This is a genomic window from Rummeliibacillus sp. GQ308, from assembly GCF_059759115.1.
The window spans coordinates 1-57,671 of the sequence record NZ_JCAXDQ010000005.1 but is presented as its reverse complement, the minus strand read 5'-3'; the positions used below and the strand labels follow the sequence as shown (position 1 = coordinate 57,671).

The 57,671-nt window shown below is 39.0% G+C and carries 59 protein-coding genes and 8 tRNA genes (1 of these 67 running past the window's edge); 57 read left to right on the top strand and 10 right to left on the bottom strand.

What is annotated here, in order from left to right:
• Nucleotides 1-723 carry the 5' portion of an MFS transporter gene (locus tag AC6CHJ_RS14790; protein WP_147197072.1) on the bottom strand. 486 nt of this gene lie to the left of the window's left edge, so the window shows 723 of its 1,209 coding nt (coding positions 1-723); it begins with the start codon at nucleotides 721-723; its stop codon lies off the left edge, out of view.
• A 177-nt stretch (nucleotides 724-900) separates the two neighbouring features.
• Here AC6CHJ_RS14790 and zupT point away from each other — a divergent pair, with 177 nt between their 5' ends.
• Nucleotides 901-1,713, top strand: coding sequence for a zinc transporter ZupT (gene zupT / locus AC6CHJ_RS14785; RefSeq protein WP_150285430.1), 813 nt, complete (start codon nucleotides 901-903; stop codon nucleotides 1,711-1,713).
• Nucleotides 1,714-1,722: 9 nt separating this feature from the next.
• A complete protein-coding gene (locus tag AC6CHJ_RS14780; protein WP_498289137.1) occupies nucleotides 1,723-1,935 on the top strand; it encodes a hypothetical protein in 213 nt (70 codons plus the stop codon).
• A gap of 175 nt (nucleotides 1,936-2,110) precedes the next feature.
• Here AC6CHJ_RS14780 and thrB read toward each other — a convergent pair whose 3' ends face one another.
• Nucleotides 2,111-3,019: a homoserine kinase gene (gene thrB, locus AC6CHJ_RS14775; protein ID WP_498289135.1), complete on the bottom strand. Its 909-nt coding sequence runs from the start codon at nucleotides 3,017-3,019 to the stop codon at nucleotides 2,111-2,113.
• Entirely contained in the window at nucleotides 3,016-4,068 is a 1,053-nt protein-coding gene (thrC, locus tag AC6CHJ_RS14770; protein ID WP_249776032.1) for a threonine synthase, read from the bottom strand. The genes thrB and thrC overlap by 4 nt, the downstream gene beginning before the upstream one ends.
• A 239-nt stretch (nucleotides 4,069-4,307) precedes the next feature.
• On the opposite strand from thrC, the gene AC6CHJ_RS14765 reads away from it, so the two are divergent.
• The 8 genes from AC6CHJ_RS14765 to AC6CHJ_RS14730 all read left to right on the top strand — a co-directional run bounded on the left by AC6CHJ_RS14765 (nucleotide 4,308) and on the right by AC6CHJ_RS14730 (nucleotide 13,009).
• The gene (locus AC6CHJ_RS14765; RefSeq protein ID WP_498289133.1) at nucleotides 4,308-5,516 is read left to right on the top strand and encodes an MFS transporter; all 1,209 of its coding nucleotides are present in this window, start codon (nucleotides 4,308-4,310) and stop codon (nucleotides 5,514-5,516) included.
• 162 nt (nucleotides 5,517-5,678) lie between these two features.
• Nucleotides 5,679-6,425 (top strand): gluconate 2-dehydrogenase subunit 3 family protein, encoded by a 747-nt coding sequence (locus tag AC6CHJ_RS14760; RefSeq protein ID WP_147197079.1) that lies wholly within the window; start codon nucleotides 5,679-5,681, stop codon nucleotides 6,423-6,425.
• A 15-nt stretch (nucleotides 6,426-6,440) separates the two neighbouring features.
• A complete protein-coding gene (locus AC6CHJ_RS14755) occupies nucleotides 6,441-8,150 on the top strand; it encodes a GMC family oxidoreductase (protein WP_147197081.1) in 1,710 nt (569 codons plus the stop codon).
• Nucleotides 8,151-8,204: 54 nt separating this feature from the next.
• Nucleotides 8,205-8,420, top strand: coding sequence for a twin-arginine translocase TatA/TatE family subunit (tatA, locus tag AC6CHJ_RS14750; protein ID WP_173668486.1), 216 nt, complete (start codon nucleotides 8,205-8,207; stop codon nucleotides 8,418-8,420).
• Nucleotides 8,421-8,435: 15 nt separating this feature from the next.
• Entirely contained in the window at nucleotides 8,436-9,320 is an 885-nt protein-coding gene (tatC, locus tag AC6CHJ_RS14745; RefSeq protein WP_147197083.1) for a twin-arginine translocase subunit TatC, read from the top strand.
• 363 nt (nucleotides 9,321-9,683) lie between these two features.
• Nucleotides 9,684-10,814: a M20 peptidase aminoacylase family protein gene (locus AC6CHJ_RS14740; protein WP_498289131.1), complete on the top strand. Its 1,131-nt coding sequence runs from the start codon at nucleotides 9,684-9,686 to the stop codon at nucleotides 10,812-10,814.
• A gap of 26 nt (nucleotides 10,815-10,840) precedes the next feature.
• Nucleotides 10,841-11,953, top strand: a complete 1,113-nt coding sequence (gene menC, locus AC6CHJ_RS14735; RefSeq protein WP_498289129.1) for an o-succinylbenzoate synthase — start codon at nucleotides 10,841-10,843, stop codon at nucleotides 11,951-11,953.
• A 129-nt stretch (nucleotides 11,954-12,082) separates the two neighbouring features.
• Nucleotides 12,083-13,009: a manganese-dependent inorganic pyrophosphatase gene (locus AC6CHJ_RS14730; protein WP_498289127.1), complete on the top strand. Its 927-nt coding sequence runs from the start codon at nucleotides 12,083-12,085 to the stop codon at nucleotides 13,007-13,009.
• A gap of 58 nt (nucleotides 13,010-13,067) precedes the next feature.
• Here the strand turns inward: AC6CHJ_RS14730 and AC6CHJ_RS14725 are convergent, their stop codons facing one another.
• Nucleotides 13,068-14,438: an FAD-dependent oxidoreductase gene (locus AC6CHJ_RS14725; protein WP_498289125.1), complete on the bottom strand. Its 1,371-nt coding sequence runs from the start codon at nucleotides 14,436-14,438 to the stop codon at nucleotides 13,068-13,070.
• 136 nt (nucleotides 14,439-14,574) lie between these two features.
• Here AC6CHJ_RS14725 and AC6CHJ_RS14720 point away from each other — a divergent pair, with 136 nt between their 5' ends.
• Together AC6CHJ_RS14720 and AC6CHJ_RS14715 are read left to right on the top strand one after the other, a co-directional pair.
• Nucleotides 14,575-15,282, top strand: a complete 708-nt coding sequence (locus tag AC6CHJ_RS14720; protein ID WP_147197158.1) for a DsbA family oxidoreductase — start codon at nucleotides 14,575-14,577, stop codon at nucleotides 15,280-15,282.
• Nucleotides 15,283-15,397: 115 nt separating this feature from the next.
• Complete coding sequence (locus AC6CHJ_RS14715) at nucleotides 15,398-16,045, top strand: FMN-dependent NADH-azoreductase (protein WP_066790332.1); 648 nt, start codon at nucleotides 15,398-15,400, stop codon at nucleotides 16,043-16,045.
• Nucleotides 16,046-16,145: 100 nt separating this feature from the next.
• Here the strand turns inward: AC6CHJ_RS14715 and AC6CHJ_RS14710 are convergent, their stop codons facing one another.
• Entirely contained in the window at nucleotides 16,146-16,511 is a 366-nt protein-coding gene (locus tag AC6CHJ_RS14710) for a DUF2500 domain-containing protein (protein WP_392996768.1), read from the bottom strand.
• A gap of 177 nt (nucleotides 16,512-16,688) precedes the next feature.
• Between AC6CHJ_RS14710 and murB the strand changes: the two genes are divergently transcribed.
• From murB to AC6CHJ_RS14650, 12 genes are all read left to right on the top strand, one after another.
• Complete coding sequence (gene murB, locus AC6CHJ_RS14705; protein WP_147197095.1) at nucleotides 16,689-17,603, top strand: UDP-N-acetylmuramate dehydrogenase; 915 nt, start codon at nucleotides 16,689-16,691, stop codon at nucleotides 17,601-17,603.
• 156 nt (nucleotides 17,604-17,759) lie between these two features.
• Nucleotides 17,760-18,542: an exodeoxyribonuclease III gene (locus AC6CHJ_RS14700; RefSeq protein WP_392996770.1), complete on the top strand. Its 783-nt coding sequence runs from the start codon at nucleotides 17,760-17,762 to the stop codon at nucleotides 18,540-18,542.
• Between the two features lie 308 nt (nucleotides 18,543-18,850).
• Complete coding sequence (locus AC6CHJ_RS14695; protein WP_147197099.1) at nucleotides 18,851-21,211, top strand: penicillin acylase family protein; 2,361 nt, start codon at nucleotides 18,851-18,853, stop codon at nucleotides 21,209-21,211.
• A gap of 10 nt (nucleotides 21,212-21,221) precedes the next feature.
• Nucleotides 21,222-21,596, top strand: coding sequence for a fluoride efflux transporter FluC (locus tag AC6CHJ_RS14690; RefSeq protein ID WP_392996772.1), 375 nt, complete (start codon nucleotides 21,222-21,224; stop codon nucleotides 21,594-21,596).
• Nucleotides 21,593-21,940, top strand: a complete 348-nt coding sequence (locus tag AC6CHJ_RS14685) for a fluoride efflux transporter FluC (protein ID WP_392996774.1) — start codon at nucleotides 21,593-21,595, stop codon at nucleotides 21,938-21,940. Before AC6CHJ_RS14690 ends, AC6CHJ_RS14685 begins: the two co-directional genes overlap by 4 nt.
• Before the next feature lie 195 nt (nucleotides 21,941-22,135).
• Nucleotides 22,136-23,260 (top strand): GNAT family N-acetyltransferase, encoded by a 1,125-nt coding sequence (locus AC6CHJ_RS14680; RefSeq protein WP_392996776.1) that lies wholly within the window; start codon nucleotides 22,136-22,138, stop codon nucleotides 23,258-23,260.
• 86 nt (nucleotides 23,261-23,346) lie between these two features.
• A complete protein-coding gene (mntR, locus tag AC6CHJ_RS14675) occupies nucleotides 23,347-23,766 on the top strand; it encodes a transcriptional regulator MntR (RefSeq protein WP_066790320.1) in 420 nt (139 codons plus the stop codon).
• 30 nt (nucleotides 23,767-23,796) lie between these two features.
• Nucleotides 23,797-24,654, top strand: a complete 858-nt coding sequence (locus tag AC6CHJ_RS14670; protein WP_392996778.1) for a CvfB family protein — start codon at nucleotides 23,797-23,799, stop codon at nucleotides 24,652-24,654.
• A 129-nt stretch (nucleotides 24,655-24,783) separates the two neighbouring features.
• Nucleotides 24,784-25,719 (top strand): DUF1002 domain-containing protein, encoded by a 936-nt coding sequence (locus tag AC6CHJ_RS14665; RefSeq protein ID WP_066790317.1) that lies wholly within the window; start codon nucleotides 24,784-24,786, stop codon nucleotides 25,717-25,719.
• Nucleotides 25,720-25,835: 116 nt separating this feature from the next.
• Complete coding sequence (locus AC6CHJ_RS14660; RefSeq protein ID WP_498289122.1) at nucleotides 25,836-26,117, top strand: GNAT family N-acetyltransferase; 282 nt, start codon at nucleotides 25,836-25,838, stop codon at nucleotides 26,115-26,117.
• Between the two features lie 192 nt (nucleotides 26,118-26,309).
• Nucleotides 26,310-26,777, top strand: coding sequence for a DUF4064 domain-containing protein (locus tag AC6CHJ_RS14655; RefSeq protein ID WP_147197108.1), 468 nt, complete (start codon nucleotides 26,310-26,312; stop codon nucleotides 26,775-26,777).
• Between the two features lie 224 nt (nucleotides 26,778-27,001).
• Nucleotides 27,002-27,340, top strand: a complete 339-nt coding sequence (locus AC6CHJ_RS14650) for a YbyB family protein (RefSeq protein WP_223823624.1) — start codon at nucleotides 27,002-27,004, stop codon at nucleotides 27,338-27,340.
• Nucleotides 27,341-27,384: 44 nt separating this feature from the next.
• On the opposite strand, the gene AC6CHJ_RS14645 is transcribed toward AC6CHJ_RS14650, so the two are convergent.
• Complete coding sequence (locus AC6CHJ_RS14645) at nucleotides 27,385-28,035, bottom strand: LytTR family DNA-binding domain-containing protein (protein WP_066790308.1); 651 nt, start codon at nucleotides 28,033-28,035, stop codon at nucleotides 27,385-27,387.
• A 472-nt stretch (nucleotides 28,036-28,507) separates the two neighbouring features.
• On the opposite strand from AC6CHJ_RS14645, the gene AC6CHJ_RS14640 reads away from it, so the two are divergent.
• From AC6CHJ_RS14640 to AC6CHJ_RS14625, 4 genes are all read left to right on the top strand, one after another.
• Complete coding sequence (locus tag AC6CHJ_RS14640) at nucleotides 28,508-29,293, top strand: helix-turn-helix transcriptional regulator (protein ID WP_147197110.1); 786 nt, start codon at nucleotides 28,508-28,510, stop codon at nucleotides 29,291-29,293.
• Between the two features lie 105 nt (nucleotides 29,294-29,398).
• On the top strand, nucleotides 29,399-30,247 hold the full coding sequence (gene yidC, locus AC6CHJ_RS14635) for a membrane protein insertase YidC (RefSeq protein WP_498289120.1): 849 nt from the start codon (nucleotides 29,399-29,401) through the stop codon (nucleotides 30,245-30,247).
• A 176-nt stretch (nucleotides 30,248-30,423) separates the two neighbouring features.
• Nucleotides 30,424-30,669, top strand: a complete 246-nt coding sequence (locus AC6CHJ_RS14630) for a hypothetical protein (RefSeq protein WP_147197114.1) — start codon at nucleotides 30,424-30,426, stop codon at nucleotides 30,667-30,669.
• A 41-nt stretch (nucleotides 30,670-30,710) separates the two neighbouring features.
• Nucleotides 30,711-31,454, top strand: coding sequence for a M15 family metallopeptidase (locus AC6CHJ_RS14625; RefSeq protein ID WP_498289118.1), 744 nt, complete (start codon nucleotides 30,711-30,713; stop codon nucleotides 31,452-31,454).
• 83 nt (nucleotides 31,455-31,537) lie between these two features.
• On the opposite strand, the gene cls is transcribed toward AC6CHJ_RS14625, so the two are convergent.
• Nucleotides 31,538-32,995, bottom strand: a complete 1,458-nt coding sequence (cls, locus tag AC6CHJ_RS14620) for a cardiolipin synthase (RefSeq protein ID WP_147197117.1) — start codon at nucleotides 32,993-32,995, stop codon at nucleotides 31,538-31,540.
• A gap of 299 nt (nucleotides 32,996-33,294) precedes the next feature.
• Between cls and AC6CHJ_RS14615 the strand changes: the two genes are divergently transcribed.
• Nucleotides 33,295-34,620: an L-cystine transporter gene (locus AC6CHJ_RS14615; protein ID WP_184117602.1), complete on the top strand. Its 1,326-nt coding sequence runs from the start codon at nucleotides 33,295-33,297 to the stop codon at nucleotides 34,618-34,620.
• 92 nt (nucleotides 34,621-34,712) lie between these two features.
• Here AC6CHJ_RS14615 and AC6CHJ_RS14610 read toward each other — a convergent pair whose 3' ends face one another.
• Nucleotides 34,713-35,882: an MFS transporter gene (locus AC6CHJ_RS14610; RefSeq protein WP_498289116.1), complete on the bottom strand. Its 1,170-nt coding sequence runs from the start codon at nucleotides 35,880-35,882 to the stop codon at nucleotides 34,713-34,715.
• Nucleotides 35,883-36,127: 245 nt separating this feature from the next.
• Between AC6CHJ_RS14610 and AC6CHJ_RS14605 the strand changes: the two genes are divergently transcribed.
• The gene (locus AC6CHJ_RS14605; protein WP_498289114.1) at nucleotides 36,128-36,418 is read left to right on the top strand and encodes a hypothetical protein; all 291 of its coding nucleotides are present in this window, start codon (nucleotides 36,128-36,130) and stop codon (nucleotides 36,416-36,418) included.
• 305 nt (nucleotides 36,419-36,723) lie between these two features.
• Entirely contained in the window at nucleotides 36,724-36,861 is a 138-nt protein-coding gene (locus tag AC6CHJ_RS14600; protein ID WP_498289112.1) for an Lmo0850 family protein, read from the top strand.
• Nucleotides 36,862-37,022: 161 nt separating this feature from the next.
• Here the strand turns inward: AC6CHJ_RS14600 and rodA are convergent, their stop codons facing one another.
• Nucleotides 37,023-38,216: a rod shape-determining protein RodA gene (rodA, locus tag AC6CHJ_RS14595; protein ID WP_498289110.1), complete on the bottom strand. Its 1,194-nt coding sequence runs from the start codon at nucleotides 38,214-38,216 to the stop codon at nucleotides 37,023-37,025.
• Between the two features lie 176 nt (nucleotides 38,217-38,392).
• On the opposite strand from rodA, the gene AC6CHJ_RS14590 reads away from it, so the two are divergent.
• From AC6CHJ_RS14590 to AC6CHJ_RS14560, 7 genes are all read left to right on the top strand, one after another.
• Nucleotides 38,393-39,298 (top strand): hypothetical protein, encoded by a 906-nt coding sequence (locus AC6CHJ_RS14590; protein ID WP_498289108.1) that lies wholly within the window; start codon nucleotides 38,393-38,395, stop codon nucleotides 39,296-39,298.
• A 258-nt stretch (nucleotides 39,299-39,556) separates the two neighbouring features.
• Nucleotides 39,557-40,624 (top strand): D-alanine--D-alanine ligase, encoded by a 1,068-nt coding sequence (locus AC6CHJ_RS14585; RefSeq protein ID WP_498289106.1) that lies wholly within the window; start codon nucleotides 39,557-39,559, stop codon nucleotides 40,622-40,624.
• 22 nt (nucleotides 40,625-40,646) lie between these two features.
• Nucleotides 40,647-42,020, top strand: coding sequence for a UDP-N-acetylmuramoyl-tripeptide--D-alanyl-D-alanine ligase (locus AC6CHJ_RS14580; protein WP_498289104.1), 1,374 nt, complete (start codon nucleotides 40,647-40,649; stop codon nucleotides 42,018-42,020).
• Nucleotides 42,021-42,198: 178 nt separating this feature from the next.
• Nucleotides 42,199-42,894, top strand: a complete 696-nt coding sequence (locus tag AC6CHJ_RS14575) for an alpha/beta hydrolase (protein ID WP_249774941.1) — start codon at nucleotides 42,199-42,201, stop codon at nucleotides 42,892-42,894.
• 345 nt (nucleotides 42,895-43,239) lie between these two features.
• On the top strand, nucleotides 43,240-44,766 hold the full coding sequence (gene cshA / locus AC6CHJ_RS14570; RefSeq protein WP_280524629.1) for a degradosome RNA helicase CshA: 1,527 nt from the start codon (nucleotides 43,240-43,242) through the stop codon (nucleotides 44,764-44,766).
• Nucleotides 44,767-44,894: 128 nt separating this feature from the next.
• Nucleotides 44,895-45,368 (top strand): PH domain-containing protein, encoded by a 474-nt coding sequence (locus AC6CHJ_RS14565; protein WP_147197135.1) that lies wholly within the window; start codon nucleotides 44,895-44,897, stop codon nucleotides 45,366-45,368.
• Nucleotides 45,361-46,884, top strand: coding sequence for a PH domain-containing protein (locus AC6CHJ_RS14560; protein ID WP_498289102.1), 1,524 nt, complete (start codon nucleotides 45,361-45,363; stop codon nucleotides 46,882-46,884). Before AC6CHJ_RS14565 ends, AC6CHJ_RS14560 begins: the two co-directional genes overlap by 8 nt.
• Nucleotides 46,885-46,918: 34 nt before the next feature.
• Here the strand turns inward: AC6CHJ_RS14560 and AC6CHJ_RS14555 are convergent, their stop codons facing one another.
• On the bottom strand, nucleotides 46,919-47,527 hold the full coding sequence (locus AC6CHJ_RS14555) for a rhomboid family intramembrane serine protease (RefSeq protein WP_066790283.1): 609 nt from the start codon (nucleotides 47,525-47,527) through the stop codon (nucleotides 46,919-46,921).
• A 68-nt stretch (nucleotides 47,528-47,595) separates the two neighbouring features.
• On the opposite strand from AC6CHJ_RS14555, the gene acpS reads away from it, so the two are divergent.
• From acpS to AC6CHJ_RS14460, 19 genes are all read left to right on the top strand, one after another.
• The gene (gene acpS / locus AC6CHJ_RS14550; RefSeq protein WP_066790282.1) at nucleotides 47,596-47,949 is read left to right on the top strand and encodes a holo-ACP synthase; all 354 of its coding nucleotides are present in this window, start codon (nucleotides 47,596-47,598) and stop codon (nucleotides 47,947-47,949) included.
• 35 nt (nucleotides 47,950-47,984) lie between these two features.
• Nucleotides 47,985-49,274, top strand: coding sequence for a prolipoprotein diacylglyceryl transferase (locus AC6CHJ_RS14545; protein WP_066790280.1), 1,290 nt, complete (start codon nucleotides 47,985-47,987; stop codon nucleotides 49,272-49,274).
• Nucleotides 49,275-49,448: 174 nt separating this feature from the next.
• A complete protein-coding gene (gene alr, locus AC6CHJ_RS14540) occupies nucleotides 49,449-50,573 on the top strand; it encodes an alanine racemase (protein ID WP_498289100.1) in 1,125 nt (374 codons plus the stop codon).
• A gap of 204 nt (nucleotides 50,574-50,777) precedes the next feature.
• Complete coding sequence (locus AC6CHJ_RS14535) at nucleotides 50,778-51,062, top strand: transcriptional regulator (protein ID WP_236717644.1); 285 nt, start codon at nucleotides 50,778-50,780, stop codon at nucleotides 51,060-51,062.
• Between the two features lie 4 nt (nucleotides 51,063-51,066).
• Nucleotides 51,067-51,417, top strand: coding sequence for a type II toxin-antitoxin system PemK/MazF family toxin (locus AC6CHJ_RS14530; RefSeq protein WP_066790273.1), 351 nt, complete (start codon nucleotides 51,067-51,069; stop codon nucleotides 51,415-51,417).
• A gap of 296 nt (nucleotides 51,418-51,713) precedes the next feature.
• Nucleotides 51,714-52,127, top strand: a complete 414-nt coding sequence (locus AC6CHJ_RS14525; RefSeq protein ID WP_147197141.1) for an anti-sigma regulatory factor — start codon at nucleotides 51,714-51,716, stop codon at nucleotides 52,125-52,127.
• Between the two features lie 190 nt (nucleotides 52,128-52,317).
• A complete protein-coding gene (locus AC6CHJ_RS14520) occupies nucleotides 52,318-52,659 on the top strand; it encodes an STAS domain-containing protein (RefSeq protein WP_147197143.1) in 342 nt (113 codons plus the stop codon).
• On the top strand, nucleotides 52,646-53,116 hold the full coding sequence (gene rsbW / locus AC6CHJ_RS14515; protein ID WP_066790267.1) for an anti-sigma B factor RsbW: 471 nt from the start codon (nucleotides 52,646-52,648) through the stop codon (nucleotides 53,114-53,116). Before AC6CHJ_RS14520 ends, rsbW begins: the two co-directional genes overlap by 14 nt.
• Nucleotides 53,094-53,873, top strand: a complete 780-nt coding sequence (sigB, locus tag AC6CHJ_RS14510; RefSeq protein ID WP_066790265.1) for an RNA polymerase sigma factor SigB — start codon at nucleotides 53,094-53,096, stop codon at nucleotides 53,871-53,873. Before rsbW ends, sigB begins: the two co-directional genes overlap by 23 nt.
• Before the next feature lie 103 nt (nucleotides 53,874-53,976).
• On the top strand, nucleotides 53,977-56,130 hold the full coding sequence (locus AC6CHJ_RS14505) for a Tex family protein (protein WP_498289098.1): 2,154 nt from the start codon (nucleotides 53,977-53,979) through the stop codon (nucleotides 56,128-56,130).
• 181 nt (nucleotides 56,131-56,311) lie between these two features.
• Nucleotides 56,312-56,767 carry a SprT family protein gene (locus tag AC6CHJ_RS14500; RefSeq protein ID WP_147197147.1) on the top strand — a complete coding sequence of 152 codons (456 nt, stop codon included), beginning with the start codon at nucleotides 56,312-56,314 and terminating at the stop codon, nucleotides 56,765-56,767.
• 98 nt (nucleotides 56,768-56,865) lie between these two features.
• Nucleotides 56,866-56,942, top strand: a tRNA-Asn gene (locus AC6CHJ_RS14495).
• A 1-nt stretch (nucleotide 56,943) separates the two neighbouring features.
• Nucleotides 56,944-57,015: transfer RNA gene (locus AC6CHJ_RS14490), tRNA-Glu, on the top strand.
• A 10-nt stretch (nucleotides 57,016-57,025) separates the two neighbouring features.
• A tRNA-Asp gene (locus AC6CHJ_RS14485) sits at nucleotides 57,026-57,102 on the top strand.
• Between the two features lie 7 nt (nucleotides 57,103-57,109).
• Nucleotides 57,110-57,184, top strand: a tRNA-Gln gene (locus tag AC6CHJ_RS14480).
• A 17-nt stretch (nucleotides 57,185-57,201) separates the two neighbouring features.
• A tRNA-Lys gene (locus tag AC6CHJ_RS14475) sits at nucleotides 57,202-57,277 on the top strand.
• 62 nt (nucleotides 57,278-57,339) lie between these two features.
• Nucleotides 57,340-57,425, top strand: a tRNA-Leu gene (locus tag AC6CHJ_RS14470).
• 12 nt (nucleotides 57,426-57,437) lie between these two features.
• Nucleotides 57,438-57,514: transfer RNA gene (locus AC6CHJ_RS14465), tRNA-Arg, on the top strand.
• A gap of 24 nt (nucleotides 57,515-57,538) precedes the next feature.
• Nucleotides 57,539-57,612 (top strand) — tRNA-Gly (locus AC6CHJ_RS14460).
• Nucleotides 57,613-57,671: the final 59 nt, after the last annotated feature.

The following is a 57,671-nucleotide window of genomic DNA, read 5'->3' as shown; positions in this document are numbered from 1 at the left end:
GAAACCTATATAGTTGTACATCGTTACAAAAGATCCCATTAGCAAGAATCCAACACCGAATAAACTTAATAATGCAGGATCCTTTAAATGCATAAGAAGAGATTGGAATAGTGGCTTTAATGCAAGCTTATCTGGCTCAAAATGACGAGATTTTGGCAATAAAAAGTAAAATGCTATAGCAAGAAGCAAACTAATAATGCCAATCACAATCATTCCGACGCGCCAATTCGAATAATCGCTCACAGAACCCATCACAATCCGTCCGGCAAGACCGCCAATGGAATTTCCACTTATATAGAGCCCCATTGCCGCTCCTAAGCTTTTTGGATCGATTTCCTCACCTAAATAAGCCATCGCAATAGCTGGTAGACCTGCAAAAACAGCGCCTTGGACAACTCTCAAGATCAGCAAGACGTGGTAGTTAGGCGAAAAAGCAATAAGAAAAGTTAAAATAGCTACCGCAATCATAGAAAATGTCATAATAGGTTTGCGGCCCCATGCTTCAGAAAGAGAACCTACTATTAACATACAAATGGCAAGTGATGCTGTAGTAAATGAGAGGGAAAGACTAGCCGCAGCCGGCGATATATGGAAAAATTTTGTTAACGTCGGCATCACTGGCTGCGTCATATATAAATTAGCATAAGTACTAAACGCGCCAGCGAATAATGCCAAGTTGGCTTTGCGAAAATCTAATGTTCCTCTTTTGATGTATTCCTCCATATTTTTCACCTCGATAATCTTATTATAAAACGCAATAATAAAGAAATACATTTTCCTGTTTATTCCCAGAAAGAGGGAATTGGTTCATCTTTTATTTTGGCTTTAAAGAAAATTGTTTCATAAAGGAAACATTAAGCATATAGTAAATAAAAAGTCAGTTCATAAAGGAGTATGTAAATGGATGCAAGTGTACTATATGCATTGGGGTTAACTCTTTTTGCAGGATTGGCAACAGGAGTCGGCAGCTTAATCGCCTTTTTTACCTCAAGAACGAATACTAAATTTTTATCATTTTCTTTAGGTTTCTCAGCTGGTGTTATGATATATGTTTCCCTTGTTGAGATATTTGTCAAAGCTAAAGTGGCACTAGTTGGGGAGCTAGGAGAGAAACAAGGCTATCTTTTTACAATTATCGGATTCTTTTCAGGCATGCTGCTTATAGCCTTGATAGATAAACTGATCCCGAAACAAGGAAATCCGCATGAAGTCAAAATGGTAGAAGATTTGAAGAAAGGCCCGTCACAACAAGATTATTCGAGCTTAATGAAGATGGGCGTTTTTACTGCACTTGCCATTGGCATACACAACTTTCCTGAAGGGATTGCCACGTTTGTTTCCGCATTGAGTGATCCAAATCTAGGATTAGCGATTGCCATTGCTGTCGCAATTCACAATATCCCTGAAGGTATTGCTGTATCTGTTCCTATTTTCTTTGCAACAGGGGACCGGAAAAAAGCTTTTAAGCTTTCTTTTTTATCAGGCTTAGCAGAGCCGGTTGGGGCATTCGTTGCGTATTTATTATTGATGCCATTTTTGAATGATATTATGTTTGGTATGATATTTGCTGGGGTGGCAGGAATTATGGTTTTTATCTCACTAGACGAATTATTGCCGGCGGCCCGCAAATACGATGAAGCTCACTCGTCAATTTATGGCGTTGTTCTTGGCATGATTGTTATGGCCATTAGTTTAGTATTGTTGGTGCCTTAAGAGGATTGCTTGACGGCAATCCTCTTTCTTGGTGCAAAAGGGGGGCGGCACTACATTGCATGTCGAGCAGTTTCCAACTATAATGGCGAAGAATCATACCAAAGAATATATCATCATGGGAAATTAGGGGAAGAAAATGGACAAGTTGCTTGGCAGTTTATTAATGGTTATATTTGTAGCAAACTTAATTTGGATTATTTACATAATCATAAAAGAATATAAAAAAGATAGTGCTAGTTTGTTTAGATCTATCTTTTTTGTCATATTCAATATTGTGTTTGATAATTATAGTCTCTATGCTGTCTTTGTTGTTTCCTGCTTTTTATTTGGAGTCATTCTGTTATTTTATTAATAACGAAAAAAGGGGTTGCCAATATGGCTAGCCCCTTACTGCATTCTAAATATACTCTGATACTTTTAGTTGAATCCCATTTCGATCAATGGAAACAGCTTTTATCTCATAATCCGGCAGGTGAGGACGCATCTTTTTAACAAATTCATCTACTTCTTCAGGTTGAACTAAAGAAATCATGGTTGGACCTGCTCCGCTGATCGCTGTCCCGTAAGCCCCATTATCCTTCGCCAGTTCTCTAATTTTATTATAATAGGGAATTATATTTGCCCTGAAAGGTTCATGGAACAAGTCAGCTTCCATCATTTCACCTACACGTTTCCAATCATTCATTAATAGGGCGGCTGTTAATACATTAGCATAGGCACTTGCTTGTACAGCATATCCTCGGTCAAAAGTAGAAGGCAAGGCATCCCTTGCTTCTTGTGTTTTAAGCTCTACATTTGGGATGAAAAGGGCGAAGGCTATATCTATTTCTTTTACACTCAGCAGGCTTAGTCCTCCATTCGGCAACATAGCCCCGATTGTCAGTCCACCGCAGAGGGATGCCGTAGCATTATCTGGGTGTCCTTCTAAATCAGTAGCAATACGGCATTTCTCCTCTAATGTTAAGTTTAATTCACAAAGTTGATTAGCTAATTCAACCCCTGCAGCAATGGCAGCCGCACTGCTCCCAATACCACGAGCCAAGGGCAATTCGCTTTGTACAATCACCTTGCAGGAGGGGAGTATGGCACCATAGCATGTTGCTGCATAGTTTGCGCTTTGATAGATTAAATGGTCTTTCGTATTTATTTCTTGAGGTAAATGAACTGATTGATGATCAAATGCCCATTGTTCACTTAATGTTACATCTAAAGTTAAATATAGTCCTAGTGCAATTCCAATTGAATCAAAGCCTGGGCCTAGATTCGCTGTGCTGCCCGGTACTTGTATGTTCCATGTTTTGCTCATAGTAGTCCCTCGATATACTCACGGATTTCCTGTTCGTTATTCGAAAGTGTTACCACATTGACAGAGGATGCACTGACAGCTGTGTCAGGATCCTTCAATCCATTGCCTGTAAGGACCGCTACAACCTTGCTTCCTTTTGCGATAGAACCATCCGCTACAGATTGATAGACACCTGCAATAGATGCGGCTGATCCAGGTTCAGCAAAAATACCTTCTTTAGAGGCAATCAATCGATAGGCATTTAGAATTTCTTCATCAGTCACAGCACTGATTTTACCGTCCGATTCATCGCGTGCCATTTCTGCCAATAGCCAACTGGCTGGATTTCCAATGCGGATGGCCGTAGCGATTGTTTCAGGGTGTGCTATTGGTTCGCCTCTGACAATGGCGGCAGCCCCTTCCGCTTCATAACCAAACATTCTTGGAAGAGATGTACCTTTTTTCTGTGCGTATTCTCTAAAGCCTTTCCAATATGCGCTTATATTACCTGCGTTGCCAACCGGTATAGCTAGGATGTCTGGTGCGTCTCCTAATGCATCGCAAATCTCAAAAGCTGCTGTTTTTTGGCCTTCTAAACGATAGGGATTGACCGAGTTTACTAAGGTTACGGCTGTTGTATCACTGATTTGGCGTACAAGTTGCAATGCCTCGTCAAAATTGCCATCAATCTCGATGATTTTTGCGCCGTACATATAGGCTTGCGCTAATTTGCCTGCAGCAACTTTACCCTTTGGAATCACGATAATAGCCTCAATGCCTGCTCGTGCCGCATAGGCAGCCGCAGACGCAGAAGTATTGCCGGTAGAGGCGCAGATTACGCATTTGCTTCCCTCTTCTACCGCTTTAGCCACGGCCATAACCATTCCTCTGTCTTTGAAGGAACCAGTGGGATTTAAACCTTCAAACTTTACGTGCAAATCAATCCCCAGCTCTTCAGATAATTTGGCAAGATAGATTAATGGTGTATTTCCTTCGTGAAGTGTTAAAAGTGGTGTATTGCTGTTGATTGGCAAAAATTCCTTGTAATGATGAAGCAAGCCATTCCATATAGCGGTCATGATGATAATTCCTCCTTAGTAAATGCAAAGTGGTGTACTTTCTAAAAATACAGTTGTTTATGTATAAGAGACACTTTATCAAAAAAAGAACCTGCTTTCAATGCTATCCTATCAATATTCTAAAATTTCGTAAAATATTTAAGATATTGTCACATGTTTACTGATGTTGTATAGTAAATACATATGAATGTTTACACGTGTAAAGACACTTAATGGGGGATGGGAATAGAATGAAACAAGCAGTAAATGCGCAAGTTGTTTCGCGCAATAAATTATTGGGCGTTGCAGGTGTAGGATGGTTATTTGATGCACTCGATGTAGGTATTTTATCTTTCGTTATTGCGGCACTTGCAAGCGATTGGGGGTTAACCTCGGAACAGATGGGGTGGATTGGTAGCATTAACTCGATCGGCATGGCCGTAGGAGCGTTAGTATTTGGTATTTTTGCAGATCGTGTCGGCCGTAAGTCTGTCTTTGTTTGGACATTAATCATTTTTTCAGTAGGAAGCGGAATATCTGCATTTGCTTCTTCACTAGCCATTTTTATGGCATTACGTTTTGTGATTGGTATGGGACTAGGAGGAGAACTCCCAGTGGCATCCACATTGGTATCTGAAAGTGTGGAAGCGAAAGAAAGAGGAAGGGTAGTCGTATTGCTGGAAAGCTTTTGGGCAGTAGGCTGGCTACTTGCAGCGGTAATTTCATATTTTGTCATTCCGCATTATGGCTGGCGTGTTGCATTGTTGTTAACGGCGCTTCCAGCATTATACGCAGTTTACCTTCGTCTCCGTTTGCCAGATTCGCCACAGTATGAGGAGAAAAAAGAGAAAAGAAGCGTGCTACAAAATTTAGCGGCTGTTTGGTCTAAACCTTATGCAAAGCAAACAATCATGCTGTGGATCGTATGGTTTACGGTTGTATTCTCCTATTATGGTATTTTCTTATGGCTTCCGAGCGTTATGGTGGTAAAAGGGTTTAGCCTGATAAAAAGTTTTGAGTACGTATTAATCATGACATTAGCTCAATTGCCAGGTTATTTTACAGCTGCTTGGCTGATTGAAAAGTGGGGAAGGAAATGGGTGCTTTCTGTGTACCTGCTAGGCACGGCATTTAGTTCACTAGCATTTGGTCTGGCTGATAGCACTTGGCTTTTAATGGTTTCGGGAATGCTACTTTCTTTCTTTAACCTCGGAGCATGGGGTGCACTATATGCTTATACACCAGAACAATATCCGACCGTGATAAGGGGCACAGGTGTCGGCATGGCAGCATCGGTAGGGAGGTTAGGCGGCATCTTTGGACCTTTGCTTGTTGGATCACTAATGGCAGGAGGCATATCGATTGGTTGGATATTCTCTATCTTCTGCCTTGCTATATTAATCGGTATCTTAGCTGTAATTGTACTCGGAAAGGAAACAAAGCAAACAATTATTTATTAAAAAGTAATTTTTAGGGACTAGCATAGGTTGCTAGTCCTTTTTTGTATTATTTTTATTTAGAAAGATTAAATTCGAAACAAAAAGGGAACAAATTACCTTAAAGAGCAATTTTTTATTCAATAAATTGCTATGTAATTTTATGTATTTAAGGGAGGTAACAAATTGAGCAATGACAATCAAAAAGATATCTCAAGACGGGATTTCTTGAAAACAACTGGTATTGCAACAGGAACTTTGATCGGCGGAGGTTTAATCGGTGGCTTGATCGGCTACAATTCGAAAAAAACTGCCGCACCGTCTAAAACTAACCAGTCACATTCGAACAAAACATCTGAGACTAGCCAAGGGAAGATGTACTTTACAACAGATGCAGATTTTAATGTTTTAGCGGCTGCTACGGAACGTATTTTTCCAAAGGATGATTTAGGTGGCGGAGCTATTGATCTTGGCGTCCCTTATTTTATTGACCGTCAGCTGGCAGGTCAATATGGCAGTAATTCGAAAGAATATATGCAAGGACCTTTCCATGATGGATCCCCAACGCAAGGCTATCAAACACGTTTAACGCGAGCAGAGATTTTCTCTGAAGGCGTTTCTAAGCTGGAACAAGAAGCGCAAAAACGCTATAAAAAAGGTTTTACTGATATTTCGGATAAAGAGCGTGACGTGATTTTAACGGCATTCCAAAAAGATAAGGTGAAGATGAAAGGCGTATCTGCCGCATTCTTCTTTAATTTGCTCCGGTCAGCAACCATTGAGGGCGCGTATGCCGATCCTCTATATGGAGGCAATCGCAACATGGAGGGATGGAAGATGAAAGGTTTCCCTGGACATCAAATGTCCTATATCAATGTGATTGAAAAAGAGGGATTCCAAAAAATTGCACCAAAATCTTTAGGTATGCATTAATAGGGGGTATGGATTATGGCGAAAACATTGCCAAAGGTTGATGTAGTAACAGTCGGTGTAGGCTGGACAGGCGGAATTGTAGCCGCAGAATGTACAAAAGCAGGATTGAAAGTAGTTGGCTTGGAAAGAGGTAAAGAGCGTGGAACCAAAAACTTTGCGAACGTCCACGATGAATACCGTTATGCTATTCGATATGAATTGATGCAAGATTTATCAAAAGAAACAGTTACCTTCCGTAACAACCGTAAACAACAAGCTTTGCCTATGCGCCAACTAGGTTCATTCCTGTTGGGTGAAGGGCTAGGCGGCGCTGGTACTCACTGGAATGGACAAACATTCCGTTTCTTACCGTATGATTTTAAAATTAAATCTATTACTGATAAAAAGTATGGAAAGAATTTCTTAGGATCCGATTACATCCTGCAAGATTGGGGGATGGATTATGATCAAATAGAGCCATACTACGATAAATTTGAAAAAATAGCCGGTATTAGCGGTGAAAAAAATCCACTTGGTGGCAAACGATCAGATGATTATCCAACAAAGCCGATGAAAAAGACACCTCTGTTGAAAAAGTTCGAGACTGCAACTAAAAAAATGGGGTATCACCCGTACATGATGCCATCTGCGAACCTATCTGCACCGTACAAAAACCAATATGATCAAAATATTAATGCATGCCAATATTGTGGTTTCTGCGAACGTTTTGGCTGTGAGTATGGCGCGAAAGCAACGCCGGAAGTAAGTGTTATTCCAGCAGCATTAAAAACGGGTAAATATGAAATTCGCTTTAACTCAAATGTTGTAGAAGTTCTTACTAAAGGAAATAAAGCAACAGGCGTAAGATATATTGATTCTGTAACAGGAGAAGAATATATTCAACCAGCAGATGTGGTTGTTCTCAGCGCATTTATGATGAATAATGCTAAATTGCTGATGATCTCTAAAATTGGTACTATGTATGACCCGAATACAGGTAAAGGAACTTTAGGGCGTAATTATTGCTATCAAATTATGCCAGGTGCAACTGGTTTTTATGATGAGCAATTTAATACATTTATGGGTGCTGGTGCACTAGGTGAATGTTTAGATGACTTTAATGGCGATAACTTTGACCACTCTAAACTAGGTTTTATTCACGGTGCGAATATTGCATTAACCCAAATTGGTTTACGTCCAATTGGGAACAACCCAACGCATGCCGATACACCGACATGGGGAGCTGAGTTTAAGAAAGAATCAATCCAAAACTATACGCGTTCATTGTCTGTTGGTGGACAAGGTGCTTCAATCGCACATAAAGAAAACTACTTAACATTGGATCCGAAATATAAAGACGCATATGGCGTGCCTTTATTGCAAGTAAACTATAATTTTACGGATCAAGACCGTAAACTGCACCACTTTATTTCTAAAAAATGTGGCGATATTCTAAAACAAATGGATGCCAAAAAAGTAGAAGTTCGTGCAGATCTAACGGATTACAGCATCGTCCCTTATCAATCAACACATAACACAGGTGGTACTGTAATGAGTAAAACACCTGAGGATGGGGTAGTTAATAATTACTTACAACACTGGGATTGCGAAAATCTATTCGCAGTGGGCGCTGGTTCATTCCCGAATAACTCAGGTTATAACCCTACTGACACTGTTGGCGCTTTAGCGCTTCGCTGTTCTGAAGGGATTATCAAGTATAGCAAAAAAGGTGGATCTTTGGTTTAACCAATAACCTTCTCTAAAGCTAAATCAAAAATCAAATAAAAGGAGTGATGCATCATGGGTATAGGCGCCATTGGTATTCCTGGATTAATCATTATTTTAGTCATTGTACTTATCGTTTTTGGTCCAAAAAAATTGCCGGAGATTGGTTCTGCAGTAGGCAAAACTTTCTCTGAGTTTAAAAAATCTACTCAAGGCCTAATGGATGAACATGAAGAACCTAAAAAGGAAACGATCACAACTGTCAAAGTAAAGGATAAAAACGAAATTTAATTAGAGGGTGTTCGTATGGATCCGTATGAAGAAAATAAAAAGAAAGTACTTAGCCCTTTGGATAAATTAGACGAAAGCGAATACGAAGGAAGCGAAGAGGCTGCGGCTGTTGAGCCCGTCTCCCCAGCTCCTTCCGCCTCTCTCGAGATCGAAGAGGAGCAGGGATTGGAAAGCTCCTTTAGGGATACGAGCGAAGCATTTGTTGAACATCTGGCGGAACTTAGAAAACAACTTATCAAAGGGTTAGCTGTTTTTCTCTTTTTCTTTATTCTTGTATTTGCGACAGTCAACAAATGGCTTCCGTATGTAACAAGAGGGCACGACTTAGTCATCTTAGGGCCTCTTGAAGTTGTTAAATTTTATATGTCCATCTCTACAACAGTTGCTGTAGGACTTTCATTGCCATTCTTAATGCACTTTATATGGTCATTTATAAAACCGGGTTTAAAAGAAAACGAAAAAGGTTTTCTTGGTTTATATTCGCCCGTTATGCTTCTGTTATTTCTCTTAGGGGTGGCTTTCGGCTATTTTGTCATTAACCCAATTAGCTACCATTTCCTTGTAGGCATAGGCGAATCGAATTTCAACGTAATGATCTCAGCAGCTCAGTACATGAGCTATCTCATCATGACGACAGTCCCAATTGGATTATTGTTTGAATTACCGATTATTGCTATGTTTTTATCGACAATAGGCGTTCTAACATCGGATACGATGAAGAATATTCGAAAATGGTCTTACGTTATTATGGCCGTTTTCTCAGCACTTATAACACCGCCTGATTTTATGAGCCAATTGTTGGTACTCGTACCGATGGTTCTTCTTTATGAGATCAGTATATATATCGTGAAGAAATTGGAAAGAAAAAGAGAATTACAAGAAGAAAGTTTTAGTTCATAAATAGGAAAAGCTTGTTGATCAGGAATAGCGGGTCAGCAAGCTTTTTTCTGCTTAAGAAGGTAAGTGGTATGAATAGGGCAGGTGAATGTGAAAGGGAGATGAGTGGCGCTAATAGAGCCAAGTGACCGTAATCATGCGATGCCGGTTGAGTAACCCCAATCCCCTCGAGACTTTCCGATAGGTTTGCCGTATGTAACAGCAGGGCATAAATCCTGATAAATGCAAATACAATTCCTTAAGGAGTAATAGATTATTGAAAGCGAATACATCTAAATTCATGAATTTACACGATATATTTTTATAATCTGACAAGCATGATCTCAATTTCTTGAAAGGCTATTTAACGAGAAAGGATGGGGTATGATGAAAGAAAAGCTAAAGGAAATAGAATCGAAGCTCCAGGGAATATTTCAACATCTGCACGCTATTCCGGAAATCGCGTGGGAGGAATACCGCACAACAGAATATATTGAATCGTTATTGCAAGCAGAAGGTTATAAGGTCCATACATTAAAAGACAGTACGGGTCTGTATGTTGAGATCGGGGAAGGCAAGCCGGTTGTTGGTTTAAGGACAGATATGGATGCCCTTTGGCAGGAAGTAGACGGGGAAATGCGAGCCAATCATTCATGTGGACATGATGGGCACATGACTATGATTATTGGAGTGCTACTTCTTATGAAAAAGTTGTCAGTCGAGTGGAAGGGAACCTTGCGTGTTTTATTCCAACCGGCTGAGGAAAAGGGACAAGGGGCTCTTTCCTTTGTGGAACGGGGATTGATCGATGATGTAGATTATTTGTTTGGTGTACATTTGCGTCCTATACAGGAGCTCGAAGATGGCACTTTTTCGCCGGCCATCCATCATGGCGCATCCATGACTATTTCCTCGGAAATTTATGGTGTTGAAGCTCATGCTGCAAGGCCGCATTTAGGTAAGAACGCAATCGAAGTGGGGAGCAGCCTAGTAGAAGCTTTAAAATCCATTCGTATCGATTCAATGATTCCCTATTCCGCAAAGGTGACGGTTTTCCAGGCTGGAGGCAGATCAGGCAATATCATACCCGGCAAAGCATTCATTAACGTGGATGTAAGAGCCCAAACGAACGAAGGCATGCAAGAGTTATATAAAGATATCCAGCGCATTGTTAAAGGTGTTAGCACTTTATATGAAGCGAATATTGAGTTAAAGGTTTTGACTGATATAGCGGCTGCGAAAGTAAATGAGGAAGCGGAAGAGATTCTAAAACACGCGATTATAGAGTCTGTCGGTGAAGAAAAACTAAGGCCTGCCCTCTTTACACCAGGAGGGGAAGACTTCCATTTTTACAGCAAATTGAGGCCACATATTAAAGCTACTATGCTAGGATTAGGGTGTGGTTTATCCCCAGGGCTACATCACCCTGATATGACATTCAACCATGCCCAGCTTTTGCCTGGAGTTGAAATACTAACGAGATCAGTTTTAAAAGCAACTGGTTCAACAGTCAAATAATGAAACGAATATAGGTGAGTTTAAAGTTGAATATAGAACAAGTTAAGATCCGCCAATTAAAAATGCGGATGAAATCTCCTTTTAAAACCAGCTTTGGTAGCGTGCAGGATAAACAATTTCTTATTCTTGAAGCAAGGGATCGAGATGGTCTTATCGGATATGGAGAAGGCGTCGCATTTGAAGTGCCTTGGTATACGGAAGAGACGATGAAAACGAGCTGGCATGTACTAGAGGATTTTCTACTACCGCTTATTATGGGCAAAGAGATTCATCACCCGGATATGGTCAGCGAAATCTTTAGCAGTATCCGTCGTAACAACATGGCTAAGGCTACGTTGGAAACCGCGATATGGGATCTTTATGCTAAGAAGCAATCTATTCCTCTTGCAACAGCTTTAGGCGGTCAAAAAGAAAAGGTGGCTGTTGGAGTGAGTATCGGCATACAGCCTACACATCAGCAGCTTTATCAAAAAATTGAGGATGCTTTAGAAGCTGGCTATCAGCGTATAAAGGTGAAAATTAAACCAGGCGAGGATATTGCACTGCTTAATGCGATTAGAAATGAATATCCAGATGTCCCTTTAATGGCGGATGCCAATTCATGTTATACGCTTAATGATTTAGCATTGCTTCAAGAACTAGATCAATATGGTTTGTTGATGATTGAACAGCCGCTAGGCGCAAATGATATTGTGCAGCATGCGAAGCTTCAAAGTCAGTTAAAAACACCTATCTGTCTAGATGAAAGCATCACTTCATACGAAGATGCTGAGGCAGCGATTGATCTTGGAAGCTGTAAAGTGATGAACATCAAATATGCCCGAGTAGGCGGCCTGACGGAAGCAAAACGTATCCATGATTTGTGTGCTAAACATGAGATGGCAGTATGGTGCGGTGGTATGCTTGAGGCGGGTATCGGAAGGGCACACGCTATCGCCTTATCTACGCTGGCTAATTTTACGCTGCCAGGAGATACAGCAGGCTCTGCCCATTACTGGGAAGAGGACATCATCACACCTGAAATTACGGTGAAAAATGGCTATATTAGCATTTCAAAAGAACGGGGAATAGGCTATGAAATCAATCATTCTGCGATTGAACGTTATACAGTGAAGGAAAAGGTTTATCGTGCGAAATGATGATGACTTGTTCCTGTTTTCCTGGCTATGGACAGGGAACATCTTTTTTGTGCGAATCTAGCGACTATATGTTATCTTTTTGATAAAATAAAAAAAGAATCGGTAATTCATTTTGGGAGGAATATATACATGAGTAACGTCCTAGTATTCGGACATAAAAACCCTGATACAGATACAATTACATCTGCATTAGTGTATGCATATTTAAAACAACAAATCGGCGTCGATGCTGAAGCTGTTCGCTTAGGTGAGCTAAACAATGAAACGGCTTATGCACTAGAAAAATTCGGCTTTGATGCACCCCGCTTGATTGAAAAAGCGACACCAGAAGTACAACAGGTCATTTTAGTCGACCACAATGAGCGCCAACAATCTGTAACTGATATAGAAGAAGTACAAGTACTTGAAGTAATCGATCACCACCGTATCGCGAACTTCGAAACGGCTGATCCTTTGTATTACCGTGCTGAGCCAGTTGGATGTACAGCAACCATCTTAAATAAAATCTTTAAAGAAAAAAATGTAGAAGTTCCTGCAAACTACGCAGGTTTAATGCTTTCTGCTATCATTTCTGATACATTGCTATTTAAATCACCTACCTGCACAGAAGAAGATGTGCAAGCAGCGAAAGAATTAGCAGAAAAAGCAAATGTGAATGCAGAAGAATATGGACTTGCTATGTTGAAAGCAGGTGCCGACCTAAGTGATAAAACATTGGAAGACTTATTATCATTAGATGCGAAAGAATTCGCAATGGGCGACCATAAAGTTGTGATTGCACAAGTAAACGCAGTAGATATCAACGATGTACTTGATCGCCAAGAAGAGTTAGAAAAATTGTTAGAAAAAGAAGTACAAGATAAAGAGTTAGATTTATTCTTCTTTGTAGTCACAGACATTCTAAACAATGACTCTGTTGCTGTACCGGTTGGTAAGGTTGCAGATAAAGCTGCTCCTGCATTCCGTTCAGTGCTAGAAAACAACCGTATTGTATTAAAAGGTGTTGTATCACGTAAAAAACAAATCGTCCCAACACTAACTGAAGTATTAGGCTAAAAATAAAGAGCTGACTCTCTGGAACAAGAGAGTCAGCTCTTTTTTATAAGATCAATTATCACAATTCAAGCGGGTCAACGGCAGGGCCTTCTATGACCAAGCCCTCTTTTGAAAAACGGGATCCATGACACGGACAATCCCACGTTTCATCAGCTTCATTCCATCTGGTTTTACAGCCCATATGTGTACAGCGAGGAGTAGAAGTTCGAGTGATATAGCCACCTACAAAATCAACTGCTACTTGGCTGCCGATTTTTAAAGCTTGTGCGAGTGCAGTGCCTAGCTTTGTATGGCTAGGCGAATAAAGATCTAAGCCCTTGTTTGGGGTACCTAATATGCCATCGCTAATTAGCTGTCCTGCGACAAGAGAGTTGGAGATTCCCCATTTTCTAAAACCTGTCGCAATCCAGACGTGTGGAGTCCCAGAGCCAAGCTGTCCAACATATGGAAGTAAGTCAGGTGTCTCAGGGTCCTGTGCCGACCATTTAAAAGGAATATCTTTTGCATCGAATCTGTCATGTCCCTCTGCTTCAATCTCATCATAATATTTATACGTATCCGATTTAGTGCCTGCTTTATGACTTGGCCCTGCAAGCAACAAATAATTTTCACCGTCAATCAGTGCTGTTCGTATAGATCTTACAGCGGTATCAACTGAAAGATATTGCCCTTTATAAGGGTCGGGTGTTTTAAAAGCAATAATATAAGAACGATTGATTTCTAATTTAAATAAATGCAGTCCCCTAAGTGCTTCAATGGGGTAATGAGATGCAATGACTAAATCTTTGCATGAAACCGTATGTCCGCTATGTGTTGTCGCCTTTTTATTTTGAATATCCACATGCTGAACTCGCGTATGCTCATAAACCTTCGTTCCTGCAGCCATGGCTTTAGCAAGCATTTCACGACCAAAACGAACAGGATGGATTTGGGCTTGCTCTGCCATTGAAACAGACAATTTCGTTGGATAAGGGATTTCACTCTTCGGATTCATTGTGCCAGCAATATTCAACTGTTTATAGGCATCCCATTCGTCTTCCAGCTTCTTTCTATTAAACTCTTCCTGTGTATACAGGATAGATGTAGAGGGCTGGATGACATCTGAGCCTACTAAATCGAATCCCGAAGAAACAGCATTTTGGTTGAGTTTATAGTAAAGAGAAGCCCCATCACTTCCGAATTGCTTGATCAGTGTTTGATAGATGGCACCGTGCTGAGCTGTCAGTTTCCCGGTAGAATGGCCGGTTGCACCTCCCAATACGGAATCTCCTTCTAGCAATACTACGTCTTTTCCTGCTTTAGACAGATGATAGGCAGTCATTATGCCACTTAATCCGCCACCAATAATACATACATCTGTTTCGATTGATTCGCCAAGTGCAGCTTTTGAATGCTCTGTTGGTTGTTGTAGCCAAAGTGATTTGTACATGTATAATCTCCTGTTTTTTCCTAGGTTGTGTTATTCATATGAAGTTTAAACATTTAGTTGTCATGGATTGAAAGGCCGGGCAATAAAATTGCCTTTTGAATGAAGTGATAGATACAATAGAGGCGAGGTGATCATGATGAAAATAGAAGTTTGGTCAGATTATGTATGTCCATTTTGTTATATAGGTAAACGAGAATTAGAGAATGCATTGAATAAAACAGGATTTAAGGATCAAGTGGAAGTTGTTTTTAAAGGCTACCAGCTTAGTCCTGAATCGAAAGATACATCAGATGAAAGCATGTATGAAGTCGTTGCAAAGAAATATGGCACGACAGTAGAACAAGCAAAAATTCAATCACAAGGCATCATTGCCCGTGCGAAGGAATTGGGCTTGGATTATGATTACGACCACTTAAAACCTGCGAATACATTTAAGGCACATCGCCTTGCAAAATATGCAGCAACCAAAGGGTTAGGGGCCGAAATGAGCGAGCGTTTGCTTCGTGCCTATTTTATCGAAGCGAAGGAAATTGGCTTAACGGATACATTAGTTGAGTTGGCCGCAGAAGTAGGTATCGAACGCAAGGACGCAGAGGAAGTCTTGGCAAATGGCTCATTCGCTGACGACGTATTGCGAGATATACAAGAAGCAGCCCAAATTGGCGTAAGAGGGGTTCCATTCTTTGTGTTGAATGGGAAGTATGCGATCTCAGGAGCTCAACCTAATGAAGTGTTCGAAAAAGCAATTCAACAAGTCGCAGAGGAAGAAAATCTTCGTCCTACATTAAAAATGATGGGGCAAGATGGCCAGGGAATATGCACAGACGATCATTGTGATTTCTAAAAATTTCAGTCAAAAGTATGAAAACCCATTCGTTGACTTCGGATGGGTTTTACATTAAAATTAAAATATCTTGAATTTGAGATATAATATTACACGAAAAGAGAGTGTGTGACTAATGACAAACGTATTAGTTGTTAAAGCAAATAACCGCCCAGCGGATCAAGCTATATCAAGCAAAATGTATGAAACATTTATGGAAACTTTAAAAGGTTCTGATTTAAATGTGACTGTATATGACGTATATGAAGAAGATACTCCTTATTTCGGTCAAGATTTACTAGATGCTTTTGGTAAATTGCAAAATGGTGAAGAGTTGTCTGAGCTTCAACAACGTACACTTGCTGCTAAACAAAAAGCAATGGACGCACTTACAGCTGCTGATGTAGTCGTATTTGCATTCCCTCTATGGAACTTGACTATTCCTGCTAAATTACAAACTTTCATCGACTATGTATATGCAGCTGGTTTTGCATTCAAATACGATGAAGCAGGTAATATGATTAGCCTAATGCCTGAGAAAAAAGCTATCTTGCTAAACGCACGTGGTGGCATTTATTCTACTCCAGAAATGGCATCTATGGAAATGGCTGTTAACTATATGCGTAATGTATTTGGCGGCGTTTTCGGTATGGACATTATCGAAGAAGTTGTTATCGAAGGTCATAATGCAATGCCTGCTAAAGCACAAGAAATCATCGCTGACGGTTTAGAAGAAGTTAAAGCAGCAGCTAATCGTTTAGTTGAAATGGCTGTTAAAGCGTAAGCAACAAGTTAGAAATAGAACAATAAAAAGCACCTCCTATGTTAGAGATAACTCTAGCTTTGGGGGTGCTTTACTTATTATTGAAATAGTTAGGGCCAAATTATAGTTTTCGTTCAAATTGATGATAGCGCGTTCCCTGATATGTCAGTGTCCCATTATCTCCTTCAACAAAAGAACCATATACTTTGCCGCTCACCCGCAATTCAACTCGTTCTCCGTTTTCTAATTCAAATGTTGCATAGTAGCTTGTGCTGGCCCTTGAATCCTGTCCTCCACCGCTTACTTCGGTGCGTTTGGCTACGATTGCAGCAGGAACAGTGAGGATAGGTGAGTTATTATTCGTTGTCCACGTGTTTAGCCCCTTTGCTGCACTGATAATTAAAATACCGATTACAATCACAAAACCAATGCCAACGATAATCGGTACAATCGTAAATAAGCTAAATCCTTGTTCTTCTAATATCATTCCTGCCACCCCTTACAATAATCCTATAATATGTATTTCAATTTATTATACGAATAGACCTAGAGAAAGTTTCAACCCATGTTCCGGTTGCTTTAGCCAAAGAATATTACTTGTAAAATGGGCCTTCGTTATTCATACTTAGTTATGAATAAGTATGAAGGGAATGGACTTTCGGAGATGAAAGAACAATGGATGAATGATTTAAAAACGATTGTAAATCCCGATGATATCAAAATAGATGAACCACTTAATAAATACACAATGACAAAGCTAGGCGGCAATGCAGATTTGCTTGTTATGCCTTCCACTGAAGAAGAAGCGGCAGAAGTTGTCAAGTATGCCCACCAGCATGACGTACCTCTATTTCTATTAGGAAATGGATCAAACATGGTCATCCGTGACGGAGGCCTTCGTGGAATTGTTCTAAACCTCTCTAAATTGGATGAAATCCGTATTGAAGGGACGACCGTGTATGCTCAAGCTGGAGCACTGATCATCGATGTATCAAGAGCAGCTGCCGCGCAATCATTGAGTGGCCTTGAATTTTCTTGCGGTATTCCAGGCTCAGTAGGTGGAGCGATGGCAATGAATGCAGGTGCATATGGCGGTGAAATTAATGATGTAATCGTCAGCTGCAAGGTCATGACGCCAAGTGGCGATATATTAAACCTGACAAAGGAACAGTTAGAACTCGGCTATCGCCAAAGCATTATTGCGAAGAAGGGTTATTACGCGCTTTCTTCCATTTTTGAATTGAAGAAAGGCGACCAAGCAACTATTGATGAAACGATTGCTGATTTAACATACAAGCGAGAGTCGAAGCAGCCTCTTGAATTTCCTTCAGCAGGCAGTGTATTCAAACGCCCCCCAGGTCATTTTGCAGGCAAGCTAATTCAAGATAGTGGCTTGCAAGGTAAAGGTGTGGGTGGAGCAGAAGTATCCACAAAACATGCCGGCTTTATCATCAATAAAGGCAATGCGACAGCAACGGATTATATTGAGACAATCCGTATGGTTCAGCGTACTGTAAAAGAGAAATTCAACATAGATCTTGAAACAGAAGTTAAAATTGTCGGCGAGGATGTAAAATAAGACTAGATATAATGTTAAGAAGACGCCTTCCGTTATACCATGGAGGGCGTCTATTTTTATAGATGGGTTAGCATGAAATAAACAGGGGAAATGTCTTTTCTAGTGAGGAATATTGTATTCTTCCAAAATCTATATTTTTTGAAGGAGTTTTATAGGATGAAATTTGTATCATGGAACGTCAATGGTATTCGCGCATGCTTGAAGAAAGGGTTTCTTGACTATTTTCATCAGGAAGAACCAGATTTTTTCTGCATCCAGGAAACAAAATGCCAAACTGGGCAAGTAGAGATCGATTTGCCTGGGTATTATCAATTTTGGAATGATGCGGAGAAAAAAGGGTATTCAGGAACAGCCATTTTTACTAAACATGAACCTTTATCAGTCAGTTATGGTGTTGGCGATGCAGACACACAAGACGAAGGCCGAATTATTACATTGGAATATGAAAACTTCTACTTAGTAAATGTATATACACCGAATTCGAAGCGGGATCTGGCTCGTTTGGAGTATAGGCTGCTATGGGAAGATGAACTGCGTGCTTACTTAAAAGAGTTAGATGAAAAGAAACCTGTCATTTACTGTGGTGACTTGAATGTCGCACACCAATCAATCGATTTAAAAAACCCTAAAGCCAACATAGGGAACTCTGGTTTTACAGAAGAAGAAAGAGGCCGAATGACGAGACTATTAAACAGCGGCTTTGTCGATTCATTCCGCTCTGTTTACCCTGAAGCAACAGATCGTTATACATGGTGGTCATATATGAACAAAGTAAGGGAAAGAAATATTGGCTGGCGCATTGACTACTTTATTATCTCTAAAAGGCTTGAGGAATCTATAAAAAAAGTAGACATCCATCATGCAATAGCAGGAAGTGACCACTGTCCAGTTCTTCTAGAAATGAATATTGACCAAATGGTTGAGACTAGAACAGAATAAAATATTCTTCCTTCAATGATGAACATATTTACAATGGCATGCATTGGAGTACGGTGTCTCTTGCGGAAAAAAGCTTGAGCTGAATCCCCTCAGGATTAGACCGAAAAATTAAATGCTTATACTTTTTGTATAAAAGAATACTTACAGTAAACCGAACCAATGTGATGTTGAATTTCACATATAGTTCGGTTTTTTTACATAGCAAATAATAGACTTTTAACTACAGTTTCTAAGACGCAAAATTTCATCATATTTAAAGGGATATGGGGGGCGGGGAAGGAATATAGAGAAGATAAGGGGGATGAAGTATGAAAAAAGGGAAACGTATATGGAAATGGCTTTTAATAGCTGGCGGTGTGGCTATTGTTCTTATTATTGCGGCGGCATTATTATTAGATGCCTTTGTCGACAAATCGAAGCCGCAAATTGAAGGGAAAGTAGAAGTCGCAGGTTTAAAACAGGATGTAACGGTCACTAGAGATAAAAAAGGTGTTCCTCATATTAAAGCAAAGAACGATGAAGATCTGTATCGGGCACAAGGATATGTGCAAGCACAAGATCGTCTATTCCAAATGGATCTTTCAAGGAGACAGGCGAGTGGTATGCTATCAGAAGTGGTAGGAGAAAAAGCCATACAAACGGATAAATTTTTCCGAACATTCAGTCTTAGAGATGCAGCAGAAAAATCATTAGACGGTTACTCTGATGAAGCTAAGCAAGTATTATCATGGTATGCAGAAGGCGTGAATGATTATATCCAGTATGCAAAAAAGGAAGGAAAGCTGCCATACGAATTTAAATTACTTGGCTACCAACCAAAGCAGTGGACGGAAATAGACTCATTAACTATCGGGAAATATATGGCGTATGATTTAGGCGGTCATTGGGATATGCTGGCATTCCGGCACTGGGCGCTAACTAAGCTATCGTCAGAAAAAGTACAAGAATTAATGATTCATTATCCTGAAAATGCCAAATCTATTATTGAAGAAAATATTGAACATCCGGTAAAGGTATCGAATCAATTTGATACATCACTTATACCCAATGAATTCAACGGCAGTAATAACTGGGTAGTGTCAGGAGACAAAACAAAGAGCGGCAAGCCATTGTTGGCAGATGATCCTCACTTAGGACTTAGTACGCCTTCGATTTGGTATCAAATGCATCTGTCCTCACCATCACAAAATGTCAGCGGTGTTATTTTTGCAGGGATCCCAGGGATTATACTCGGACATAATGAAGACATTGCATGGGGCGTAACAAATGTGGGGCCAGACGTGCAGGATTTATATATCGAAATGCCAAACCCAGACAATCCTACACAATTTAAGTATGAAAACAAATGGGAGCAGGCAGAAGTACGTAAAGAAAAAATAAAAGTAAAAGGGCAAAAGGCAGTCGACTATGAAGTCGTTGTCACGAGGCATGGACCTATCATCTCTGACCTCGCCTTTAAAAAGGAAAAGCCGACCGCCGTCTTTTCTATGCAGTGGACAGCATTGCAATCAACGCAAGAATTGCAAGCCATCTTAAATATGGATAAAGCGAAGGATTGGCATCAATTTGAAACAGCGCTGAAAGACTTTAAGGCACCTGCGCAAAACTTTGTTTTTGCTTCCGCAAAGGACGGCACGATTGCTTATAAAGCAAATGGGCTAATTCCTATTCGCAAAAGAGGGGATGGCCAGTTCCCTGTGCCTGGCTACTCAAAGGATTATGGCTGGAAGGGCTATATCGACTATGACAAATTGCCAAAGGTTGTCAATCCGGATTCAGGCTATATTGCAACCGCCAATAACAAAGTGGTCGGCAGCGGCTATCCGTATCACATAACAGACTTTTGGGCACAGCCTTATCGGTATGAACGGATTGTGGAGATGCTAGAAGAGAAAGATGACTTTACAGCAGAAGATATGCAAAACATTCAGATGGATACAAAAAATTTGTATGCCAAAGAATTTTTGCCGTCTATGATTTCTTCTGTCAAGAAACAAGGGAAGGAAAGCAAAGCGGTAGAGCTATTAGAAAAATGGGATTACAACGATACTGTATCACAAGCAGCGCCTCTTATTTTCCAACATTGGATGATCGCTATACAGGAAGGATTATTTAAACAGGCAATGCCAGCAGATGTGTATGCTATGATGCCAGGGAAATATAATATCACAGATGAATTATTACGGCAGGCATATAAAGGGAAACCAGGAGAATTTGTCGATGAAGCAGGCGGAGTAGATGAGCTTGTTACAAAGGCCCTGCAAAAGTCAGTGAAGGATTTAAAGGAAACATACGGGGATGACATGTCAAAATGGCAATGGGGAGAAGAGCACCAGGTCCAATTTAAGCATCCGATATCTTCTGCTTCTGAAGTATTAGCGTATGTACTCGATTCTAAGAAAGTGCCTGTGGCGGGGTCAAAAGTGACAGTTAGAGCAGCAGCGCCTGACCAAAACGGAATCGTCAATCACGGTGCTTCATGGCGTTTTGTAGCTGATTTAAGCGATTTATCCAAAGCCTATCATATTGTGGGGCCGGGACAAAGTGGCCACGTCAAATCCGTATGGTATAATGACCAAGTAGACGATTGGGTAAATGGCACTTATCATGAAACGGTGATAAAAGGCAAAGTGCCAAACGGTCAAACATTAATTTTAAAGGCGAAGTAGTGAGTATAAAATGATTAAGAATATAGCGGCAGTGATGCTTGGCGGCATTGTTGGCACATGGATGCGTTATGGTGTCATGACTTCTGTGCCTACTGAGTGGCTGCTTTGGATCGTAAATGGTGTGGGCAGTTTTGCCATGGGTGCATTAAATGGCCTATTTGCCATCACCTCAAAATATGCAAGATGGAAGCTTTTTTTGACAACAGGAATGCTTGGAGCGTTCACTACGTTTTCCACCTTTTCAGCAAGCTGGCTAAAGTTGATGGAGCATCATGAACTCACCGCTGTGATCTATGCAGTGTTGATGACGGCTCTATGCGTAATTCTCGCATCATTTGGCTATCTAATGGGAATAGGGCGTAAGAAAGCAGGTGAATGCTTATGATATGGCTTATACTAGCTGCAGGTGGAGCATTGGGTGCTCTAAGCAGATATATGGTTACATTATGGATGGGAAGGTTGACGCAGCCATATTATGTGGCTACTTTTATCGTCAATAGCCTAGGCTCATTTTTAATGGGAATGGCTCTTCATATAGCAGCTGATCAACAATTGCTTTCCGCCTTCTTTGCAACAGGCTTTTTAGGTGCTTTCACGACATTCTCAACATTCGCATTTGATACAGTTCGCTTGATGCAGGAAGGAAATCATCGTGGGGTGTTTTTATACCCTGCACTTACATTGCTTGCCGGAATTGCTTTCGTAACGTTTGGTTGGCAAATAGGCTAAGGTTTTAAGGTACTATAGAATAGTGCATGAAAAAAAGGCATAAAGAGAAAATTCTCTTATGCCTTTTCATAATGATAAAAGACTATTTAGCTAATGCCAAATGTTCATAGTCAACAGTAAATAGAACAAATTATTTCATGGTATTTATTAAATCTATTTGTCACTGCTATAATAGTAGCCTAGGGGGTTGTTGCGTTGAAATTAATTGAGTGGACAATGGAAGAGCAAGAACAACTAATTGAATTTATGACAACAAATGTATGGCCATATCATATCAATTCGCATCCAGTCAGAGAGTTAATCGAAAAGACGATTGACGAGGGCGGCTACGAATCGGATGAATCAAAAACCTTTTGGCTTGTTAATGATGAAGATATCCAAGTAGGTATGGTAAAAATATATGATTTGCAGGATGATATCCCACTATTTGATCTAAGAATTGGCGAAAAATGGCGCGGCCATGGTTATGGCACCAAAGCATTGCGATTGGTCAGCGAGTATGTTTTTTCATTGCCCGGCAATAAAATTCGACTTGAAGGCCATACTAGGCAAGATAACATTGCTATGCGGAAAACATTTGAAAATGCTGGTTTCGTAAAAGAAGCTCATCTTCGCAAGGCATGGTATGTCCCAAAAGAAGATGACTATTATGATGCTATTACATATGGCATTACTCGTCAGGATTACTTAGAAGGCAAAACAACGCCAGTAAGCTGGGACGACGAAGGTAAAAGTGATGAGGTTGATTATAAAGAAACATGGGATTTCGATGACAGTTTTGAATCTGAACGATTGATCATTCGAATGCCCCGTATGCAAGATGCAGATGCTGTTTGGGAGGCAATCTCTTACTCTGCAAAAACCTTGAAGCCATTTATGGAATGGGCTCAGCAAGCACCTAAAAAAGAAGAGACAAAGGAAAATATACGGGAAGCAATTGCAAACTTTATCGCAAGAAAAGACTTACGACTGCATGTGTTTTTAAAGGACGGCGGCCAATATATCGGCTCTACAGGATTGCATAATATTAATTGGCAAATTCCTAAGTTTGAGATTGGATACTGGTTGGATATGCGATATGAGGGAAAAGGATATATGACAGAAGCCGTGCAAAGAATTGTACAATTTGCTTTTGAAGAGTTAGGCGCTAATCGGTTGGAAATACGATGTGACTCAGATAATACTCGTAGCCGTGCCGTCGCTAGCCGTGCAGGATTTGAGTTGGAAGGCATTATGAAGCAGGATTCTTTTTCAGCTGATGGCAAGAGTTTGCGTGATACATGCGTATATGCCAAAATCCACCCCGGCAGATTGAGTTAAAACCTTTCGCAATAGTTCTACAAGTTACGTTTTAGACTTTCATGTAGTAAACTAGAGAGATAGATACTGAAAGAGAGGGTAAAAGGATGCCGACACCGAGTATGGAGGATCACATCGAACAAATCTATTTGCTAATTGACCAAAAAGGATATGCGCGTGTATCGGACATCGCGGAAGCATTGTCAGTTCTTCCTTCTTCTGTTACCAAAATGGTACAAAAACTTGATAAAGATGGTTATCTAATATACGAACGATATAGAGGCTTATCTTTGACACCGAAAGGGTTAAAGCTAGGAAAGCGCCTAGTGGAAAGGCATAGCTTGCTTGAAGATTTTTTACGGTTGATTGGTGTAGAGGAAGAACGGATTTATGATGATGTGGAGGGAATCGAACATCATTTGAGCTGGAATTCAATCGAATGCATTGCAGATTTAAATCAAGTATTAGAAGAAAACCCTGAATTCATTCAAAAGCTGAAAGACTTAAAGACCAGCCCAGCAGAATGATTTCCTAATTAAAGAGAGGAGTTAGAATAGGTGGCATCACTACAATCTGGAGACGTTGTAAAATTAGTAGTAAAAGAACAGCGCGGATCTCAATATATCTTAACTAATGACGAAATAGAAATTCCATTGAATGCATCTGAAACAACGACAGAGTTAAAGATAAATGAGAAGGTAGAAGTATTTCTTTTCGCTGACCGAAGAGGGAATTTAGCTGCAACGCTTGCCATTCCGCATATTCGCAAAGAAGAATACGGATGGGCACGTGTACTACATGTTAAAGACCGTGAAGGGGCTTATGTTGATATTGGCACATCACGAGAGGTGTTAGTTCCTGCTGAAGACTTGCCGAAGTTAAAGCCATTATGGCCAGAGCCGGGCAATCATATATATATCACTTTACGAACTGATCGTGAGGGAGGGCTTTTTGGCCGTTTGATCACAGAAGAGAAAGTATTGGAAATGTATGAGGATGCTGAACCAGAGCTGTTCAACCAAAATATCCTTGCACGTCCATATCGCTTATTACCAGTCGGTACATTTTTACTTGGCGTTGATAAGCCATACCGTATCTTTGTTCATGAATCTGAACGTAAGAAAGAGCCACGTCTTGGAGCAGATATCTCTGTTCGTGTCATTGAGGTAAAAGAAGATGGAACGATTAATGCTTCCATGCTACCACGTGTTCATGAAAGATTATCAGAGGATGCAGAAGAGGTCTATAAATATCTGCAAGAAGTAGGCGGGAAAATGCCATTTAGCGATAAATCTTCACCTGAAGAAGTCAAAGAAATGTTTAACATGAGCAAGGGTGCATTTAAACGTGCATTAGGTACCCTGATGAAAAGTGGCCGCGTGACTCAAGAAGATGGCTGGACCATTATAAAGTAATAGCAATAGAGCAAAAAGGTTCGGTGGCCAACCCAGAAACTTTTTGCTCTTTTTAGCGTATTATTAGTAGGCCTCATTGAAAGAAGATGTGGGTAAGTAGGATACAAACCAATTGGAGGAGGAACAATAATGAAAAAACAACTTGTAGCTGTTTTGGCAGCGTTCTGTTTGACTACTGCTATCGCAACACCTATTAAAAGTTATGCCAGCACAAGTACAACAGATTCATCGGGTGAAGTTGTCAATGAAAAATTAGGGGATCCTATTGTCGTTTATGGCGGTAGCCTTTCAGATAGTGAAAAAGCAAGCGTAAAAAGTAGTTTGGGGGTTTCCGGCAATTCCGGTATAAAAGAAATTACAATTACCGGTGCGGATATTGCTAAATATATTGAAAATGGAAATGCAAGTGCACGCCTATATTCTTCTGCAAAAATTACGCCTAAAAATGAAGGCAGCGGACTAGTTATTAATATTGTAACCCCAGAAAATATCACTGAAGTCACTTCGGATATGTATTCTAACGCAATGTTGACTGCAGGTATCGAAGACGCAACAGTTGAAGTAGCGGCACCTAAAAAGGTAACAGGCCACTCTGCTTTGGCTGGAATCTATAAAGCGTATGAAGTTACAACAGGTAAAAAATTAGACCCTGAAAGGACAGATGTAGCCAACCAAGAACTTTCTGTAGCGACGGATATTGCCCAAAATTCCAATGTGGACGATAAAAAGGTTGGAGAATTGTTAACAGAAATTAAAAAGCAAATTGCAGAGCAAAAACCAGCTACAAAAGAAGATGTAGCTAAAATTGTCGATGAACAACTGAAAAAATTAGAAATCAGTTTAAGCGATAAAGACCGTCAATTACTAATCGACTTGATGAACAAAATTAGTAATCTCGATATCAATTTTGGCAAATGGTCATCTCAATTAAATGATTTAAGCGGTAATATAAAAGATAAATTGTCTAAAATCAATGATGATATAAAAAATGACACAGGATTCTGGGCAAGCGTTAAAAATTTCTTTAAAAAAATCATTGATGGTATCAGTGGCCTATTCGGTTAGAAAATAGTTGTTGGTTGAACATTACCCCCATTGGACGAGAGATGTATGATTTGGGCAAAATAGCAAAGGGTAATAGAAAGAGTGTGCTACACTATTTATTACAGGGGGTGTTATTCATGGATTTCCAATTAAACAACCGTGGAAGTGAAGGATATGCATTTGAATATAAAGAAGACGGTCAAGTGTTAGCAGAGCTAACATGGACGCAGCTTGGAGATATTATGGTAGTTGACCATACATTTGTAGATCCATCTTTGCGCGGACAGGGTTTGGCAGTTAAGCTGCTGGATCGTGCTGCAGAATACGCACGTGAGAAAAATTATAAAATCGAGGCTGTTTGCTCATTTGTACTGAAGGCATTCAGCTCAACCGATAAGTATGATGATATTAAAGCATAAAAGAACACGATAACGGATTAGCCGATTTGCGGGTAGATATTATTTGCAAATTGGCTTTTTCGTCTTGGAAAGTTAAAGATACATGAATCTTTTCCATAATTGGATACGTATACTACTATGAAGTGAGATTTCACTTAGTGAGAAGCTTTCTTCTTACTTGAGTGTTAATGAAACTAAATATGAGGTGTATACATGAAAAGAACAGGAGAATTAGTTTTCGGCATTATTGGATCGCTCTTTAATTTGATTGCCATCTCTTTTGTGGGCTTACTTGTCGTCTCTATGTCAAGTGTTTCAGTCAACGAGCAATTCCAGAATGAACTTGTAACGGAAATGGAGAAAAACTATGCTAATAATCCGAATCTACAGGATATTGATCCACAAAGTTTTGCAGATACGGTAGTAGCGTTCACCGATGGTTTTGGACCATTCGGTTGGTTTTTCATTATCTGCTTTGTCATTAGCTTGGTATTAGGAATTGTAGCGTGTATTCAAGCATATAAAGCAAAGAACAAAAAAGCCAATATGGCAGGGTGGCTCTTTATCGTGGCTGCTATCTTTGCGGGCATTATTTCCTTTACTTCTTTCGCTTATTATATTGCAGCAATTATTTGCTTTGTCCGCAAACCGAAAACAGAAGATCAAACGCTTGTTAACTAATGGGAGGCCCTATCACAATCCAAACAGATAGGGCTCTTTAACTGTTAGGGAAAGAGCATATGTTTTCTGCCCGTCAGTTTAGAGAAATATGTATAGATTTTTCAATGGTTGCAGATGATGTGGGGAGAAGCCCTTCAAAAATTATGATTGAAAAGGTGTAGGATTTTTAAAAAAGGGTATAGTTATCCTAGAACAAATTGATATAACGGGAGGAAATGATGAACATGGGAAAAAGTAAATCATTATTACTAGCAGGATTAGCGGCAGGAGCGTACGCTTATTTCCGTAAGAAAGAAAACCGCGACAAAGCAATGGAGGCATTCAACTCAACAAAGGATAAAGTAAATGAGTTTGTAGACAAAAACTTCTCTTCTTCCCCAGATGTAAAAGAAGATGCTGTAAGAACAACTACTGGTGATGGACATACAGATCCAGAACTTACGTATGATGAAGAAGATAGCAAAATGACATATGAAGGTTCAACAATGACAAGCATCAACTATGAAAATGCTGAACAAGATGATAAATTAAATGGCGTTAAGCCTCCTGAAGAAAATAAATAAATGAAAAAAGAGTTGTCTTTGTGACAACTCCTTTTTTATGTGTTTTAGAATCCTAAAGACCGGCGGAAGTAGCTAGCATAGCGCTGACTCACAGGTATCCGAGTTCCGTCTTTCATTATTAATAAGAAAGTGGAATGCGAATCGGGTTGAATTTCTTCGATATAATCAATGTTAACAATATAAGAGCGATGGCAACGTATAAAAGTATCAGGAGATAAGAACAATTCCAAATCGCTTAAGTTTAATCGATGGTATCCTTCTTTTTGGATTGATTTAACGTATGTTTTACGTAGCTGTGTTTCTAAGTAGATCACATTTTCATGTTTGACAGGATACCAGCAATCATCAACTTTAATGGTAATGTAATTAGTTAAAAAAGGAGAAGGTTTTTGTGGGAAAATAGCTGTAATTGCACCTTTTGTCTCCCCTTCTTCCATTAAAGGGATACTCATGCCATAGTAAGGTACGCCAAATACGTCTGATTCGATAAAAGAATTAATTTTTTGACCGTAGCTTAGTGCCTTGCGGGTAGCAGAGCCCTCAGGAATGTCATCGCCAGGCTTAATTTTCAAATCAATCTTTTTGCTTGGTTGATAATAGATATATTTTTCTGTATCTGAAATAACTATTGATGTGTTGTCAGGGAAAAATTCCTTTATAACTTCTATCAATTCCTCGATAGACTTTGGATCCATGAATACCTACCTCGTTTCTTTGCATTCATCATAATACAGTACTCCCTATAAAACATAGGATGATTAAGCACTGTTATAATTATTCTCTTCACATATTATGACACAATTCTATTTTTGAAAATACTCCTTCGCGAAAAATTGTTGGTTTTTACACTGCTTTATATTAGAGAAATAAGAACGGTATATTTATAGTCGGTTAAAACGCGATTAAAAAGTAATAAATAGGGCAGAAATTTTAATTCTTTTAACTACAAAACCCAAAGGGGGACCCTAGCACCAATATAGCTATAATTTGGCTAATTTCCTGAAATGTATTTTTTATAAGAACTAGTACCCAATTTTTAAAAGAACCAATTTACTCAAATTTTCTTTATGATTGGGTAATAAAACTATTTTCATATTACCATTTTCGTTATATAGTAAGATTAACGTGATAAAATACTGTGTAATTTTATAGAAAGATGGGGAGTTTATGCTGCAAAAACAATATTCCATTTCAGAAACAATCTCGAAAAAGTACTTTGAAGAAATTGAAATTATAGAAAACTACGAAGGCATAGAAGAGTTTTTTGAAATAGAAGCACAACTTTTAAGGCAGATTTACCAATTAGAGTTAAATGAGGCAAGGGCATCACTGCGCCAACTAATAGATATTTTAGCTATACGAGCTGGGAAAGAATTCATCCGTTCAGTAAGGCATTACTTTGTCATTTTATCATCTGTTGTCACAAGAAAATTACTTGAAAACCAAGCACCATCAAAGAAAGTGTTTGCGTTTAACACAGCATGTATACAAATGATCGATAAACAGATGAAAGATGCAGAATTCCTGCAATTTGCGGATGATTTAATAGAATTTTATATCTATGTCATCTCAGAAAGAAAACAACCATCCTATAGACACCAAACAGTAAATAAAGTCATTATGTACATAGATGATGAAGTCGAATCGGACTTTTCAGTCGAAGACATCGCCATGTATTTTTCCATTAGCACAAGCCATTTATCACGTATTTTTAAAGAGCATGTTGGCATAACTTTAGTAGAGTATTTAAATGTTCGAAGAGTGGAAGAATCTCAATATTATCTAAGGCATACGAACAAAAGCATATCTGAAATATCAGATCAATTCCATTTTTGCAATCAAAGCTATTACACACGTATTTTTAAAAAATACGTTGGTTGTACACCGAAGCATTTTAGAGACAAGCCTGAAGAAGAATATTACCGTTATAAATTACCAGAAAGACTATTATAATTTGAAATCGTTACATATATATTGAATAAACACAATTTTGATTTGATTAGTATCCTCTATATAATGTATACTTCACTATAGCTTGAGAAATTGTAGGTGAATATATTGAAGAAGAAACTTTGGTTAGTTTCAATGGTCGGTCTTACTCCATTTTTGCTAGCTGGCTGTAGTTCAGTGCAAAATAAAGAAGGCTTTTTCTATAGTACATTTGTAAAACCGATGGATTTCTTGCTAGACTTTATTGGGAACTCCCTTTTTAATGGGAACTATGGCGCAGCGATTATCATAATTACTGTGTTAATCCGTTTTATTCTAATGCCTTTCATGTTGAAGAACTATAAAAATCAACAGGGTATGAAAGAAAAAATGGATCAATTGAAACCCGAAATGGACGAGATCCAAAAAAAATTAAAAGCCGCTAAATCAAAAGAAGAACAAATGGCTTTACAACAAGAGATGATGGGATTGTACAAAAAGTACAATGTCAACCCATTGAATATGGGCTGTTTACCTGTCATTATCCAAATGCCGATTATTATGGGCTTATACTACTCCATTCGTTATTCGTCTGAAGTACAAGCGCACCATTTCTTATGGTTTAAGCTTGGAGACCCAGATATTGTTATGACACTTATCGCTGGTGCTGTTTACTTTGTACAAGCACAAGTTTCATTATGGACAGTGCCTGAGCAACAAAAAGCACAGATGAAGATCATGATGTACATTTCTCCAATAATGATCATGTTCATCTCGTACACTAGTATGGCTGCACTTCCTTTATATTGGTCTGTCAGTGGTGCTTTATTGATTTTCCAAACATATCTTGGACGTAAATTTTACTCTCAACATCCAGAGAAAGCAGTTGAAAAAACCGCTGTCCCTGATTCGGATAGAAAATTGACTCCTGCAGAAAAGCAGGCTGCGAAATCAGCAAAGAAAAAATCAAAAAAATAAAGTAACGATGCAAGAGTTATAATCATCGACTTGAGTGTTCGTGAACGATTCAAAGCATTTTCATGTAGAAGCCCTATCTTTTTAGATATGGATCTTACTACTTTTGAATGCGGTATAAACTTCTAAATCGAGGCGAATTTTGCCTCGATTTTTAATTGGTTAAGGGAGGCAACAAATTGAGTTCGAAAGCACTAACAGGTGTACTTGTAGCGCTTACAAGTATTCTGGCTGTTATTTTTATTATTCGTCAAAATTTTGATTGGGCAGTTCTTTTCATTTCATTGATGTTTACGATTACAAACTCTTTCCGTGCAAAGGATATGGCAAGGCAAGGGTATACAAAAGAAGCGAAGTGGATGAAAGGGACGGCTATATTTTTTGGAATCGCTACGCTTGTTGTATTAGCGCTGATTCTTTTTTAAAATGATGTAGTCAGCAGTTTTAAATATAAGAGGTGTAAGCAATGATTAAAAAACATGTTAAGAAATCTTCATTTGCATTCCTGTCGATTGCGGCGCTTGCCGGCAGTATATTAGCAGGGTGCAATGATATAAAACAAGAGCCATCTGACAAACCTGTTCAAAAGGAAGTATCTCATGATCCGGCAACAGAAAAGAAAAAGGCTAAAATTAAAGACGAGAAAGTAGATGCAGGGGGCTATATAATTGGTAAGAAATTGCCTAAAAAAGCCACGTATATGCAAGGTTTTTTGGTCGCAAGTAAGCAATACCCTTTGCCTGCAAGCTATGCGCCAGGAGAGAATCCGGAGGCTAGAGATGCATTTAATAAGCTAAATGCTGCAGCTTCTTTGGACGGCTTTCATTTTGATGCATTCAGCACCTATCGGTCATATGATCGTCAAGTAGAGTTATATAATGCGTATGTCAAACGCGATGGTAAGAAAGCAGCTGATAGGTATAGTGCTCGACCGGGTTATTCAGAGCATCAAACGGGTTTAGCATTCGATATCGGTGAAGTAGGAAATGAAGCGGCCTATGCAGATAATGCTTTCGGTAAAACAGAAGCTGGCAAATGGCTTGCAAAAAATGCACATAAATATGGTTTTATTATGCGTTATCCAAAAGGTAAAGAAACTGTTACAGGTTATATGCATGAATCATGGCATTTCCGTTATGTAGGTCCGAAGGCTGCAAAAGAAATCTATAAAAAGAATGAGACCTTAGAAGAATATCTTGGTATTAAATAAATAGTAAAAGAAAAAAGCTTAAAGCAAGTTACTTGCTTTAAGCTTTTTCTATAGGGAGTATCCCGTAAATCCTGATTATCATTTTATAATATTGGAGATAATAATCGTGAAATTGATTCTTTCATCTTAATAGTCCGTGAACGGTTATCGTATAACTCTTGTGTAAGCTCTGTAGAAAGTAGCATGTCTTTTTCGAATAGCTCCGCAAGCTTATGAGATGTCTCGCGGTGATAGATAAAGGCATTTACTTCAAAGTTTAGCTTAAAACTACGGAAATCGATATTGGCTGTTCCTACTGTTGATGCTTCATCATCAATCACAATCATCTTAGTGTGCAAGAATCCATTTTCGTAAATATATATTCTGGCGCCCGCTTTCAATAGCTGTCCGACATAGGAGTAAGTTGCCCAATACACGAACATATGGTCTGGTTTGTTCGGGATCATAATCCGGACATCTATACCCGATAAACAAGCAATTCGGACGGCGTCCATAAAGCTGTCATCCGGAATGAAATAGGGTGTTTGGATGTAAATGTACTTTTGGGCCATGCCGATTAATTTAAGGTAGGCATTCTTAATTTGTTCCCATTCAGAGTCGGGACCGCTTGAAACAATTTGAATACTGACTTCTCCTTTACGCGTAATAGCGGGGAAGTAGTGATCTGCATATTGAATATCTTTTGTGTTGGAGGCTTGATTCCAATCCAAAAGGAATCTTGTTTGCATAGGATGTACAGAACTACCTTCAAGTCGCAGATGTGTATCTCGCCAATAACCAAACTTCTTCTTTAAACCAAGATATTCATCACCCACATTAAAACCACCGATATAACCAACGCGCCCATCAATAATTACAAGCTTACGGTGATTCCGATAATTCATGCGCGGATTAATCAGTGGTAAGATGGAAGGGAAAAATACCTCAACCTCACCACCTGCATCGATAAGTTCTTGGAAATGCTTCACATGCACGCCTCTAGAACCCATTTCATCATAAAGTAACCTTACCTGCACGCCTTGCTTCGCTTTCTTGGTAAGCTCCTTTACAATTTTGGTGCCTAGCCGATCAACGCGAAAAATATAATATTGAATATGAATATGATGTTTTGCAGATTCTATGTCTTCAAGCAATGCCTTGAATTTCTCCTCACCATCATTAAAAATCGTGACAGCATTGTCTTGCGTCAACACCGCATGGTTGGTCGTTAAATTCATAAAAATCAACTCTTTGAAGTGCGCTGCGTCATCAAGACGAAACTCAAATGTATTTTCTTGAATCGCTTCCATTTGATATTCAATTAATTGATCAATCCCAATTTTCTTGCGTCCTTCCCATCTGAAAAGATGTTTCTTGCGGAGCTGCCTGCCCAATAATATATAAAGGATAAATCCAGCGACAGGCAAAAAGAAAAGAACAAGAATCCACGCCCAAGTTGACGTAGGCTCTTTTCTTTCTAAAAAAATGATAATAGCTGCTAGCAGGATGTTGGATACTAAAATAATGGAAACAATTAAGGAAGTTAAATTCGCTGTATCCATTTAGTAGTCACCTTCTTCCGTGTACTTCTCTTTAGTATAGCCTATATAATACCGAATTCAACTGGATAAAGAAACAAACATTACTTTCCTGTTTCGAAACGATTAAATTCAATTTTCATTTTATTTAAAAGGAGATTAAGATGTTTTAAAAAGTTTGAGTAAACCTACTTGACTAATAGGTTTTCTTGTTTTAATCTAAGAATACAATTTTTATAGAATGGGGTTGTGAAGGGTTGAATACCTTTTTAATAATAATAAACGTAATAGTCCTGCTATTGCTGATTGGCTTGCTTATTTATATGAATAAAAAGCATGTCTCATTTTCTAAACGTGTATTTACAGGTTTAGGAATAGGTATCGTATTTGGGCTATTCCTGCACTTTGTTTATGGTCCAACGACAGATGTTGTCGTAAAAACAGTTGACTGGTTTAGCATTGTCGGAACAGGCTATGTGAAACTGTTACAAATGGTGGCTATGCCATTAGTATTTATTTCAATCATTTCAGCATTTACAAAAGTAGTTGCTGGTAAAAACTTCGGTAAAATTGCTGCTCTAATTTTATTTATATTAGTTGGAACTACAGCTATCGCTGCTTCAGTCGGTATAGCTTCAGCCCTTGGTTTCCATCTTGATGCAACACAGCTTGTACAAGGTGATGCGGAACAAGCGCGTGGGACAGAAATAGTTCAAAAATCAGAAGACCTTGGCGATAAGTCAATGCCACAACAAATCATTGATCTGCTTCCTGCTAATCCATTTTTAGATTTAACGGGCGCTCGTTCTTCTTCAACGATTGCAGTAGTTATTTTTGCAGCATTCTTAGGCTTCGGCTATTTAGCTGTAAGACGTAAAGATGAGAAAACAGCTGACATGATTAAAACAGGTATAGATACAATCTATTCACTTATCATGCAAGTCGTAAAAATTGTCTTGCGTTTAACTCCTTTCGGGATTTTAGCAATTATGACATCGACTATTGCTACATCTGACTTTGGAGCTATTTACAATATGGGTAAATTTGTTATCGCTTCGTATGTTGCGTTAGCAGTGATGTTTATTATCCATATGATTATCATTACTTTAACAGGTATGAGTCCTGTGACTTATATCAAAAAGGTATTGCCTACATTAGTATTTGCTTTTAGTTCACGCTCTAGTGCTGGTACATTACCCCTCAATATTCAAACACAAACAAACCGTTTAGGTGTTTCTGAAGGGATTGCCAATTTTGCGGGTTCATTTGGTATCTCTATTGGCCAAAATGGCTGTGCTGGTGTTTATCCTGCGATGCTTGCCATCATGATTGCACCTAGTGCAGGAATTAATCCATTAGATCCTGGATTTATCCTTACACTAATCTTTGTAGTTGCCATTAGTTCATTCGGTGTGGCTGGTGTCGGCGGTGGTGCAACATTCGCGGCTATCATCGTATTGTCTGCTATGAACTTGCCTGTCGCATTAGCGGGTGTTTTAATCTCAGTTGAACCATTGATTGACATGGGTCGTACAGCATTAAATGTGAATGACTCTATGGTAGCTGGTGTAACGACAGCACGTATCACTGGTGAGCTAGATAAAGACGTTTACAATTCAAAAGAACAACAAGATTTAGCTGAAATTTAATGATATTAAGCTGCCTTCTCTTTAAAAGGGGAGGCAGCTTTTTTTGTTGGAAAAGTAAAAGCCTTCAACCAAATGATTGAAGGCTTGATGTACTAGATTTGTTTTTGTTCCCGCAATGTTTTCTTGCTTGAACGATAAACAAGGAGTACGAGTATACTCGCCAGTGCTAGCACGCCGGCTATATCGTAAACGAAATTTGCTTCTTTTGTTAAAACCCATGTGAAGAATAATGGACCAATAATCCTTCCCATATTGTCCATGGAATAAGAAAGACCAGCAGCAGTGCCATATTTCCCGCCCGATTCTTTAGAGGAGAGAGACGTATTCAAGGTTCTAGCTAAAGCATTACCAGCAGTAAATACACAAAGCGCGAATCCTGCGAATGCAAGGCTCTGTGTGAATGGGAATAATAATAAGCCGATTGCTGTGACAACTTGCGCCCCTATAAGCCATCTGGTTTCTTTTCCATCTTTGATGTGCCTCACAAGGCCGCCTTGTATTAAGAAATCAACAAAGCCACTGAACAAAAAGAGTGACCCTAACTGAGCAGAAGTAATTTGGATTTTTTCCATTTGGAATAATTGAAGTGTCGATTCAACGCCTGCTAGCAGGAATGTCACAATAAACGAGAAAATAAATAAATATCTCACGCGATATTGAAAAAGCATGGAGGTCCCTTTTGGTATAATAGCTCTTTTTGTAGCTTCACCTTGTCGAATAGGTTCACGCAAAACAATGCTTGCGTAAATAAGCAACAGGATGAGAAGGATGCTAGATACGGTGAATGGCGTGCTTAAACTAATTTGTCCAAGTAACCCGCCCAAAGCCGGTCCAAAGATAAATCCAAGACCAATAGACATGCCCATAAAGCCCATATATTTGTTGCGATTTTCTTCAGTCGACATATCGCCAATAAAACCAGTAACGGCTGTATAAAGAGCGCCTGAGAATAAACCGCCTATAATTCGGGAAATATAAAGCATGGTTAACGATTTCATAAATAATGCAATTAATATAAAGCTTGTACTAAATCCAAGCAAACCAATTAAAATTAGTTTTTTTCGGCCCATCTTGTCGCTCAGCATCCCCCATAAGGGAGCGGTAAAAAAGCTTGCAAGTGAATAAATGGTTAAAAGTCCGCCAACATGCATTTTGGCAAAGCCTTGATTTACTACTACTTCAGGCAATACAGGTATGATCAAGCCGAATCCAAAATACACAAAAAACTGAACAGACATCAGTAAGAAGAGCGATTTTTTCATGTTAACCCAACTTTCTTTAAAGACATTCGATTCATCACCCAACCATTAGATTGAATAAATAGTGAAACGTTTCACCTATAATTTCTAGTATAAGGTGAACAACGGATGAATGCTAAGCCTAGCCTTGAGAAGTAAGAAAATTTATCAATTTAGTGCTATTTGTAAATTAAATTCATTGTTTATGAGGGCTTTCCTTTCGGGAATAGACATCATAAGAATAGGTAGATTTAAGGAGGAATAGAGTAATGGATATCACAGTAGTAGCAAAAATGAAAACAAATGACGGATCAGAAGGCATTTTAGACTTAAAGGAGCCAGTATTAGTTGAAATGGAATCTGCACGGGAATTCAAAGTGAAAAATGCCTTAGAGTATCTTGGGCATACTGATATTAAAGCACAGTCGCTTGAAATGAATAAATATGTGGCCACAAGCGTATTTAATGGTGAGTCTTACCAAACGGAGATTTCATTTTGCTATGCCTTGCGGGCAAATGGGCAGTATTTTGAACTGCAGGAGTTAAAAGGAATGATATAAAGGGAGGGATAAAAGCTGTCTAACAAAGGGCTCTCCATTTAAGACAGCTTTTTTCTTCTAAATGTGGTTTAGAGAGAGTTAAGAGGGGAATAATTATACTACATATAGAGATTGGTATCTAAGTTGTGAGGGTAGCCTATAAAAAAATCATTAATTATGTAACAATATTGAAAAATTTAAAGGGTTTAAAAATGGTATTATAGAAATGAATATATAGAAGCTTATTTGGTTAATTTAAAGTGGAGAAGCAACTTTTTAAAAACAGCTTCGTCAATGAATATAAGTAAAAAGAAGAGGTGGAAAGAATGTCAAGAGATGTAGATATCACAAAAATTATTTCAAATTTATCAAGACTTGGCGTAAAGGCGACTACTACAAAATCTCGCTTAGAATTATTAAAAGCATTAGCACCACCAAAATCATCTCCCCAAACGCAAAGCTAACTTAAGAGACATCCCAAACTTCGGCCCCATTACTAGTCGGAGTTTTTTAAAACGCCTCGGTCCAAAAATGCATGCATACCGAACGCAAACAACTGATAGCGTTTTATTATACATAAAAACGCCTAAAGAGCTTTTAGATGCTCTCTAGGCGTTTTTTTTAGTTAAAAGTCATCATCGTCATCATGATTGCCAAACATATATGTGCGATGGTGGAATTTCATGCTGAAGACCAAACCTAATGCTAAAGCATTCCCCATCATAGCACTCCCTCCATAACTAATGAATGGAAGAGGTATCCCTGTAATAGGCAGTACCTGTGTTGTCATGCCGATATTTTCAAAGACATGGAATGTAATCATGGCAATAATACCTGCACACACGTACGTACAAAATGGATCTTTCATTCGGAGTGTGAGTTTTGTTAGGTGGAAGATTAGGAAGAAGAACAAGCAAATGACAACACTTGCTCCGATAAAGCCAAACTCTTCACCGATAACACTAAAAATAAAATCGGTATGATTCTCTGGTACATATACTTCTTTATGCCTGAACCCTTTACCGAAGATTTCCCCAGAACCAATCGCGTTCAACGATGCAATTAAATGGTAACCATCGCCGGATGAATACGAGTAAGGATCTAGCCAAGAATAGATACGTGCTAGTTGGTATGGGTCAAATTTTAGTTTATGGATTAAGAAGTCCTGCATATTAATGGCCATCCACAAGAGTGAACCGCCGACAACTGCTGCTATAGAGGCAACAGGTAGTATGATTTTCCATGGAATGCCGGCTACGATGATAACAGCGCTCGTAATAGCCAAAAATACAAGCGATGTACCAAGGTCGGGCTGTTTCATAATGAGACCAAGTGGCACCAATAGAACTAAGAAGATTTTTCCTAATAAAATCATATCTGTTTTAAAAGTCTTTAAGGGATGCGAGTCATGGTGTTTGCTGACGGTCCTGGCTAGCGCAAGGATATAGAAGGTTTTCATAAACTCGGATGGCTGGATATCTGCAAAACCTAAGTGGAACCAGCTTTTCGCTCCGTTTCGCGGTTCAGCGATTTGTCCAACGCCCCCTGGCGCTACCATTAAGACAATCAGTACTAGGATACCAGCTCCATATAAATACCAAGCCATCTTTTTGTATTGATCTGGGTCAAAGTACATCATGACTGCGACAATACAAGCGCCAACAAAATACCAAAAAAGCTGTTTTGGCACAAAGTTAGTGATATATTGGCCTGACATTTGGGCAGAGGAGATTGCCATCACGCTGACAATACAAAATAATATCAATATAAAAGCGAGCGTCCAGTCAAAACGATCGGAAAAATTTCTTTTTGAATTCATGATAGTCACCTATAGTAGTAGATTTGATACAAAAAAATATAGTGAAGCTTCAATCAATGGGCGCTTTTCTTTCTTTTTCCACCATTGATACTTGTGTTACCTGTTCTGGTTGGTCATTTATGCTAAACCTACCAGTAAAAACTACACTAGCCTATCAAATTTAAAGCAGTCTTTCAATGGGGAATCTGTTTTTTAAAGCATTTGGCATGTCCGAAAAAGCCTCACTTCTCTTATTGTATCATGGCCTGTATAAAGTGAAACGAAAATACATCACAAATGTTTCAAAAATGTTTATTTCCTCTTATAATAGTATAGGAAACGAGGTGATCGACTTGGCAAAAAAAATGCGAGCTGCTGATGACTATTTACATCATCTATATGTACACAAGAATGAAATAAACCAATTTGCGATGTTGAGCGGTTTGACTTTCCGCGAATTTGTCTCTGCAGTCGGTCCGCTTCAAAATATTTTGCTGCTGAAGAATGAGTATGATGATGGTTCGTTCAACATGCATACGCGATTAGAGTTTGTGGAAGAGAAAAGTATACCGAAATTTGTAAAGAAGGCCATGGATTCTAAAAAAGACTTGTGCTGGATTGATTTCTCGGATGAACGTAAACTAAATCTTCTAACTCCACAAGAACAAGCTGAATTGCTTTATATTGGACATAAAAAGGAAGCGATTCGTTCTCCTTTCTACCACCAATTGCAAAATAGATATGTTTATTTATCTTCCCAAGATGCAAAAACATCAAAAATTTATTTCCGCGACATGTCGGACTTAAGAAAACTTGTTACGCAAGTATTCAATAACATCATCCAAGAAAAAGAACGGACTAATTTTTGGAGACGAAAAACGGGGAATTTGATACCGATTATTAGTGAAGAATTGATGGGGAATTTCCGTGAAGATGTAGAAGATGGCGTATTGTTTTCATTATACAAAATTGAAAAACCGAAGCTCTCCTATATTTTGGAATTACGCTCACTTTCTGAAGAGTACTTTCCTGATGAAATATGGGATGATTTAAATAATTTATTAAAGAGAACTCCGGATAAGGTATTAGAAGTACACAAATAGGAAATTGCCTGGACAGTTTTTAAAAACGCACGCATTCCACCCATGTAAAAATGGATGAATCGTTGCATTATAAATCGCTTTTTTGAGATTCCTACATATCATAAGTAGGAATCTTTTGTTTTTTTACTGTATTATTACTTCAAAGTGCTATGATAGAAATATTAAATTACAGGGCGTATTAAATCATTTGTATTATTTTATGATGTAAATAAGTCGTGTTAAAATGGGAAGTAGAAAAAACTTGGAGGAATATAAAGAATGAAAAGAAAATTAGGCTTGTTATATGGTGGTAAATCAGCAGAACATGATGTGTCATTATCAACTGCCAAGGCTGTCATTCAAGCATTGAATTTTGATCAATATGATGTGTTTCCAATTTACATCACGCGCGAGGGAGAATGGCGAAAAGGCGCACAACTAACAATGCCTGTAGAAAATACGGATGACTTAGTATTCCAAATGGATGGAAACGAAGAAAAACCCAATGATATATCAAGTTTCTTAGTATCAGATGAGAAACCGTTTGATGTGATCTTCCCGCTACTGCACGGTACGAATGGTGAAGACGGTACTGTTCAAGGATTGCTAGAAGTATTGAATTTGCCTTACGTTGGCAATGGTGTTTTGGCTTCAGCGGCGGGTATGGATAAAGTCGTAATGAAACAATTATTCGAAGTAGCTGGTCTGCAACAAGTGCCATATGTGTACTTTATCCGTAAAGAATGGCAGAAGAAGCAGGAAGAACTGCTGAAAGAAATGGAAGATAAGCTCTCTTGGCCAATGTTTGTAAAACCTGCTAACTTAGGGTCTAGTGTAGGTATCAGTAAGGCAACTAATCATGAAGAGCTAATCAAAGCAGTGGATCTTGCTTTGAAATATGACCGAAAAATTGTCGTAGAAACAGGCATTACTGCACGTGAAGTAGAGATGGCCGTACTGGGCAATGACGAACCAAAGGTATCTGTTCCAGGTGAAATTAAACCAGTCACAGATTTCTATGATTATGATTCCAAGTACAATGATAATCAAACAGATCTATTGATTCCAGCACCTGTATCAGATAGCGTGATTGCTAATATGTCCGATATGGCTAAACGTGCATTTAAAATTATAGATTGTTCTGGACTTGTCCGTGCTGATTTCTTTGTGACAACAGAGGATGAGATATATATTAACGAAATAAACACAATGCCTGGCTTTACGCCTGTCAGCATGTATCCAATTCTTTGGCAAAATACAAATCTCTCTTATAGCGATTTAATCGAAGAGTTGATTTCTTTAGCCATTGAACGCCATGAAGAAAAGCAACAACTTCAATACCAATAAAAAAGATTGAGTGTGATTTCTTGTGAAAAAAACATTGCAGCAAATTGCAGATTGGTTAGAACTTGACCAAAAAATGGATGAACGCCTGGTGACAGGGGTATCCATCAATACACGTACATTAGAAGAAGGCGACTTGTTTATACCGTTTCGTGGCGAAAAAACAAACGGTCATAAATATGTAGCTCAAGCCTTTGAAAATGGCGCAGTAGCTTCTCTTTGGCAAAAAGATGAGCCGAATCCACCGCAAGATGTGCCATTGCTATTTGTAGAAGATCCAGAGAAAGCTTTACAGCAAATGGCGGTTAAATATCGCGGAGAACATCTGGCTACATTCATCGGCATTACGGGGTCGAATGGGAAAACATCTACCAAAGACCTTTTAGCTGGAACGCTCTCTCCCTACTTTAAAGTTCAAAAGACAGAAGGTAACTTTAATAACCAACTTGGCTTGCCATTAACAATCCTTTCTTTAGATGAGGATACACAGTTTGCTATTTTAGAAATGGGTATGGATGGCTACGGACAGATTGAATTTTTATCAAAAATGGCAAAGCCAATGTTCACTGTTATCACCAATATTGGTGAAGCGCATATGGAAGCGCTGGGTTCTCGAGAAGGTATCGCCAAAGCCAAATTTGAGATTATTCAAGGTCTCTTGCCAGAAGGAAAGCTATATTATGATGGCGATGAGCCATTGCTACAACAATTAGTGGCAAAAGAGGCACATCTAAATACAAAATCCTTTGGTACCGGCCCATCCAATGACCTTCAGGTAAGCTGGATGGAGACAACAAAAGAAGGCAGTGTGTTCTGTGTAAAAGGAATGGTAGAAGGGGAGTTCTTTATTCCTGTTCTAGGTCAGCACCAAGTAAAGAACACGTTAGCCGCAATCTTGATTGCGCAGCAGGTTGGTTTAACTGACGAAGAAATTCGCAATTCTTTAGAAAATGTTTCTTTAACGAATATGCGGATGCAACTTGTAAATGGAGAGCAGGGCACTTTATTTGTAAACGATGCCTATAATGCTGCTCCTACTTCAATGAAAGCTGCACTAGAATTCATGAAGACAACCACCATGCGCAAGGACAAATGGATTGTACTTGGCGACATGCTGGAGCTAGGCCAATTGGAACAGCAATACCATGAGGATTTAGCGGTGGAGATAGACTTGCAAGCCATCCATCATATTTGTTTATATGGACCTCGCATGAAACATCTCTACGAAATGCTGAAAAACCAGGTGTCAGCAGAACGTCTCATCTGGACAGAGCAGGATTATGAGCCCATCATCGACAGCATCCGCTCACAAGCGGACGAACATTCGATCATTCTCCTAAAAGGTTCACGCGGCATGGCTTTAGAGCATATATTAAAAGCATTCACGAAAGAGGATTAAAGAGAAAGCGTTTAGGGAAGACTAATTTTCCTAGGCGTTTTTTTTATCTTGTGTTCACTGGAATAAAACCTCCATCCGTCTTTTATTGCCTTACGGATATGAGGAGGAGGGAATACTGCCGCCCCCGAATATCCTCCTTGTCAGCGGATAAAAGTCTCAACAATGAGGAGGAACGAATTTGAAAATCGGTGTCTTATGCTTGCACGGTTTTACAGGTGGACGACATGAAATCAAGACGTTTACTCAATATCTAGAACAACAAACAGATTGGATTCTCCATGTCCCCGTTTTATCTGGACACGGCGACAAACTTAATCTTAGTCACTATACAGCAGAGCATTGGTTAATGGATGCAGAAATAGCCTACAGACGATTGTATAAGAAAGTAGATATGGTCTACATAGTAGGCTTCTCTATGGGTGGGATTATCGCTATGTATTTGGCATTGCGTTATAAAGTTCAAGCTCTTGTTCTCTTGAGTCCCGCAGCCAGATATATTCGCACTAAACAATTTGCGATTGATTTAAGTAAATTATTTATGGATACACTTCATGGAGATTATGAAAAAAATGATTTATTTCGGCTGTATGAAAAAAAGGTTATAGAGGTTCCCTTACATTCGGTGACAGAATTCACGCGCCTAGTACGTATAGTGTCGCCATATTATCGCAAAATAAATACACCGGTTTGTTTTGTACAAGGTAAAAAAGATGAGCTTGTTCCATATGGCACAGCAACTTACCTATACCAAACTGTAGCAAGCAAAAAGAAAGAATTAATCTTCTCCCCTGAAGGAAAACATCTCATCTGTTACAGCGATGATACAAAAGAGTGGTTTCCAAAGGTGTTAGAGTTTATGAGAGGGTGTGTATAAATAAATAAAGTATATAGAGTTTCATGTACGTTATAATTGCAAGAAAGTATTTACCGTGTTAGAATATTGAAAGCAATGGATACATTTTGTGCGGAGACTCTCCAAATGGATGGAGAGTACTTTTTTTTGAACATTACGGTTTATTCTACATTTATTATGAAATGTTTCAGAATTAAACCGCTCGGCAAAGACCGGGCTTTCCCTTTTTATATAAAATTCCTCTGTAAAATGCAGAGATAGTATATGTAACGGAAACGTTCCTACCATAAAGGCTCGATTTGCCCTATATTCATCTGAAAATGTAACCATTTGTCAACTGCATAGCAAAGAAGGAGAATGAGAAGTTTGACAAATTTTTCAGAATTAAATATTAGCGCTTCTACACAAAGATCCCTAAAACGTATGGGATTTGAAGAAGCTACACCCATCCAAGAAGGCACTATTTCATATGCCCTAGAAGGACGCGACATTATCGGTCAAGCACAAACAGGTACTGGTAAAACTGCTGCTTTTGGGATTCCGCTTATTGAAAAAGTCGACCCTAAAAACCCAGTCGTACAGGCTTTAATTATTGCCCCAACTCGCGAACTAGCGATTCAAAGCTCAGAAGAACTTTACAAAATTGGATATGACAAACGCGCTCGCATCCTTTCAGTTTATGGTGGCCAAGATATTAGCCGTCAAATTCGCGCGCTTAAAAACAAGCCTCAAATTATTGTGGGTACGCCTGGTCGTATTCTAGACCATATCAAACGTCGTACGCTAAAACTAGAAAACGTTGAAACACTTGTTTTAGACGAAGCGGACGAAATGTTAAACATGGGCTTCATTGAAGATATCAACACAATTTTAGAAAACGTGCCATCAGAACGACAAACATTGTTGTTCTCTGCTACAATGCCTGCACCAATTCGTAAAATTGCAGAAACTTTCATGAAGGAACCAGAAATTGTTAAAATTAAATCAAAAGAAATGACAGTTGAAAATATCGATCAATACTTCGTAAAAGCACAAGAACGCGAAAAATTCGATGTTTTATCTCGTCTTTTGAATGTGCATCAACCGGAATTGGCTATTGTCTTTGGACGTACAAAACGTCGTGTAGATGAGCTAGCACATGCTTTAAATATTCGCGGTTATTTAGCAGAAGGCATTCATGGTGACTTAAGCCAAGCAAAACGTCTATCTGTACTGCGCCAATTTAAAGAAAATAAAATCGATATTCTTGTAGCAACAGATGTTGCTGCTCGTGGTTTGGATATCTCAGGCGTAACACATGTGTACAACTTTGATATTCCACAAGATCCTGAAAGCTATGTTCACCGTATTGGACGTACTGGCCGTGCCGGCAAATCAGGCCTTGCTGTTACATTTGTGACACCACGTGAAATGGGTTATCTGCGCATCGTTGAAGAAACAACGAAAAAACGCATGACGCCACTAAAACCACCTACTGCTGATGAAGCGTTGGTTGGCCAACAAGCTCTTGCAGTAGAGCAATTAAAAGAACTAGTAGAGAAAAATCATCTAAGTGATTATAGAGCGATGGCAGAAGAACTGTTGACTACACATGATGCAGTTGATTTAGTAGCTGCTGCTTTGAAATCTCTAACAAAAGAACCTGATGATACACCAATCAAAATTACTGAAGAACGTCCATTACCTATGCGTCGCACATCTTCTCGCGGCAACAGTAATGGTGGAGGTCGTAGTCAAGGTCGTGGCAATTACCGTGGCAATAGAAACGGTAGCTCTCGCGGTGAACGTGGAGAACGCAGCGGCAGCGGTCGCCGCAGCGATCGCAGCAGTAGCCGTCGTGAAGGTGGACGCCGTGATAGCGGACGTCGCCAACCTCGTCGTAGCGAAGACTAATATACAAAACATCTTGTTTCGAGCAGTCGAAGCAAGATGTTTTTTTTATGAAACAAAAGCAACTATCATACCGTATAGTAGAAGTAGGTAAAAAGCGCGAAGATTAAAAGAAGGGAAGTGTTCTAAGATTGCAGCCTAAATATCAACTATCTAAGAAGGGGTTAACGGTTTGGCGTATACATGCGGCGATTGAAAGTCTCAGTGTATTAGTAATCGCTCTCATTGCATGCGCACTCACTTATTATTTTGAGGGTCCGTACTGGATCTATGCAGTAAGCATTGCAGTCGTTATTATCTATAGTTTTTTAAATATGTATTTATTTCCAAACATTCGCTGGGATCATTGGCGATATGAAGTGAGAGAACAAGAGATTGAAATTCAACACGGCCTTTTTATTGTCAAGCGCACATTGATTCCCATGGTGCGTGTGCAGCATGTTGACTCTTCTCAGGGTCCCATATTAAAGCATTACCATTTGGCGAGCATTTCTATTTCCACAGCTGCCACTATACATACCATCCCTGCTTTAACGGTAGAGGAAGCAGATGGATTGCGAGCGAGTATTTCAGAATTGGCAAGGGTGGCAGAAGACGATGTCTAATAAAATGAATCATCTCCATCCCATTACTATTCTAATTGGTTTTCTTCAAACCTTAAAAGGCTTGGTGATTCCAGGGGTTGTAATCTTGGTCGGCAATGGATTTCGCTATTCATTTAGTCCGGGCAGTCCAAAATTTATGGTTACCCTTTTGCTGTTTTCAGGTATCTTGTTGCTATTAGTCCTTATTTTGATTTTCTCTTTTATAAAGTGGAAGAAGTTTGTTTATTGGTTTGAAGAGGAAGAATTGAGAATAGAATATGGCTTATTCGTAAAAAAGAAGCGCTATATCCCTCTAGAACGAATACAGAGCCTAAATTATAAAGAAAGCTTACTACATCGTCTATTTGGGCTAGTAAAAGTAAAGATTGAAACAGCGGCCGATAGCGGAGAGGCGGAAGCAGATCTGACTGCTATCACTAGAAGTCAAGCTGATCTGATTGAGGCGCAAGTGAAGCGAGCAAAAGAACACCATCATTTTGAAAAGGCATCAGAAAATGACACACCTATCCTTGCGAAGGATGATAAGGAAGAACAGATACCGACCCGTACATTGGTTCATCAAATGTCCCAAAAAGATCTGTTGGTGCTGGCCACAACATCTAGCAGTATTGGTGTTGTATTTTCAGGTTTGGCTGCTGTGCTATCACAATTAAACGATTGGATTCCGTATGATCAAATATATGGAGAAGTGAAAAACTATATAAAATTTGGTTTCGTACTTATTTGTGTTATAACGCTTCTCATTTTATTTGTATCATGGATGCTATCTGTTGCCATTACGTTTATCAATAATTTTGGCTTTCGTATAGAGAAAGAGGAGCAGCGGCTCTTCGTGTCGAAAGGGTTACTAGAGAAAAAAAGACTCACTATTCCTTTGAATAGGATACAAGGGGTTCGCATTGTGGAGTCGCCGTTTAGACAGTTGTTCGGATATGTCTCGATTGTTATTGAGAGTGCTGGAAGTTCTGGTGAGAAAAATGAAAAGAAAATTGTTCTGCTTCCACTCATTAAAAAGAAAAATAGCTTTTTCATCTTACGAGAAATTTTCCCGAATGGTATTTGGACGGAGCCTCAATTAATAAAAGCACCACAAAGAGCTTTATTTCGTTATATAAAAATCCATCTTTATTGGTCTATCCCGCTTGCAGCAGCTTTATGTTTCTTCCTCTTTCCTTACGGGGCATGGTCTTTAATTTTAATACCGATTGCTGTGTTGCTAGGGTATTGGCAATATCGCACTGCAGGGTTTAACATTACCTCCCAGCAGCTTACGATTGTTGAAAGAGGACTTAGCCGAACAACGCTTGTTGTGTGGAAAAAGAGAATTCAATCTCTCACGATGTCCCAAAGCTACTATGCGAAACAAAAGCATGTCGCTTCTGCTAAAGTTGTGATGATGTCAGGAAAGACAGGAAGTCATGCGAAGGTTAGACATTTTGATGATGAGAGAGTAAAAGATATTTTTGAATGGTATAAGCCGAATGACAGAGAAAGTGAACATACAAAAAGCTGGTAGAGTTTCTTAGAAACCTCACCAGCTTTTATGTATATTAATTTTTTTTAATCCAGCGAAGGACACGCTTGGGATGAAAGTCAAATAACCCGATAATCAATCCAGTCACTAATCCTGCAATATGTGCAGTTGCGTTCACATTGGGCTGCAAGAAAGTCATAATAACAGAGATCACAACAATCGGCATAATTATTTGTTTAAGCTGCGGCATGGTCTTTCGCGTATAGTACACCAATGCCAAAAAGGCGCCGAACAAACCAAAAACCGCACCGCTTGCCCCATAGCTCACATAATTTGCTGGCTGGATTAAATACGAAACGACATTCCCCATGAAACCAGATACAAAATAAATAGTGAAGAATCGGAGTTTTCCGGCAAGACGCTCTAACTCAGGACCGAAAACGTACAATGAAAACATATTAAAGAGCAAGTGGAAAAATCCTCCGTGGATAAACATAGAAGTGAGCAGCCGCCAATATTCGCCATCAGCAATTAAATAATTTGCTGCTGCGCCTTTAATAACAATATTGAGGCCTAACGGAGGAATGAGCCCAATTAAATAGACTGCGATATTAATACCTATTATTATCGAAATCACCGGATATAATAATATGTATTGTGAAAGTTTTTCTGTCCGATTAAACATGTATTCACCTCAACTTTAATATGATTATTATACATTGTTTTAATGGCTGAATGAAAGGAGAAACCAAGTTGATCAAAGGAATAGGACTAGATATAGTAGAAATCTCTCGAATAATGAAAGCGAATGATCTCAATCCACATTTCAAAGAAAGAATCCTCACAAAAAATGAATTAGCGATTTTCAATCAGTTAAAAACAAGACGCCAACTAGAATTTCTTGCAGGCAGGTTTTCAGCTAAAGAAGCATATTCAAAGGCAAACGGCACAGGAATTGGAAAGGAGTGTTCATTGCAGGATATTGAAATTTTGCCAAACGACAAAGGCCAGCCGATATTATATTTTAAACAAGAAATTGTCCAAGGCTTTGTAAGTATTACGCATTCAAAGGAGTATGCGGCCGCTCAAGTTGTACTGCTTGCATAAAACGTAGAGCTCGTTCATAGGATGTCTTATGGAAAATGAGAAAGGATGGGGTTTTGCGAAAACTTCTCACACTAGGATTGCTTTGTTTCGCAGCAGTATTGATGTTAGCAGCATGTGGATCAGATTCAAAGGAGGATATTGTCAAAAAGACAAGCAAGAAATGGGCGGATTCAAAGGGCTATGAAGTCAAAGCAAATATGGAAATTAAAACAACAGGTGATACTAAAAAGTATAACGTTGATGTATGGCATACGAAGCCAGAATTTTACCGTGTAGCTGTTTCAGAAGAAGGACAAGAAACATCTCAAATGATTATCCGCAATGAAGAAGGAGTGTTTGTAGTTACGCCTTCGATGAAAAAGACGTACAAGTTCCAAAGTGATTGGCCAAAGCAAAACAGCCAGGGCTACTTAATCAATTCTTTGGCGAAAGATTTAGCCTCTGATTCACAGGCTACTATGAAAGAAACAAAGGATTCATACATCTTTAAAGCGAAGACACGTAATACACATTCGAAGATGTTGCCAACACAACAGGTCTACATTAATAAAAAGACCTTGCTACCTACGAAAGTAGTTGTGTTAAACGAAGCAAGTGAAGAGCAAATCAAAATCACCTTCAAAAAAATCACGTTAGGCGTTGCTAAAAAAGCTGGGGATTATGACTTGCAAGATTTCACAAAACCTAGCGACTCAGATGAGGCGAACAAAGATAAAGCTAATGTAGATGAGAAAGCCGCAGAAGATGCAGCTAAAGATGCAGACGGAGAAGCTACTGCAGAGGAAAATAAAGAAGGTAATACAGAAGGAAAAACAGAAGGAACAGATGACAAAGCAGCTGTAAATGAAGAGGAAGCAGCAGGCGAAACAGCTCAAGAAGAGGCTGCGGAAGATAATGCTTCTAATGAAGAAAGCACAGCTGATGAAAACGGTGAAAAAGTGGCAACTTCAGCAGATGCAGATGCCTCTGGTGAAGAAGCTACCAATACAGATTTCGAAACGCACTATCCGGTAGTAGATTGGAATTTAAAATTAACTGATGAAAAATCAATGAACACAACTGCTGGTACTCGTAAAATTTTATCATTCGAGGGAGATAAGAGCTTCACTATTATTCAAGAAAAAACAACTAGAGCGGAACAACTGTATATTCCAGTATTCTCTCCGGGAGACCCTGCTGATCTAGGATTTACTGTAGGAGCGATCACGGACAACTCTATTAGCTGGGAAGCAGATGGCGTATCATACTTTATCGCCTCAAACGATCTAAGTAAGACGGAGTTAGTAGAAGTAGCATCCTCAATGGTAAATGGAGAAATGAAATAGTAAGGGAAGTATCGCTCAGTAAGATTGTAGAATTTCTTACTGAGTGATAGTCCCTTTTTGTTGCAGAAATCAATCTTCTTATCATGAACGATGAGCTATATTATTACATCATTATGTTTGACCAAATCCTTGGTTGGGACGATAATAGATAAAAACTAATAAGAGGGTATAGACATGCAAGGAAATGAAATATTTCGACCTACTAAGGCAATTATTGATTTATCAGCTATTCGCCATAATATTGTAAACTTGCGTAAGCATTTACATTCAGATGTCTCTGTTATCGCAGTAGTAAAAGCAAATGCTTACGGACATGGCGATGTACAGGTGGCCAAAGAGGCACTAAAAGCAGGTGCTACTATTTTAGCAGTAGCCACCCCTGAAGAAGCATTGCATTTACGGCAGGAAATACCGCACACTCCAATCATGATTTTAGGTGCTTCTCCAATTGTTTTTGCGCCTATCGCAGCAAAAGAAGCCATTATCCTAACTGTTTTTTCAGAGGATTGGGTACGCAAAGTGGCTCCATTAGCCAAAGATTTCGAAAAGCCGCTTAAGGTTCATATAAAAGTTGATAGCGGGATGAATCGTATTGGTGTGCGCCAAGAAAAAGAATTACAGGCTGTATATGATGCGGCCAAAATGGTTAATAATATAGAAGTGGATGGTATTTTCACACATTTTGCTACAGCGGATGAAGAGAATCAAGAGCAGTACGAAATGCAATTGGCGATATTCCAAAAGATGATTGCCAGCTTACCTGAAAAACCACGCATAGTGCATGCTGCAAATACAGCTGCTGCATTAGTTAAAGAAAGTGCCCAATTCGATGCTGTGCGTTTTGGGATTTCTATGTACGGACTTGCACCATCTACTTATATTGAAGAAAATCTTCCATACCCTTTAAAAGAAGCGCTCGCATTAGAAAGTGAATTAGTACATGTGAAGAAAATTCAAAAGGGCGACAGAGTCGGCTATGGAGGTACATATATAGCAAAAGAAGACGAGTGGATTGGTACATTGCCAATAGGCTATGCCGATGGTTTGCTGCGTTGTCTTTCTGGTCAAGAAGTTTTAATAGAGGGTAAAAGGGTACCAATTGTAGGAAGGATCTGTATGGATCAATGTATGGTGCGCCTGCCTAAAAAGTATGAGATTGGTGAGAAAGTGACACTAATTGGCGAACAACATGGAAATGAAATTCATATACAAGAGTGGGCAGAGCGTCTTCATACAATCGTCTATGAAATACCATGTATGATTTCAGAGCGGGTTCCGCGGGTATATAAAGAGCAATAATCATTTTTTCTGGCTCGCGCCAACTTGAAGTGAAATATAAATAGCGATAAAGAGCAACAGAGTTTCCTAGTAGTCGACAAATTCAGAAAAAAAACCGCGATAATGTCAAATGCTTACTGATATTGTCTTTTCAATATTATATTTTAATGTTAGGATTATGATAGTTGAGAACATATTGGCGATTTGTTTCTGGAGGTGTTGGCTGTGAACCACAAAGGACTCGAAAACGTTCTGATTCAGATGCCAGAACGATTGGTTTCTGAAAGTATAGAACAAGCATATAGACAAATAGTATTAAAAGATGCAAATGATTTAGTATATATTCCGACAAAAAGATCTATTCATACGAAACAAAAAAATCACATGCGAGAAGCAATGGTTAAAGGATATGTAGAAATGTCACAGATTAACTTATCTATATGTAGTGAATGCTTACATGTTGAGTATGAAGCGGAACATATGGTGGAGCGACTCGTAAGCGGAGGATGAAAACTTGAACGTAAAACGTGGAGACGTTTTTTTTGCAGATTTATCACCAGTAGTCGGGTCTGAGCAAGGTGGCACCAGACCCGTACTGGTTATTCAAAATGATATCGGAAATCGATTTAGTCCAACTGTTATTATCGCAGCAATTACAGCTCAAATTCAAAAGGCAAAACTCCCAACTCATGTGGAAATTGACGCTAAGAAATATGGATTTGAACGGGATTCGGTTATTTTGTTGGAACAATTGCGGACGATCGATAAATCACGATTAACAGATAAAATCACGCAGCTAGATGGTCCTTTAATGGTAAAGGTAGAAGAAGCTTTGGAAATAAGTTTAGGGCTATTAAAATTTTAAGCATACATATTGAAACACCAGATGCTAGTCATCTGGTGTTTTTCTTTGTATCTTTACAACTTATTTACAATGAATATTCAAAAAATGGAGTGTAATATTTGTAACTATATTATACAATTAGAAAAAGAATCCATTATAGAAAAATTAAATATTTTCAGTTTATTTAACGTATAAACTATTAAGTCCCTAATCATCATATTTTTATATGATGACTGATTTGTGTGTGTGAAAAAGGGAAAATCTTCATCAGATATTAAACAGATTGTTATTAAATAAGGATTTGGAGGTAGGCGCTCATGGAAGGTTCTTCGATAGATATTTTAACGGAGTGGGATATTGTCACTGCACGGCAGCTTGGCCGCAAGGAAGCTAAGTCGATTGGATTCGATATTATTGACCAAGCACTTATTGCTACAGCGATTAGTGAATTAGCCAGAAACATTCACTTATATGCAGAGAGTGGGAAGATTGAAGTGAAAAAATTAATACAGGAAAAATCAGTTGGCATTTATGTAATAGCATCGGATAATGGACCAGGTATTCCACAAATCGATGAATTGTTACAAAAGGATTTGGCCACAACAAAAGGCATTGGGTTTGGGCTGCCTGGTGTAAAAAGAATCATGGACGAGTTTCAGTTAGATTCACAACTTACTATAGGAACAACCGTGAAAATTAAAAAATGGTTATCAATCAACAAAGAAGAATAAAAAAAATAAAAAAAGTTTTATTTTTAGGTTTAACCCTTATATAGTGCGGGTATTTCATATATGTTGGTCTAAAAATTGAAAGCAATAAATGATATACATACTTTCAAACAGGAACAATAACTTGTAGTATTTTAGTTAATGCATCGGTTTTTTATGCATTTTTATAGAGAACAATACAGGAGGGATAGAGATGGACTTTAAATTAGACGTAGTAGAAGAAACAGGAAAGGTTCAAGCAATTCTTCAAGGAGAAATAGATGCTTATACTGCTCCTGTTTTAAGAGAGCAATTGGATGGTATTTCTATATCAGAAGGCACTCAAGTAGAATTGAACTTTTCAAATGTAAATTATATGGATAGCACAGGTTTAAGTGTTATCGTTGCTTTTTATAAAAGCGTTGTAGCAAATGGTGGAGATATCGTACTTACTTGCCTATCTGAACGCCTAAAACGCTTATTTGACATCACAGGTTTAACGGATATTATGAACATCGAAGTTAGGAAGGTGATTTCAAACAATGAGAGAATTTGATTATATGGAGATGCGCGTTCCTGCTAAAACGCAATATGTTGGTGTTGCTCGACTTGCTATTTCAGGATTGGCGAACCGTGTAGGTTTTTCATATGATGATATTGAAGATGTGAAAATTGCAGCGAGTGAAGCAATCACCAATGCGATTCAGCACGCATATGCAGACAAAGAAGATGGAGAAGTTGTAATCGGCTGTGCCTTGTATAAGGACAAAATGGAAATCATGGTGGCCGACTATGGACGCAGTTTTAAATTCGAAGAGGTAAAAGAAAAGGTCGGTCCTTATCACGAAGAAGAAGATGTACAATTTATTCGTGAAGGAGGATTAGGTCTATACCTTATTGAAAGCCTTATGGATGAAGTGAAAGTACTCAACGACAATGGCGTGACTGTTTTCATGACAAAATTTGTATCACGAGAGCAGGTGAATGACCATGCGGAAACAATCTCCTTCTAGTTCGGCATCAAAAGAGCAAGTATTAGAATGGATCCAGCGTTTTCAACAAACTGAAGACGACGAGGCGCAAACTAATTTAGTTTTGCATTATCAATACTTGGTTGAATCCATCGCAAGAAAGTATTCTAATGGGCGCTCTTACCATGATGACATAGTACAAGTCGGCATGTTAGGCCTGCTTGGTGCTATTAGAAGGTTTGATTCTTCCTTTGGTCGTAGTTTTGAGGCTTTTGCGGTACCGACGATTATCGGTGAAATCAAACGCTACTTGAGAGATAAAACATGGGATGTCCATGTGCCAAGGCGTATTAAAGAACTTGGCCCCAAAATTAAAGCAGCTGTTGAGTTTTTAACAACCGAAACGCAACGTTCACCCCAAGTTGCAGAAATTGCAGAATATCTTGAAGTAGAAGAAGATGAAGTGTTGGAAGCGATGGAAATGAGCCAAAGTTATCAAGCACTTTCAATGGACAGACCTATTGATTCTGATGGCGATGGTAGCACTGCAACGTTATTTGATATAGTAGGGAAGCAGGATGATGAATACGAAAAGACAAACCGCCGTATTATTGTGGAAAACGCAATGAAGGAATTGTCAGAGAGAGAACGTCAAATTATTCAGCTTACATACCTTCAACAGCTTAGCCAGAAAGAAGCTGGGGAGATGCTGGGTATATCCCAAATGCATGTCTCAAGATTGCAGCGTAAAGCTATCAAGAAACTGCAACAAATTATTGTTGCGTCAGGTGGTATTTAAAAGAAGAACAGTTCAACTTTTGTTGAACTGTTCTTTTTTGTTGCGAATAAGCAATGGCTACTCTATGTTAAAATAGGGAAGTCAAAGGAAGGATAGTGAATAAATGGACACTCAAAAAATGCATCAGCTTATTGCGAAAGAAATCGGCATTCGCACACAACAAGTAGACCAAGTAATTCAATTGTTAGAAGCATCAAATACTGTACCCTTTATAGCTCGCTATCGAAAAGAAGCTACTGGATCACTAGATGAAGTCCAAATTAAAGCGATTGAAGATCGCTATCATTATGTAATGCAGCTAGAGCAACGTAAACAAGAGGTTCTGCGTATTATCGAAGAACAAGGGAAGTTAACTGAAGAACTTACAAAAGATATTAATGAAGCTACTGTTTTGAAACGTGTAGAAGATTTATACCGACCATACAAACAAAAAAGAAGAACAAAAGCAACGATTGCAAAGGATAAAGGACTTGAACCATTGGCTGATAGCCTATTGCAATTTAACCAAACAGAAGTAGAAACCCTAGCTCTGCCTTTTATTAATGAAAATGTAGAAAGTGTTGAAGAGGCCTTGCAGGGAGCGAGTGACATTTTAGCTGAGAGATTTGCTGATGATGCAGCAATAAGAGAAAGCATTCGTCAGATTTCTTGGAAACAGGGAGTCATTCAATCAACTGTGAAAGCTAAAGAACTCGATGAAAAAAGAGTATTTGAAATGTATTACGACTATCAAGAACCTGTAAATAAAATTGTTCCTCACCGAATTTTAGCTATTAATCGTGGAGAAAAAGAAGATATATTAAAGATTGGCATTGAAGTGCCGACTGAATCTATCTATCAATTCATGCGAAAAAAATGGATTGTATCCACATCATCACCTTCTTCCAAACTAGTTGAAGTGGCTATAGAGGATGCATATAAACGATTAATCCAGCCATCAATTGAGCGTGAGATACGCAATGAATTGACAGATAAAGCCGAAACACAGGCTATCCATATTTTTTCTGAAAATCTCAGAAATCTTCTATTGCAGCCTCCAATGAAAGGAAAGTATGTTTTAGGCGTAGACCCTGCGTATAGGACGGGCTGTAAATTAGCTGTAGTTGATGATACTGGTAAAATGCTTGAGATATCGGTTATTTATCCACATACAGCAAAAGCAGACATTAACAAATCCAAATCTATATTTAATGATTTGTTGAATCGCTATCCTATTTCTATTATTGCGATAGGGAACGGTACTGCATCCAGAGAGACAGAACAATTTGTTTCGGAATGTTTGAATGAATCCAATGCGAGTGCAGCTTATGTAATCGTTAATGAAGCAGGTGCAAGTGTTTACTCTGCCTCGCCAATTGCTAGAGAGGAATTCCCGGATTTACAGGTAGAACAGCGGAGTGCTGTCTCTATTGCAAGGCGATTGCAAGACCCACTAGCTGAGTTGGTGAAAATCGAACCAAAAGCTGTAGGTGTTGGCCAATACCAACACGATGTATCTCAAAAGAAACTTGCAGAACAACTCACCTTTATTGTAGAAACAGCAGTAAACCAAGTGGGGGTAGATGTGAATACAGCTTCTTCATCATTGCTTCAATATGTTTCAGGCCTATCAAAAACAGTAGCAGAAAATATTGTCAAAACAAGAGGAGAACAAGGAAAGTTTACTGCTCGCACGCAGTTAAAGAAAATACCTCGACTTGGTGCTAAGACTTATGAACAAGCTATTGGATTTTTAAGAATCCCAAATGCAAAGAATCCATTAGATTCAACTGCTATACATCCAGAGAGCTATGATTTAGCAAACCGCATATTAGAAGCGGTAGGGTTAGATAAAAAACAAATAGGCACGGCAGAGGCAGAACAAGCAATTGCAAATTTAAATATAAAAGAGCTAAGTAAAGAATGGGAGATTGGCGAAGTTACATTGAAAGATGTGATTGATTCATTAATGAAACCTTCTCGGGATCCGCGGGATGCTTTTCCACAGCCCTTGCTTAAAAAAGATGTTTTAAAAATGGAGGATTTACAGCCAGGAATGGAACTTCAAGGAACAGTCCGCAATGTAGTCGACTTTGGAGCGTTTGTCGACATTGGCGTAAAGCAAGATGGACTTGTCCATATCTCAAAGCTGAAAAAAGGTTTTGTTAAACATCCATTAGACGTAGTTTCATTGGGGGACATTGTCACTGTTTGGGTAGACAATGTAGAGAAGGATAAAGGTAGAATTGCTCTAACAATGCTTCCACCTAATCAATAATAATTAGTTTTTATATTTAAAGAGGCAAAGAAAATTAGCGGTGGTTTGTTATGAGGCAAGTACAGCCATCTGTCCATTTAAAATCTTAGCTTCCACCGCTAGTCTCTTTGTTTTTTCTTGCGTAAATAAAAAAAACAATATTCAAAACGAGAGTATACTTATTTATAAGGAGGGACATAATATGACAGATTGCGAACTACAAGAGCTCGTCTGCCAAATCTCCAAAGAAGTATTTCATAAACCATTTCGCCATCGGGCATATTTTAATTCTCGCCTCCGAACAACAGGTGGACGCTATTTGCTTAAATCTCATGATATAGAGGTTAACCCGAAAGCTTATGTGCAATTTGGTTTGAAAGAAGTAGAAGGAATCATCCGTCATGAGTTATGCCATTATCATCTTCATATAGAAGGAAAGGGATATAAACATCGTGATGCAGATTTTCGGACACTTTTAAAAGAAACAAATGCTCCTCGATTTTGTTCGAATTTAGAACAAAAGAAGAGACCGGTAAAGCGTGCTCAATATATCTATGTATGCACAGAATGCGGGTTAAGGTATAGCCGTAAGATACGTATGAACACAGATCGATATAGATGCGGCAAGTGTTTAGGGAAGCTAAAGATAATTAATTAAACTTTTTTTGAAATAAGGGTTGACGTTTTATGGACAACCCCTTATACTTATAAAAGTCGACAGGGTGATAACACGCTGACACGACAGAATAATACTTTTCCGAAGTAGCTCAGTTGGTAGCAGCATCTGACTGTTAATCAGAGGGTCGCAGGTTCGAGTCCTGCCTTCGGAGCCATGGCCCCTTGGTCAAGCGGTTAAGACACCGCCCTTTCACGGCGGTAACACGGGTTCGAATCCCGTAGGGGTCATTTTCATAACGGTCCGGTAGTTCAGCTGGTTAGAATGCCTGCCTGTCACGCAGGAGGTCGCGGGTTCGAGTCCCGTCCGGACCGCCATTATGAATGGGGTATAGCCAAGCGGTAAGGCAACGGATTTTGATTCCGTCATGCCCTGGTTCGAATCCAGGTACCCCAGCCATTCTTATTAATAGCTACGAGTCATTAGCTCAGTTGGTAGAGCATCTGACTTTTAATCAGAGGGTCGTAGGTTCGAATCCTACATGACTCACCATTTTTCTTCTTGACACATTAAGTTGAACATGCTAAAATAGTTATTGTTCGTTAAGTTGAAATGCGGTCGTGGCGGAATGGCAGACGCGCTAGGTTGAGGGCCTAGTCGGGGCAACTCGGTGGAGGTTCAAGTCCTCTCGATCGCACCAAAAATTATATATGCGCCCATAGCTCAATTGGATAGAGCGTCTGACTACGGATCAGAAGGTTGTGGATTCGACTTCTGCTGGGCGCACCATTTATTCAAAAATATATTAACTACGCGGGTGTAGTTTAGTGGTAAAACCACAGCCTTCCAAGCTGTTGTCGGGAGTTCGATTCTCCTCACCCGCTCCATTATATGAACCTTGAAAACTGAACAAGCAAGATGTTAATCATTTAAACTTACTAACAAC

Excerpts from the sequence above, each read along its gene's own strand:
- mntR (WP_066790320.1), top strand. The coding sequence starts at position 23,347 with ATGCCGACACCGAGTATGGAGGATCACATCGAACAAATCTATTTGCTA.
- AC6CHJ_RS14610 (WP_498289116.1), bottom strand. The coding sequence starts at position 35,882 with ATGAAAAAATCGCTCTTCTTACTGATGTCTGTTCAGTTTTTTGTGTAT.
- AC6CHJ_RS14500 (WP_147197147.1), top strand. The coding sequence starts at position 56,312 with ATGACAGATTGCGAACTACAAGAGCTCGTCTGCCAAATCTCCAAAGAA.
- AC6CHJ_RS14765 (WP_498289133.1), top strand. The coding sequence starts at position 4,308 with ATGAAACAAGCAGTAAATGCGCAAGTTGTTTCGCGCAATAAATTATTG.
- AC6CHJ_RS14690 (WP_392996772.1), top strand. The coding sequence starts at position 21,222 with ATGATTAAGAATATAGCGGCAGTGATGCTTGGCGGCATTGTTGGCACA.
- AC6CHJ_RS14600 (WP_498289112.1), top strand. The coding sequence starts at position 36,724 with ATGTCAAGAGATGTAGATATCACAAAAATTATTTCAAATTTATCAAGA.
- tatA (WP_173668486.1), top strand. The coding sequence starts at position 8,205 with ATGGGTATAGGCGCCATTGGTATTCCTGGATTAATCATTATTTTAGTC.
- AC6CHJ_RS14640 (WP_147197110.1), top strand. The coding sequence starts at position 28,508 with ATGCTGCAAAAACAATATTCCATTTCAGAAACAATCTCGAAAAAGTAC.
- AC6CHJ_RS14665 (WP_066790317.1), top strand. The coding sequence starts at position 24,784 with ATGAAAAAACAACTTGTAGCTGTTTTGGCAGCGTTCTGTTTGACTACT.
- rsbW (WP_066790267.1), top strand. The coding sequence starts at position 52,646 with ATGAGAGAATTTGATTATATGGAGATGCGCGTTCCTGCTAAAACGCAA.
- AC6CHJ_RS14700 (WP_392996770.1), top strand. The coding sequence starts at position 17,760 with ATGAAATTTGTATCATGGAACGTCAATGGTATTCGCGCATGCTTGAAG.
- AC6CHJ_RS14585 (WP_498289106.1), top strand. The coding sequence starts at position 39,557 with ATGAAAAGAAAATTAGGCTTGTTATATGGTGGTAAATCAGCAGAACAT.
- AC6CHJ_RS14755 (WP_147197081.1), top strand. The coding sequence starts at position 6,441 with ATGGCGAAAACATTGCCAAAGGTTGATGTAGTAACAGTCGGTGTAGGC.
- AC6CHJ_RS14625 (WP_498289118.1), top strand. The coding sequence starts at position 30,711 with ATGATTAAAAAACATGTTAAGAAATCTTCATTTGCATTCCTGTCGATT.
- AC6CHJ_RS14560 (WP_498289102.1), top strand. The coding sequence starts at position 45,361 with ATGTCTAATAAAATGAATCATCTCCATCCCATTACTATTCTAATTGGT.
- AC6CHJ_RS14520 (WP_147197143.1), top strand. The coding sequence starts at position 52,318 with ATGGACTTTAAATTAGACGTAGTAGAAGAAACAGGAAAGGTTCAAGCA.
- AC6CHJ_RS14720 (WP_147197158.1), top strand. The coding sequence starts at position 14,575 with ATGAAAATAGAAGTTTGGTCAGATTATGTATGTCCATTTTGTTATATA.
- AC6CHJ_RS14655 (WP_147197108.1), top strand. The coding sequence starts at position 26,310 with ATGAAAAGAACAGGAGAATTAGTTTTCGGCATTATTGGATCGCTCTTT.
- AC6CHJ_RS14605 (WP_498289114.1), top strand. The coding sequence starts at position 36,128 with ATGGATATCACAGTAGTAGCAAAAATGAAAACAAATGACGGATCAGAA.
- AC6CHJ_RS14725 (WP_498289125.1), bottom strand. The coding sequence starts at position 14,438 with ATGTACAAATCACTTTGGCTACAACAACCAACAGAGCATTCAAAAGCT.
- AC6CHJ_RS14525 (WP_147197141.1), top strand. The coding sequence starts at position 51,714 with ATGGAAGGTTCTTCGATAGATATTTTAACGGAGTGGGATATTGTCACT.
- murB (WP_147197095.1), top strand. The coding sequence starts at position 16,689 with ATGAAAGAACAATGGATGAATGATTTAAAAACGATTGTAAATCCCGAT.
- AC6CHJ_RS14730 (WP_498289127.1), top strand. The coding sequence starts at position 12,083 with ATGAGTAACGTCCTAGTATTCGGACATAAAAACCCTGATACAGATACA.
- AC6CHJ_RS14740 (WP_498289131.1), top strand. The coding sequence starts at position 9,684 with ATGAAAGAAAAGCTAAAGGAAATAGAATCGAAGCTCCAGGGAATATTT.
- AC6CHJ_RS14555 (WP_066790283.1), bottom strand. The coding sequence starts at position 47,527 with ATGTTTAATCGGACAGAAAAACTTTCACAATACATATTATTATATCCG.
- AC6CHJ_RS14650 (WP_223823624.1), top strand. The coding sequence starts at position 27,002 with ATGGGAAAAAGTAAATCATTATTACTAGCAGGATTAGCGGCAGGAGCG.
- cls (WP_147197117.1), bottom strand. The coding sequence starts at position 32,995 with ATGGATACAGCGAATTTAACTTCCTTAATTGTTTCCATTATTTTAGTA.
- rodA (WP_498289110.1), bottom strand. The coding sequence starts at position 38,216 with ATGAATTCAAAAAGAAATTTTTCCGATCGTTTTGACTGGACGCTCGCT.
- AC6CHJ_RS14590 (WP_498289108.1), top strand. The coding sequence starts at position 38,393 with ATGGGGAATCTGTTTTTTAAAGCATTTGGCATGTCCGAAAAAGCCTCA.
- AC6CHJ_RS14685 (WP_392996774.1), top strand. The coding sequence starts at position 21,593 with ATGATATGGCTTATACTAGCTGCAGGTGGAGCATTGGGTGCTCTAAGC.
- sigB (WP_066790265.1), top strand. The coding sequence starts at position 53,094 with ATGCGGAAACAATCTCCTTCTAGTTCGGCATCAAAAGAGCAAGTATTA.
- AC6CHJ_RS14645 (WP_066790308.1), bottom strand. The coding sequence starts at position 28,035 with ATGGATCCAAAGTCTATCGAGGAATTGATAGAAGTTATAAAGGAATTT.
- AC6CHJ_RS14615 (WP_184117602.1), top strand. The coding sequence starts at position 33,295 with ATGAATAAAAAGCATGTCTCATTTTCTAAACGTGTATTTACAGGTTTA.
- AC6CHJ_RS14695 (WP_147197099.1), top strand. The coding sequence starts at position 18,851 with ATGAAAAAAGGGAAACGTATATGGAAATGGCTTTTAATAGCTGGCGGT.
- tatC (WP_147197083.1), top strand. The coding sequence starts at position 8,436 with ATGGATCCGTATGAAGAAAATAAAAAGAAAGTACTTAGCCCTTTGGAT.
- AC6CHJ_RS14545 (WP_066790280.1), top strand. The coding sequence starts at position 47,985 with ATGAGAAAGGATGGGGTTTTGCGAAAACTTCTCACACTAGGATTGCTT.
- AC6CHJ_RS14660 (WP_498289122.1), top strand. The coding sequence starts at position 25,836 with ATGGATTTCCAATTAAACAACCGTGGAAGTGAAGGATATGCATTTGAA.
- AC6CHJ_RS14710 (WP_392996768.1), bottom strand. The coding sequence starts at position 16,511 with ATGATATTAGAAGAACAAGGATTTAGCTTATTTACGATTGTACCGATT.
- thrB (WP_498289135.1), bottom strand. The coding sequence starts at position 3,019 with ATGAGCAAAACATGGAACATACAAGTACCGGGCAGCACAGCGAATCTA.
- AC6CHJ_RS14505 (WP_498289098.1), top strand. The coding sequence starts at position 53,977 with ATGGACACTCAAAAAATGCATCAGCTTATTGCGAAAGAAATCGGCATT.
- zupT (WP_150285430.1), top strand. The coding sequence starts at position 901 with ATGGATGCAAGTGTACTATATGCATTGGGGTTAACTCTTTTTGCAGGA.
- alr (WP_498289100.1), top strand. The coding sequence starts at position 49,449 with ATGCAAGGAAATGAAATATTTCGACCTACTAAGGCAATTATTGATTTA.
- AC6CHJ_RS14715 (WP_066790332.1), top strand. The coding sequence starts at position 15,398 with ATGACAAACGTATTAGTTGTTAAAGCAAATAACCGCCCAGCGGATCAA.